The sequence below is a fragment of the Acinetobacter sp. 1125_18A genome (assembly GCF_052824985.1).
Map to the genome: position 1 here is coordinate 1 of NZ_VTDG01000017.1, position 57671 is coordinate 57671.

52 protein-coding genes (1 of these 52 running past the window's edge) are annotated in these 57671 nt (G+C 38.2%); 37 read left to right on the forward strand and 15 right to left on the reverse strand.

Annotated features, from left to right (window positions below; genetic code table 11):
- The 14 genes from FY049_RS19640 to FY049_RS19705 form a co-directional block, all read left to right on the forward strand.
- The coding region (locus tag FY049_RS19640) for a YDG domain-containing protein (RefSeq protein WP_446084202.1) at nucleotides 1-1345 on the forward strand (1345 nt) is incomplete at its 5' end.
- Nucleotides 1346-1348: 3 nt separating this feature from the next.
- Nucleotides 1349-3034, forward strand: a complete 1686-nt coding sequence (locus FY049_RS19645) for a ShlB/FhaC/HecB family hemolysin secretion/activation protein (protein WP_446084203.1) — start codon at nucleotides 1349-1351, stop codon at nucleotides 3032-3034.
- 279 nt (nucleotides 3035-3313) lie between these two features.
- A complete protein-coding gene (gene hutC, locus FY049_RS19650; RefSeq protein WP_004721807.1) occupies nucleotides 3314-4066 on the forward strand; it encodes a histidine utilization repressor in 753 nt (250 codons plus the stop codon).
- Nucleotides 4063-4644 carry a HutD/Ves family protein gene (locus tag FY049_RS19655; RefSeq protein ID WP_446084204.1) on the forward strand — a complete coding sequence of 194 codons (582 nt, stop codon included), beginning with the start codon at nucleotides 4063-4065 and terminating at the stop codon, nucleotides 4642-4644. Before hutC ends, FY049_RS19655 begins: the two co-directional genes overlap by 4 nt.
- 237 nt (nucleotides 4645-4881) lie before the next feature.
- Nucleotides 4882-6558 carry a urocanate hydratase gene (hutU, locus tag FY049_RS19660; protein WP_004820229.1) on the forward strand — a complete coding sequence of 559 codons (1677 nt, stop codon included), beginning with the start codon at nucleotides 4882-4884 and terminating at the stop codon, nucleotides 6556-6558.
- Between the two features lie 82 nt (nucleotides 6559-6640).
- On the forward strand, nucleotides 6641-8179 hold the full coding sequence (gene hutH, locus FY049_RS19665; RefSeq protein ID WP_056515934.1) for a histidine ammonia-lyase: 1539 nt from the start codon (nucleotides 6641-6643) through the stop codon (nucleotides 8177-8179).
- Nucleotides 8180-8243: 64 nt separating this feature from the next.
- Nucleotides 8244-9656, forward strand: coding sequence for an amino acid permease (locus FY049_RS19670; protein WP_004721798.1), 1413 nt, complete (start codon nucleotides 8244-8246; stop codon nucleotides 9654-9656).
- Between the two features lie 52 nt (nucleotides 9657-9708).
- Complete coding sequence (hutI, locus tag FY049_RS19675; protein ID WP_446084205.1) at nucleotides 9709-10920, forward strand: imidazolonepropionase; 1212 nt, start codon at nucleotides 9709-9711, stop codon at nucleotides 10918-10920.
- A 28-nt stretch (nucleotides 10921-10948) separates the two neighbouring features.
- Nucleotides 10949-11869 carry a formimidoylglutamase gene (hutG, locus tag FY049_RS19680; RefSeq protein ID WP_446084206.1) on the forward strand — a complete coding sequence of 307 codons (921 nt, stop codon included), beginning with the start codon at nucleotides 10949-10951 and terminating at the stop codon, nucleotides 11867-11869.
- A 36-nt stretch (nucleotides 11870-11905) separates the two neighbouring features.
- A complete protein-coding gene (locus tag FY049_RS19685; RefSeq protein WP_446084207.1) occupies nucleotides 11906-13177 on the forward strand; it encodes a Glu/Leu/Phe/Val family dehydrogenase in 1272 nt (423 codons plus the stop codon).
- A 499-nt stretch (nucleotides 13178-13676) separates the two neighbouring features.
- Nucleotides 13677-13889 carry a hypothetical protein gene (locus tag FY049_RS19690; protein ID WP_446084208.1) on the forward strand — a complete coding sequence of 71 codons (213 nt, stop codon included), beginning with the start codon at nucleotides 13677-13679 and terminating at the stop codon, nucleotides 13887-13889.
- 62 nt (nucleotides 13890-13951) lie between these two features.
- On the forward strand, nucleotides 13952-14134 hold the full coding sequence (locus FY049_RS19695) for a hypothetical protein (RefSeq protein ID WP_419314852.1): 183 nt from the start codon (nucleotides 13952-13954) through the stop codon (nucleotides 14132-14134).
- 104 nt (nucleotides 14135-14238) lie between these two features.
- Complete coding sequence (locus FY049_RS19700; RefSeq protein WP_004721788.1) at nucleotides 14239-14763, forward strand: hypothetical protein; 525 nt, start codon at nucleotides 14239-14241, stop codon at nucleotides 14761-14763.
- 661 nt (nucleotides 14764-15424) lie between these two features.
- Nucleotides 15425-17002 (forward strand): sensor domain-containing diguanylate cyclase, encoded by a 1578-nt coding sequence (locus FY049_RS19705; protein ID WP_224965139.1) that lies wholly within the window; start codon nucleotides 15425-15427, stop codon nucleotides 17000-17002.
- 391 nt (nucleotides 17003-17393) lie between these two features.
- Here the strand turns inward: FY049_RS19705 and FY049_RS19710 are convergent, their stop codons facing one another.
- Entirely contained in the window at nucleotides 17394-18029 is a 636-nt protein-coding gene (locus tag FY049_RS19710) for a TetR/AcrR family transcriptional regulator (RefSeq protein ID WP_446084209.1), read from the reverse strand.
- A gap of 110 nt (nucleotides 18030-18139) precedes the next feature.
- On the opposite strand from FY049_RS19710, the gene FY049_RS19715 reads away from it, so the two are divergent.
- Together FY049_RS19715 and FY049_RS19720 are read left to right on the forward strand one after the other, a co-directional pair.
- Entirely contained in the window at nucleotides 18140-19660 is a 1521-nt protein-coding gene (locus FY049_RS19715; protein ID WP_446084210.1) for a flavin-containing monooxygenase, read from the forward strand.
- Nucleotides 19661-19786: 126 nt separating this feature from the next.
- Nucleotides 19787-20623 (forward strand): SDR family oxidoreductase, encoded by an 837-nt coding sequence (locus tag FY049_RS19720; protein WP_224965142.1) that lies wholly within the window; start codon nucleotides 19787-19789, stop codon nucleotides 20621-20623.
- Between the two features lie 503 nt (nucleotides 20624-21126).
- Here FY049_RS19720 and FY049_RS19725 read toward each other — a convergent pair.
- Complete coding sequence (locus FY049_RS19725; protein WP_224965143.1) at nucleotides 21127-21750, reverse strand: LysE family translocator; 624 nt, start codon at nucleotides 21748-21750, stop codon at nucleotides 21127-21129.
- 10 nt (nucleotides 21751-21760) lie between these two features.
- Entirely contained in the window at nucleotides 21761-22336 is a 576-nt protein-coding gene (locus FY049_RS19730; protein WP_004721776.1) for a PilZ domain-containing protein, read from the reverse strand.
- Between the two features lie 23 nt (nucleotides 22337-22359).
- Between FY049_RS19730 and FY049_RS19735 the strand changes: the two genes are divergently transcribed.
- The 3 genes from FY049_RS19735 (at nucleotide 22360) to FY049_RS19745 (ending at nucleotide 26876) form a co-directional block, all read left to right on the forward strand.
- Nucleotides 22360-23595: a lipoprotein-releasing ABC transporter permease subunit gene (locus FY049_RS19735; protein WP_004721775.1), complete on the forward strand. Its 1236-nt coding sequence runs from the start codon at nucleotides 22360-22362 to the stop codon at nucleotides 23593-23595.
- On the forward strand, nucleotides 23588-24286 hold the full coding sequence (gene lolD / locus FY049_RS19740; protein WP_004721773.1) for a lipoprotein-releasing ABC transporter ATP-binding protein LolD: 699 nt from the start codon (nucleotides 23588-23590) through the stop codon (nucleotides 24284-24286). Before FY049_RS19735 ends, lolD begins: the two co-directional genes overlap by 8 nt.
- A gap of 115 nt (nucleotides 24287-24401) precedes the next feature.
- A complete protein-coding gene (locus tag FY049_RS19745; protein WP_446084211.1) occupies nucleotides 24402-26876 on the forward strand; it encodes a DNA internalization-related competence protein ComEC/Rec2 in 2475 nt (824 codons plus the stop codon).
- On the opposite strand, the gene FY049_RS19750 is transcribed toward FY049_RS19745, so the two are convergent.
- Complete coding sequence (locus FY049_RS19750; protein ID WP_327858430.1) at nucleotides 26835-27791, reverse strand: lysophospholipid acyltransferase family protein; 957 nt, start codon at nucleotides 27789-27791, stop codon at nucleotides 26835-26837. The genes FY049_RS19745 and FY049_RS19750 overlap by 42 nt on opposite strands.
- Before the next feature lie 137 nt (nucleotides 27792-27928).
- Between FY049_RS19750 and sppA the strand changes: the two genes are divergently transcribed.
- The 3 genes from sppA to FY049_RS19765 all read left to right on the forward strand — a co-directional run bounded on the left by sppA (nucleotide 27929) and on the right by FY049_RS19765 (nucleotide 30797).
- On the forward strand, nucleotides 27929-28960 hold the full coding sequence (gene sppA / locus FY049_RS19755; RefSeq protein WP_056515897.1) for a signal peptide peptidase SppA: 1032 nt from the start codon (nucleotides 27929-27931) through the stop codon (nucleotides 28958-28960).
- A gap of 320 nt (nucleotides 28961-29280) precedes the next feature.
- Nucleotides 29281-30081 (forward strand): alpha/beta fold hydrolase, encoded by an 801-nt coding sequence (locus FY049_RS19760; RefSeq protein WP_224965146.1) that lies wholly within the window; start codon nucleotides 29281-29283, stop codon nucleotides 30079-30081.
- A gap of 281 nt (nucleotides 30082-30362) precedes the next feature.
- Nucleotides 30363-30797 (forward strand): hypothetical protein, encoded by a 435-nt coding sequence (locus FY049_RS19765; RefSeq protein ID WP_224965147.1) that lies wholly within the window; start codon nucleotides 30363-30365, stop codon nucleotides 30795-30797.
- Nucleotides 30798-30905: 108 nt separating this feature from the next.
- Here the strand turns inward: FY049_RS19765 and purN are convergent, their stop codons facing one another.
- Both purN and purM read right to left on the reverse strand, forming a co-directional pair.
- Nucleotides 30906-31538: a phosphoribosylglycinamide formyltransferase gene (purN, locus tag FY049_RS19770; RefSeq protein WP_446084212.1), complete on the reverse strand. Its 633-nt coding sequence runs from the start codon at nucleotides 31536-31538 to the stop codon at nucleotides 30906-30908.
- Nucleotides 31539-31547: 9 nt separating this feature from the next.
- The gene (purM, locus tag FY049_RS19775; RefSeq protein ID WP_004721761.1) at nucleotides 31548-32618 is read right to left on the reverse strand and encodes a phosphoribosylformylglycinamidine cyclo-ligase; all 1071 of its coding nucleotides are present in this window, start codon (nucleotides 32616-32618) and stop codon (nucleotides 31548-31550) included.
- A 135-nt stretch (nucleotides 32619-32753) separates the two neighbouring features.
- On the opposite strand from purM, the gene cxpE reads away from it, so the two are divergent.
- The 7 genes from cxpE (at nucleotide 32754) to FY049_RS19810 (ending at nucleotide 42221) form a co-directional block, all read left to right on the forward strand.
- On the forward strand, nucleotides 32754-33956 hold the full coding sequence (gene cxpE, locus FY049_RS19780) for a chloramphenicol efflux transporter CxpE (protein ID WP_224965149.1): 1203 nt from the start codon (nucleotides 32754-32756) through the stop codon (nucleotides 33954-33956).
- Nucleotides 33957-33971: 15 nt separating this feature from the next.
- Entirely contained in the window at nucleotides 33972-34679 is a 708-nt protein-coding gene (gene hda / locus FY049_RS19785; RefSeq protein ID WP_224965150.1) for a DnaA regulatory inactivator Hda, read from the forward strand.
- Between the two features lie 173 nt (nucleotides 34680-34852).
- The gene (rbtA, locus tag FY049_RS19790; protein ID WP_224965151.1) at nucleotides 34853-36664 is read left to right on the forward strand and encodes a rhombotarget A; all 1812 of its coding nucleotides are present in this window, start codon (nucleotides 34853-34855) and stop codon (nucleotides 36662-36664) included.
- 10 nt (nucleotides 36665-36674) lie between these two features.
- Nucleotides 36675-39116, forward strand: a complete 2442-nt coding sequence (locus FY049_RS19795; RefSeq protein WP_224965152.1) for a CSLREA domain-containing protein — start codon at nucleotides 36675-36677, stop codon at nucleotides 39114-39116.
- 225 nt (nucleotides 39117-39341) lie between these two features.
- Complete coding sequence (locus tag FY049_RS19800; protein WP_154129913.1) at nucleotides 39342-40124, forward strand: tellurium resistance protein; 783 nt, start codon at nucleotides 39342-39344, stop codon at nucleotides 40122-40124.
- A gap of 9 nt (nucleotides 40125-40133) precedes the next feature.
- Nucleotides 40134-41258, forward strand: coding sequence for a toxic anion resistance protein (locus tag FY049_RS19805; RefSeq protein WP_004820278.1), 1125 nt, complete (start codon nucleotides 40134-40136; stop codon nucleotides 41256-41258).
- A 45-nt stretch (nucleotides 41259-41303) separates the two neighbouring features.
- The gene (locus FY049_RS19810; protein ID WP_224965153.1) at nucleotides 41304-42221 is read left to right on the forward strand and encodes a hypothetical protein; all 918 of its coding nucleotides are present in this window, start codon (nucleotides 41304-41306) and stop codon (nucleotides 42219-42221) included.
- Between the two features lie 103 nt (nucleotides 42222-42324).
- Here the strand turns inward: FY049_RS19810 and FY049_RS19815 are convergent, their stop codons facing one another.
- Nucleotides 42325-42945 (reverse strand): DsbA family oxidoreductase, encoded by a 621-nt coding sequence (locus FY049_RS19815; protein WP_004721747.1) that lies wholly within the window; start codon nucleotides 42943-42945, stop codon nucleotides 42325-42327.
- A gap of 409 nt (nucleotides 42946-43354) precedes the next feature.
- Between FY049_RS19815 and ahpF the strand changes: the two genes are divergently transcribed.
- Nucleotides 43355-44920, forward strand: a complete 1566-nt coding sequence (ahpF, locus tag FY049_RS19820; RefSeq protein WP_151956868.1) for an alkyl hydroperoxide reductase subunit F — start codon at nucleotides 43355-43357, stop codon at nucleotides 44918-44920.
- Between the two features lie 175 nt (nucleotides 44921-45095).
- Here ahpF and FY049_RS19825 read toward each other — a convergent pair whose 3' ends face one another.
- The gene (locus FY049_RS19825; RefSeq protein WP_056515873.1) at nucleotides 45096-45752 is read right to left on the reverse strand and encodes an FMN-dependent NADH-azoreductase; all 657 of its coding nucleotides are present in this window, start codon (nucleotides 45750-45752) and stop codon (nucleotides 45096-45098) included.
- A 153-nt stretch (nucleotides 45753-45905) separates the two neighbouring features.
- Here FY049_RS19825 and FY049_RS19830 point away from each other — a divergent pair, with 153 nt between their 5' ends.
- Nucleotides 45906-46763 (forward strand): LysR substrate-binding domain-containing protein, encoded by an 858-nt coding sequence (locus FY049_RS19830; RefSeq protein WP_267461075.1) that lies wholly within the window; start codon nucleotides 45906-45908, stop codon nucleotides 46761-46763.
- A 272-nt stretch (nucleotides 46764-47035) separates the two neighbouring features.
- On the opposite strand, the gene FY049_RS19835 is transcribed toward FY049_RS19830, so the two are convergent.
- The 3 genes from FY049_RS19835 to arsC form a co-directional block, all read right to left on the reverse strand.
- Nucleotides 47036-47287, reverse strand: a complete 252-nt coding sequence (locus FY049_RS19835; protein ID WP_446084213.1) for a YfhL family 4Fe-4S dicluster ferredoxin — start codon at nucleotides 47285-47287, stop codon at nucleotides 47036-47038.
- Between the two features lie 9 nt (nucleotides 47288-47296).
- Nucleotides 47297-48697, reverse strand: coding sequence for a prephenate-dependent tRNA uridine(34) hydroxylase TrhP (gene trhP / locus FY049_RS19840; protein WP_333667018.1), 1401 nt, complete (start codon nucleotides 48695-48697; stop codon nucleotides 47297-47299).
- A gap of 165 nt (nucleotides 48698-48862) precedes the next feature.
- Nucleotides 48863-49291: an arsenate reductase (glutaredoxin) gene (gene arsC, locus FY049_RS19845; RefSeq protein WP_224965156.1), complete on the reverse strand. Its 429-nt coding sequence runs from the start codon at nucleotides 49289-49291 to the stop codon at nucleotides 48863-48865.
- A 98-nt stretch (nucleotides 49292-49389) separates the two neighbouring features.
- Here arsC and FY049_RS19850 point away from each other — a divergent pair, with 98 nt between their 5' ends.
- A complete protein-coding gene (locus tag FY049_RS19850; RefSeq protein ID WP_151956871.1) occupies nucleotides 49390-49713 on the forward strand; it encodes an ArsR/SmtB family transcription factor in 324 nt (107 codons plus the stop codon).
- 6 nt (nucleotides 49714-49719) lie between these two features.
- Nucleotides 49720-50796: an ACR3 family arsenite efflux transporter gene (arsB, locus tag FY049_RS19855; RefSeq protein WP_151956872.1), complete on the forward strand. Its 1077-nt coding sequence runs from the start codon at nucleotides 49720-49722 to the stop codon at nucleotides 50794-50796.
- 28 nt (nucleotides 50797-50824) lie between these two features.
- Here the strand turns inward: arsB and FY049_RS19860 are convergent, their stop codons facing one another.
- On the reverse strand, nucleotides 50825-51229 hold the full coding sequence (locus tag FY049_RS19860) for a Cd(II)/Pb(II)-responsive transcriptional regulator (protein ID WP_004721728.1): 405 nt from the start codon (nucleotides 51227-51229) through the stop codon (nucleotides 50825-50827).
- 168 nt (nucleotides 51230-51397) lie between these two features.
- Between FY049_RS19860 and FY049_RS19865 the strand changes: the two genes are divergently transcribed.
- Entirely contained in the window at nucleotides 51398-52033 is a 636-nt protein-coding gene (locus FY049_RS19865) for a cation transporter (RefSeq protein WP_004721726.1), read from the forward strand.
- Nucleotides 52034-52105: 72 nt separating this feature from the next.
- Here FY049_RS19865 and FY049_RS19870 read toward each other — a convergent pair whose 3' ends face one another.
- Complete coding sequence (locus FY049_RS19870) at nucleotides 52106-52954, reverse strand: hypothetical protein (protein ID WP_004721724.1); 849 nt, start codon at nucleotides 52952-52954, stop codon at nucleotides 52106-52108.
- Nucleotides 52955-53215: 261 nt separating this feature from the next.
- Here FY049_RS19870 and FY049_RS19875 point away from each other — a divergent pair, with 261 nt between their 5' ends.
- Nucleotides 53216-53797 carry a TetR/AcrR family transcriptional regulator gene (locus tag FY049_RS19875; protein WP_004721722.1) on the forward strand — a complete coding sequence of 194 codons (582 nt, stop codon included), beginning with the start codon at nucleotides 53216-53218 and terminating at the stop codon, nucleotides 53795-53797.
- A 617-nt stretch (nucleotides 53798-54414) separates the two neighbouring features.
- On the opposite strand, the gene FY049_RS19880 is transcribed toward FY049_RS19875, so the two are convergent.
- Both FY049_RS19880 and FY049_RS19885 read right to left on the reverse strand, forming a co-directional pair.
- Complete coding sequence (locus tag FY049_RS19880; RefSeq protein WP_224965157.1) at nucleotides 54415-55143, reverse strand: hypothetical protein; 729 nt, start codon at nucleotides 55141-55143, stop codon at nucleotides 54415-54417.
- A gap of 357 nt (nucleotides 55144-55500) precedes the next feature.
- A complete protein-coding gene (locus FY049_RS19885; protein ID WP_004721717.1) occupies nucleotides 55501-56202 on the reverse strand; it encodes a hypothetical protein in 702 nt (233 codons plus the stop codon).
- 307 nt (nucleotides 56203-56509) lie between these two features.
- Between FY049_RS19885 and FY049_RS19890 the strand changes: the two genes are divergently transcribed.
- Together FY049_RS19890 and rapA are read left to right on the forward strand one after the other, a co-directional pair.
- Nucleotides 56510-57154 (forward strand): RluA family pseudouridine synthase, encoded by a 645-nt coding sequence (locus FY049_RS19890; RefSeq protein ID WP_004721716.1) that lies wholly within the window; start codon nucleotides 56510-56512, stop codon nucleotides 57152-57154.
- Nucleotides 57155-57293: 139 nt separating this feature from the next.
- On the forward strand, nucleotides 57294-57671 hold the 5' portion of the coding sequence (rapA, locus tag FY049_RS19895; RefSeq protein ID WP_105714262.1) for an RNA polymerase-associated protein RapA. It continues 2460 nt past the right edge of the window; 378 of the gene's 2838 nt are visible here — the first part of the coding sequence; the start codon lies at nucleotides 57294-57296; its stop codon lies off the right edge, out of view.

A 57671-nucleotide genomic window follows, 5' to 3' on the forward strand; every position in this document is an offset into this window, starting at 1 on the left:
ATATAACGGTAAAGATCAAACGGCTGCTGGCTTTAGTGCGACAGGTTTAGTCAATGGTGAAACAGAATCAGTACTCTCAGGTGTCAGTGCAACGGTGACTGCTAAAGATGCAGGCAAATACAACAACACAGTAACAGGTGTAGACAAGAACTATGATCTGACGCTTATTGATGGCTCTTTGGATATCGCCAAAGCCAAAGCCACTGTTACTGCTAATAGTGTATCAACCACTTATAACGGTAAAGATCAAACGGCTGCTGGCTTTACTGCGACAGGTTTGGTCAATGGCGAAACTACAAGTGTATTGTCAGGTGTTTCGGCAACTGTCACAGGCAAAGATGCAGGCCAATACACTAATACCGCAACGGGTCTAGATAAAAACTACGAGCTAAGCTTTGTTGATGGCTCTTTGGATATTGCCAAAGCCAAAGCCATTGTAACCGCCAATAGTGTATCAACTACTTATAACGGTAAAGACCAAACAGCTGCTGGTTTTACTGCAACAGGTTTGGTCAATGGTGAAACTGAATCAGTACTCTCAGGTATAAGCGCAACTGTGACTGCTAAAGATGCAGGTCAATATACCAATTCCGCAACGGGTCTAGACAAAAACTATGAGCTAACTTTCGTTGATGGTGCATTGGATATTGCGAAAGCTAAAATTAACCAAGTGACAGGCATTAGCGCCAATAATCGTATTTATGATGCAACCACCAATGCAACATTAAATACTGGATCAGCACAATTCACTGGTATGGTTGCAGGCGATGAATTGAAAGTTGCTTCAGCAACAGGACAATTCAGCGATAAAAATGTGGGTATAGCAAAACAAGTCTCGATTCAGGGTGTCAGTTTAAGTGGTGCAGATGCACACAACTACGAGTTGGTGAATAACACTGCACAAACTACGGCAGATATTCGCCAAGCCAATATTCAAAACATTGCTGGAATTACGGCCAACAATCGTACTTATAATGGATTAACTGCCGCTGAGCTTAATCTCAGCAACGCACAATTCAACGGCATTTACGCTGGGGATAATTTAAACGTTGCAACAGCAACAGGACAATTTGACAGTGCGACCACAGGGCAAGCAAAAAATGTATCGATTACAGGTTTAAGTCTAGGTGGCTTAGATGCTCAAAACTACAAACTTGTGGATACCACCGCTGTGACCACAGCTGATATTTATCTGTTAACCCCTGCAGCGTATTTACAAGCTATACAATTCAAACGACCTCGTTATTTGCCTGAAACCAATAACGTCTTAAATACAGTTGATTTAGATGTACGCCAAGGTGGAGTTAACACTGCAGGTATTCAAATTTTGGCAGGGGAGCACTAATTGATGAAACAACAACACAATATATTGGCAATATCTGTAGCTGCTTGTCTGATGCTTTTGACCAGCAGTAACTATGCAGCGCCAGCACCTAATGCGGGTCAACTGTTACAACAACAGCAACAAGGACAAAGCCTTGAACCACAGGCTGCTGTTCAGGTAGAAAGTTCAGCAAGTAATAACGTACCTAATTCACCTGATATCCAAATCTCTGTACGCAAAATTGAAATCACTGGAAATAGTCGTTTTAGCACAGCGCAATTGCATCACTTAGTGGCGGATGCCGAAGGTAAACAATTGAGTCTTCAGCAACTTTGGCAAGTTGCGCAAAAGATTACCACTTACTACCAGCAACAGGGCTATGCCTATAGTCGGGCTTATCTGCCTCAGCAGAATCTAAGTCAGGGCGTAGTACGTATCAATGTACTCGAAGCGTATTATGATCAAACCCAGATTGATAATCAAAGTCGAACGCAAAACTGGCTGATTGAACAAACCGTTGCGCCACTTAAACAAGGTGAGCGGATCAACAGTGACCAGATGCAACAACAACTCAAACTGCTCAATCGTTTAAATGGAGTCAATACCCGAAATGTTTTGACCCCTGGTGCGACAGTCGGAAGTAGCCAACTCAATGTTGAAGTACAAAATGCAGCCATGTTGAATGGTTATATTGGCGCAGATAACTTTGGTAATCGTTATACCAGTCAAGTGCGTGGAACCGCTGGAATTTCTGCCAACAACCTTGCCGGCTTAGGTGATGAACTAAGCTTAGATGTAATGACTGCAGGCAAACGCATGAACTACGGGCGCGTGGGTTATGCCTTTACCTTTACAGGAATGGGTACTCGGGCAGGCGCAAGTTATTCTTATCTAGATTATGAACTTGGAAAAGAGCTAAAAAACATTGGCGCAGAAGGGAGTGCTGCACAAAGTAGCGTATTCATTAGCCAACCTACTTTACTGACCAATAATGCAGAAGTCCTTCTCAGCTTACAATACGATCATAAACAACTGAAAGATGATATTCAGCTCAATCAATATTACAAACATCGAAATATTGACGTGGTGACTGCCCGACTGGATGGCTCGCAGTTTGATCAATTCTTGGGTGGAGGCTTAACCCAATATGGTGCCTCAACCAGTTATGGTCGTGTGAAATTTAAAAATGATGATGCCGCTGCTTTAGATACGCAAACAGCGAAGACAGCTGGAGACTACTATACAGCTACATTGAATCTGTCACGCTTACAAAACCTAAGCAATAAGGGCACGCAAGGCTATTTGGGAATTTATGGACAATACAGTCCTTATAATCTAGACAGTGCAGAGCAATATCTAGGTGGTGGTCCATTTAATGTTCGTGGTTATGAATCGAGTCAATTTGCAGGCTCTACAGGTTATTTGGCCACAGCAGAACTTAGACAAAGTTTATTTGCCGATGCAAAGTATCAGCTAACAGCGAAAGTATTTATCGATACAGCAGAAGTCACGTTAAATGCTAAGCGTTGGGCAGGTGTGACAGGCGATAATCAAGTTCAAATCAGTAGTGCAGGTTTAGGTTTGAACTGGACGAGTGCGTGGAATATTCAAGCCAATGCAGAAGTTGCCTTTCCAATTGGAAATACCCCAGAGCAGTTGCAAGATCGCGATAATCACCAATACTGGTTGAGTTTAAGAAAGACTTTCTAATTTGATTGAATAAATAAGGAGGCTTTTGCCTCCTTATTTATGTCGCCACGCAATAACAACAACATGTACAAAAACATGTAAAAAGCAAAATCTTCACTTCGTAATAGTATTGTTATCACCATGCTGTAAACATACTTGGTATGATTAAATTGATATAAGTTGGAATGCCATTGATGAGTAATGGATATTTTTATCATGATTATTTGTATAGGCTTGTATATACAAATAACATCGACTCAAGATACAATGATTTAGAATATTTTGTATGAGTTTTAGCCAATGTCAAGAGCGTCAAAGCACAATGATCTAGACTTATCTCTAGAAGAAGATAGTCCTGTTCCTTTGTATTTGCGCGTGAAGCAAATGATTTCACAAAAAATTTATGAAGGAACATGGACTGTAAATAAAAAAATTCCTTCAGAAAGTGAGTTGGTGAATTTACTGGGTTGTAGTCGTATGACGGTCAATCGGGCATTGCGCGAACTGACTAGTGAAGGCTTATTAGTCCGTATACAAGGTGTTGGCTCTTTTGTCGCTGAAGGACAAGGTCGTACAGCATTATTTCATGTGAACAATATTGCAGAAGAAATTATTGCGAGAAATCATAAACATCATGCTGAAGTATTGGTACTTGAACAAATTCAAGCCAATGAAGAACAAAGTCGGTTAATGCAAATTCGAGAAGGACAACGCTTATTTCACTCGATCATTGTGCATTATGAAAATGATGTGCCTGTGCAGATCGAAGATCGTTTAGTTGATCCCGTACTGATTCCAGATTATTTGGCACAAGATTTTAAAACTATCACGCCTAATGCCTATTTAATGTCAAAAGCACCTGTTACTGAAGGTGAGCATGTGGTTACGGCGATTCTTGCTTCAGCACAAGAATGTAAATGGTTAAAAATCAATAAAACAGAGCCTTGTTTATTGATCCGTCGTAGGACATGGTCCAATAAACAACTGATTTCTAGTGCAAGACTGATTTATCCTGGCAGTCGCTATTATTTGGAAGGTAAATTTACCCAATGATTGAGCTTTTAAAAGCCAGCCATTACAAAAAAATGCGATGGAAAAATGGCGAAGGCTATACGCTTGAAATCGCCCGTAGTGTCTGTGAAAGCTTAGCTGAGTTTGATTGGCGGATTTCGATGGCCGATGTGAAAACATCAGGTGATTTTTCCAAGTTTAATGGGATGAATCGCTTTTTGACGGTATTGGAAGGTCAAGGTCTTTCACTGTGTATAGATGATGATTTTAAGCATTTAAAAACATTGCAGTCCGTCGAGTTTCATGGGGACAGTGTGGTCAGCTGTGAATTGCTGGCCGGGCACATTCGCGATTTTAATTTGATTTATAATCCGAAAAAGTTTGATGCACAGTATCAGTGGATTTTTTCTCCAGAAGCTTTAGAAATACCTATATCGTCTGACGTGATGTTTATTTTTAATCAGAGTGTTGAGGTTTTAGTTATCGAAATTGGTCAACAGATTTTTCTTTTGGAACATCAGGACAGTCTTAAACTTGAAAATGAAAAATCATTACAAGCTATCACATTAAATCAACAATTTTTAAAGCAAACTTGTCTTATACAACTCACAAAAATATAAATTTTATTGGTTTTACTTAAACGCATACAACCTGAAGTTGTCTGCGTTTTTTTGTTTTTATGAAAAATAAATCTATTTATTTTATATGTTTATAAATTTTTTTAAAAATAATTTAAAAAGCATCTTTTCAATATTAAAGATTTGTGTAGTATATAGATGTATATACAAGTTAGTACATTGCTATACAGTGAATGCAGTTTAATTTGCTGGTTTAAACTCAAAGGAAGGAGTCCTATTGTGACAACAACGACAACAAAATTTCGTGATGTAGAAATTCGCGCACCTCGTGGTACTAAGCTCAATGCAAAAAGTTGGTTGACTGAAGCTCCACTGCGTATGTTGATGAATAATCTTGATCCTGATGTCGCAGAGAATCCAAAAGAGCTTGTTGTTTACGGTGGTATTGGTCGTGCTGCACGTAATTGGGAATGTTATGACAAGATTGTTGAAACACTTAAAACTTTAGAAAATGACGAAACTTTATTGGTTCAATCAGGTAAACCCGTTGGTGTGTTCAAAACACATAAAGATGCACCACGTGTTCTTATTGCCAATTCAAACTTAGTTCCACATTGGGCAAATTGGCAACATTTCAACGAGCTAGATGCTAAAGGCTTGGCAATGTATGGCCAAATGACCGCAGGTTCTTGGATCTATATCGGTAGCCAAGGCATTGTACAAGGTACCTATGAAACTTTTGTTGAAGCTGGTCGCCAGCACTACAACGGTGACTTAACAGGTCGTTGGGTGTTGACTGCTGGTTTAGGTGGAATGGGAGGGGCTCAGCCTTTAGCTGCGACTTTGGCAGGCGCTTGCTCGCTCAATATCGAATGCCAGCAAGCCAGTATTGATTTCCGTTTACGTACACGTTATGTCGATGAGCAAGCCACAGATTTAGATGATGCTTTGGCGCGTATTGACCGTTATACCAAAGAAGGCAAGGTGATTTCGATTGCGTTACATGGCAATGCAGCTGAGATTTTACCTGAATTGGTTCGCCGTGGTGTTCATCCGGACATGGTGACGGATCAAACCAGTGCACATGATCCACTCAATGGCTATTTACCAATTGGTTGGACATGGGAAGAATATCGTCAACGTGCCAAAACTGAGCCAGAAGCAGTGGTAAAAGCTGCAAAACAATCTATGGCAAAGCATGTACAAGCGATGTTGGATTTCCAAAAAATGGGTGTTCCAACCTTTGACTATGGCAATAATATTCGTCAAATGGCGCAGGAAGAAGGCGTAGAAAACGCATTTGATTTCCCAGGTTTTGTACCTGCCTATATCCGCCCATTATTCTGTCGTGGTATTGGACCATTCCGTTGGGTTGCACTTTCAGGTGACCCTGAAGATATCTATAAAACAGATGCAAAAGTTAAAGAATTGATTCCAGACGATGAACATTTACATCGTTGGTTAGACATGGCAAGAGAACGGATTAGCTTCCAAGGCTTACCAGCACGTATTTGCTGGGTTGGTTTAGGCTTGCGTGCAAAATTAGGTCTGGCATTTAACGAAATGGTACGTAGTGGTGAGCTTTCAGCACCAATCGTCATAGGTCGCGATCATTTAGACTCAGGCTCAGTTTCCAGTCCAAACCGTGAAACTGAAGCAATGCAAGATGGTTCTGATGCTGTATCTGATTGGCCATTGCTGAATGCTTTACTTAATACAGCAGGTGGTGCGACTTGGGTTTCATTACATCACGGTGGTGGTGTAGGAATGGGCTTCTCTCAACACTCAGGTGTCGTGATTGTTTGTGATGGTACGGATGAAGCAGCAGCACGTATTGCTCGTGTGTTGACCAATGACCCAGCAACAGGCGTAATGCGTCATGCAGATGCTGGTTATGATATCGCCGTTGAATGTGCCAAAGCGCAAGGTTTGAACTTGCCGATGATCACCAAATAAAAGACATGGACATTACGATGCTTTTTGCAATTGTGTAAGCGGCATCGTAAGAGAACAATATAGCGCAAAACAGGACGTCAAAATGGAACTCTTAATTCAACCAGGCAAGCTTACACTCGCAGATCTTCGCCAAGCGTATTTAAATCCAATTAAAGTTAAACTGGATGACAGTGCTTATGCTGGCATCAATGCAAGTGTTGCGTGTGTCGAAAAAATTGTGAATGAAGGACGCACAGCTTACGGAATCAATACTGGTTTTGGCTTACTCGCTTCAAGTAAAATTGCCCCTGAAGACTTAGAACAATTACAACGCTCATTGGTACTTTCTCATGCCGCTGGTGTGGGCGTACCTTTAGATGATGCGATGGTTCGCTTAATTATGTTGTTAAAGGCCAATAGTTTGGCACGTGGGTTTTCTGGTATCCGTCCTAAAGTGATTGATGCAATCCTTGCCTTGATCAATGCAGAAGTCTATCCGCATATTCCATTAAAAGGTTCAGTCGGCGCTTCTGGTGACTTGGCACCCCTTGCACATATGTCTCTGGTTTTACTCGGTGAAAGTAAAGCACGCTATAAAGGGGAATGGTTACCAGCAGTTGAAGCACTTAAAATTGCAGGCTTAGAACCCATTACTTTAGCGGCCAAAGAAGGTTTGGCACTTTTAAATGGTACTCAGGTTTCAACAGCATACGCATTACGTGGTCTATTTGAAGCAGAAGATTTATTTGCTGCTGCGACCGTTTGTGGTGGATTAAGCGTTGAAGCTATGCTCGGTTCACGTGCACCATTTGATGCACGTGTCCATGAAGTTCGTGGTCAGCGTGGTCAAATTGATGTTGCCGCTGCATATCGTGACTTATTGACTGAATCAAGTGAAATCGCACATTCGCATGAGGATTGTAGCAAGGTTCAAGACCCGTATTCACTGCGTTGTCAACCTCAGGTGATGGGTGCTTGTTTAACGCAAATTCGCCAAGCAGCAGAAGTATTAGCGATTGAGTCGAATGCAGTTTCAGATAACCCATTGGTGTTTGCTGCAGAAGGTGACGTTATCTCAGCGGGGAACTTCCATGCTGAACCTGTGGCGATGGCCGCTGATAATTTGGCTTTAGCGATTGCTGAGATTGGCTCACTGTCTGAACGTCGTGTTTCGATGATGATGGATCGCCATATGTCACAGCTTCCTCCATTTTTGGTTGCCAATGGTGGGGTGAATTCGGGCTTTATGATTGCTCAAGTAACAGCCGCTGCGTTGGCCAGTGACAATAAAGCACTTGCACATCCTGCCAGTGTTGATAGTTTACCGACCTCTGCAAATCAGGAAGACCATGTTTCCATGGCGCCTAATGCAGGAAAACGCTTGTGGTATATGGCTGATAACGTTCGCGGCATTCTTGCAGTTGAGTGGTTAGGTGCATGTCAAGGACTTGATTTCCGTGAAGGATTGAAAAGCTCTCCTAAACTTGAACGTGCCCGCAAAATTCTGCGTGATCAAGTGGCGTATTACAGTGAAGATCGTTTCTTCGCGCCAGATATCGAACAAGCAAGTGAATTGCTCGCAAGTGGTTGCCTGAACGAATTGCTCATTGCGAAGCTATTACCGAGCTTGTCTGAAGTGTGATCAATAAAACGGTCACATGGAGTGACCGAATCTAACTAAATTTCCTCAAGGATTGGAGATTATAATGTCACAACACTCCACATTACAGCGGGGGTTAAACACCCGTCATATCCGCTTTTTGGCATTGGGTTCAGCGATTGGCACGGGGCTTTTCTATGGATCAGCAACGGCAATTAAAATGGCAGGTCCGTCTGTTTTAATTGCTTATATGGTTGCAGGGATTGCAATTTATATTGTGATGCGAGCATTAGGGGAAATGGCTGTTCATAACCCCGTATCAGGTTCTTTTAGTGAATATGCCTCAAATTATATTGGTCCTTTAGCTGGTTTTACCACAGGTTGGACCTACGTCTTTGAAATGATCATTGTCGCCTTGGCTGACGTGACTGCTTTTGGTATCTATATGGGGTTTTGGTACCCCGATGTACCACGATGGATCTGGATTTTATCGCTGATTATGTTCTTAGGGGCAATTAACCTGATTCACGTTAAAGTCTTTGGTGAAGTCGAGTTCTGGCTATCCATCGTCAAGGTCAGCGCTATTGTTGCCATGATTTTGGGTGGTTTTGGTCTGATGTTCTACGGCTTTAATGCAGATCACACAGGCTTTGTACCCGGTATCCAAAACCTCTGGATACATGAAGGTTTTATGCCCAATGGGATTATGGGTTTAGTTGCCTGCTTATCTGTTGTGGTATTTGCATTCGGTGGCATCGAAATCATTGGGATCACAGCGGGTGAATCACAAGATCCGAAAACATCGATTCCGCGTGCGATTAATGCGGTTCCTGTACGTATCTTACTTTTTTATATTCTGACAATTTTTGTATTGATGTCGATTTTCCCATGGAATCAAATTGGTAGCCAAGGAAGTCCATTTGTACAAATTTTTGAAAATTTAGGCATCAAATCTGCAGCAACTGTTTTAAATATTGTGGTGATTACAGCTGCAATTTCCGCGATCAATAGTGATGTATTTGGTGCAGGACGTATGCTGTATGGTATGTCTAAGCATAAACAAGCACCTCAAGTGTTCCAGAAACTCTCACGTAATGGTGTTCCTTGGATGACTGTTGTAGTGATGGCTGGGGTGTTACTTGTCGGTGTCGTGCTTAATTATCTGATCCCTGAAAATGTATTTATTATCATCGCTTCAATTGCAACATTTGCAACGGTTTGGGTATGGTTAATGATTTTACTTTCTCAAGTGGGTATGCGCCGTAAACTGTCTAAATCAGAAATTAAAGCATTAGATTTTCCTGTGATTGGCTGGCCTTATGCACCTGCATTTGCCATTGTATTTATGCTGTTTATTTTAGCCATGATGGGATATTTCCCAGACTCAAGACCTGCACTTTATGTCGGTATAACATGGTTAGTTTTACTCTGGATTGCTTACACGATATGGGTGAAGCCCAAGCAAAATTCAGTAAAAGAAAAACCAGATCTCCAACAAAACATCGAAATGGAAAGCTGATACTGAAGCTGCTCAAGCGTGATTAAAGCATGAGCAGCAAGAGGAAATGTCAATGAAAAAACTTTGGACAAACTGTCATGTTGCAACCATGCAAGATGGGCAATATTCCAGTATTGAATCTGCTGCAATCGTCACTTTAGCACAACATATTCACTGGATTGGCGCAGAAAAAGATGTTCCTGTAGATGACTATGCTGAGATCATTGACCTCAATGGCGCATGGGTGACTCCCGGTTTAATTGATTGTCATACGCATAGTGTATTTGGCGGAAATCGCAGTGTTGAGTTTGAAAAACGTTTGCAAGGTGCCAGTTATGCGGAAATCGCAGCGAGTGGCGGTGGTATTGCAAGCACTGTAAGAGCAACACGAGAAGCAAGCGAAGAGCAGCTCCTTGCTTCGGCACTCAAACGTATTCGTTGTATGCTTAAAGATGGTGTAACCACCATTGAAATTAAGTCGGGATATGGTCTGGACTATAGCAATGAACGTAAAATGCTCCGTGTGATTCGTCAAGTCGCTCAAACTTTACCGATGACTGTAAAAAGTACGTGTTTGGCAGCACATGCTTTGCCACCTGAGTATCAAGATCAAAGTGATGCTTATATTGAGCATATCTGTACGGAGATGTTACCCAAACTGCATCAAGAAGGTTTAGTCGATGCAGTCGATGCTTTCTGTGAACATTTGGCATTTTCTCCTGCGCAAGTTGAACGTGTTTTTAAAGCAGCTCAAGCATTAAACTTACCTGTTAAATTACATGCAGAACAACTTTCATCTCTTGGTGGTTCAACACTTGCTGCGCGTTACCATGCTTTATCCGCAGATCATTTGGAATACATGACCGAAGCTGATGCCAAAGCCATGGCCGCTTCAGGCACAGTTGCTGTGTTATTGCCGGGGGCATTCTATTTTCTAAGAGAAACCAAGTATCCACCTTTAGACAGTTTGCAGCAACATGGTGTGCGTATCGCATTATCCAGTGATTTAAATCCAGGAACATCACCCGCCTTGTCATTACGTTTAATGCTGAATATGGGCAGTACATTATTCCGTTTAACACCAGAACAAGCACTCGCAGGTGTCACAACGCATGCCGCTTATGCACTCGGCCTACAAGACACGCATGGCACTTTAGAACAGGGTAAAGTGGCGGATTTTATTGCTTGGGATATTGAGCATCCTTCTGAGATTGTGTACTGGCTTGGCGGTGATTTAGCGAAACGAATCATCCAACATGGAAATGAAATCTTGATCTCAGCTTGAGATTAATTTTTATAAAGTGATATTAATAATGAATCATTCATTTAAGTGGCAAGGACGACAAGATGGGGAAGGTGATGCACATCTACGTCTCCATCAAGTGATCAATACCAGTCCTCAAGCATCTTTTGCTTTCATTGGTTTTAGTTCAGATGAAGGTGTTAAACGCAACCATGGACGCTTAGGTGCAGCGGATGCACCAGATATGATTCGTGCTCAATTGGCAAATTTACCTGTGCATCAACCTGTGACCATTATCGATTTAGGCACCGTGCTTTGTGATAATGCTGAACTTGAAATAGCACAGGCGGAATTGGCGCATCAAGTCGAACGTAGTTTAAATTCCGATATGAAGCCGATTGTGTTAGGCGGTGGGCATGAAGTTGCCTTTGGCAGTTTTTCTGGTTTATTTCAATACATTCAAAATAATCATTTGAATAAGAAAATTGGCATTATTAACTTCGATGCACACTTTGATTTGCGTGAAGCTGAACAGGTTACTTCAGGCACACCTTTTTTAAATGCAGCTAAACTATCAGAACAGTTTCATCAAGAATTTAACTACATGTGTATCGGTGTTGCCAAGCATTCAAATACTAAAATTTTGTTTGACACAGCAGAGCGTTTAAACTGTAATTATATTTACGATTATGAATTAAAACTGCAAAATGTTGAAAATTTAATCTTAAGAATAAATAATTTTATTAAAAAAGTAGACTATTTGTATATTACGGTTGACCTTGATGTATTTAACGCTAGCATTGCGCCGGGTGTCAGCGCACCTGCGGTGAAAGGAATCGATTTATCTATTTTTGACCCATTATTAGAAGCCATTAAAAAAACTGGCAAGATCAAAGTTTTTGATGTGGCTGAATGTAATCCGCGGTTTGATTTGGACAACAGAACTGCCAAATTAGCCGCTTATATTATTTTTAATTACATATTTGATTGATGATTCAAGTGACTTCATCAAAAGGATAAGCAAAGTATGTCTAATTTATCTTATATCTCTCAAAATAACGGTCCATGGTCTACCTACCTCGAACAGATTGAGCGAGTTACACCGTATTTAGAACATCTGAAAGATTATGTCGACACGTTAAAGCGACCAAAACGTGCTTTGATTGTCGATGTACCGATTGTAATGGATGATGGCACAATCCGTCATTTCGAAGGCTATCGCGTTCAACATAACTTATCGCGTGGTCCAGGTAAGGGCGGTATTCGTTACCATCCAGATGTAGATCTCAATGAAGTGATGGCACTTTCTGCATGGATGACCATTAAAACTGCGGTTTTAAATCTACCTTTTGGCGGTGCAAAAGGTGGTGTTCGTGTTGATCCTCGTCAGCTTTCTCCACGTGAGTTAGAGCGCTTAACACGTCGTTATACCAGTGAAATTAGCCATATCATTGGCCCACAAAAAGATATTCCAGCGCCGGATGTTGGCACCAATCCTAACGTTATGGGCTGGATTATGGATACATATTCTTCGGGTCAAGGCCATACCGTAACAGGTGTTGTTACAGGTAAGCCGATTCATTTAGGTGGTTCTTTAGGACGTATTAAAGCAACGGGTCGTGGTGTATTTATTACCGGTCAACAAGTTGCCGCAAAAATTAAACTTCCTTTAGAGGGTGCACGAGTTGCTGTCCAAGGTTTTGGTAACGTTGGTAGTGAAGCTGCATATCTATTTGCCGATTCGAAATCTATTATTGTAACGATTCAAGACCATACAGGGACGATTTATAATCCTCAAGGTATTGATTTAGCTACTTTAAAAACTTATCTAGAAAGTAATCAAGGTGTGGGTGGCTTTGCTGGTGCTCAAGCGATTAGCGATGAAGATTTCTGGGATGTTGAAATGGATATCTTGATTCCTGCCGCATTGGAAGGTCAAATCACGGTTGAACGCGCACAGAAATTAACAGCGAAATTGGTACTCGAAGGCGCAAACGGCCCAACTTATCCAGAAGCAGATGATGTCTTAATCCAACGTGGTATTACGGTTGTACCTGATGTGATCTGTAATGCGGGTGGTGTAACGGTCAGTTATTTTGAATGGGTTCAAGATATGTCGAGCTACTTCTGGTCGGAAGAAGAAATCAACCAAAGACTCGATAAATTAATGGTTCAAGCGATTAATGACGTATGGCAAACCTCAAATGACAAAGTATGTAGTTTAAGAACGGCTGCCTTTATTTTAGGTTGTGAGCGTATCTTAAAAGCACGTATGGAACGTGGTATTTTCCCAGGATAATCTATTTGTTGTAAGCGTGACCTTGGCGTATCTTCGTTAAGGTCATTTTTTATCTGTTTAAAACGCATTTTAACGGTCTATTTAAACAGTGAATTTTACAGAATCTATTGAATAATAATTATCTTATATAGCGTCTTGTATTGCACAGTAATAACATTTCAAAAATCTGAGTTCATCTTAGCATCAACTTTGTACTGCCTTATTTTGTATATAGATTTGTGCAGTTAATTTAGATAGTAGCAACACGCTGATCTCACGCGATATTTTGCATTACAAGCCAAGCAGTGCTCAGTATGCAATGTGATAAAAAATTCATAGGCTTAAGGCCGAATTGTATGGATAAGACTAAATATAGTCTGAATAAAATGTCTTAAATTTTGTATAGTATTTGCCTTTTTATGGTTTTAATTTCACATGAATTAAACTATAAAGTATATCTAGTATGTGAATAAATTATAGACACTTCTGCAATAAACCTTTTTAGAAAGTGGTTAAGAATATGAATAAAATATACTCAAAATACATCTATATTTTGAGCATTGGTAGCTTATGTAGCTTTGCAACTTTGTTATCAGCTGCACCGACATTGCAATACTCAAAAACCTACCAAAGCTGTATAAATACAGCAAAAACCACAGGGAACAAGCAACTGTGTATTAGTGCAGAGCATTTAGGTCAGAATGAAAGATTAAATCAGGCCGTAAAAAACTAACATCCAAGCTTTCAACATATGAACAAAGCAGATTAGCTGATGCTCAAGTAGAGTGGCAATCTTTGCAAAATTTTAAAGATGATCAATGTGATCAAGCTGCATTTGATGATGAAAATGCAGTTAAACCTTCGGGTAAAAACTTGACCGCATTGGATTGTGACCGACAGTCGCTTGAACGTGTGGCTGAACGCGCTTATGAATTGGAACAAGGCAATGTGCGGGCTGAATATTATCTTGATCCATAATTTATGATTGCTCATGATGTCTAAAGCATCGAAGTGTTTTAAAAAAAATTTTTATTGGTTTTAGTGTAGATAAATCATCAGCGTAAGCAAAAGGAAACTTTCTTATGATCAGTAAACAACAATTGACAATCAGTACAAGCAATAACCGACAACGCCAGAGTAAGGGAGATAAACATAGAGTCGCAGGTATTTTGGCTGTATTCACATTAGGCTTATTACTCACTGGTTGTGTTTCAACACCTAATCCTGTGCAACAGGCTGCTGATAAATTGGTCGGACAACATGTAAATAAAGCGATCGGAATCTTTGGCTCACCAACTTATCGCGTCCCAGCGAGTAAATTAGGTGGCTCTGCAATGTGGGAAAATTCGATTGTTTCACAACGTGTCGTACAGCAATTTGTACAAACGGGGACTGAATATGCGGGTCAGCGTGTCGTTGGTCAAACAGGCGGGCAAGGTGTTGTTGGCGCTATTTATGAAAATCAATATCGTCCAACAGGATACTATCAAAACGCTGTACAAGAGCATGCTCAATACCTTTGTAATATCACAGCACTGACGGGTCCAGGTGATATTATTACGAGTATTATGGTGATTGGATGTAAACAGAGTAAAGATGGTTTGTGATCCTTAAAAGCCAAATATAGCTTTAATCTGACAGATATACGATAAAATGGATAACTGTCAGATAAGGTTGACGAGAGTATCATTTTTAGAAGACAACGATGATCAAAATATTCTGTTCAAAGGCTCATAGATCCATTGAGTAAAATAATTCTTATTCATGTGTATTTTCTATTTATTTTTCTCTATTTTTCTAGGATAGAAACGTTAAAATAAAAAAGATAATGGTGTGATTTAAATCATTTTAAGCATTTCACTTAATAGAACATATGACTTCCGAAATACGCTAAAATGATATGCAACTTCAAGCAATTCTTAGTTAGCCTCATGATATCTGTAGTGCCTATAGTAAAGGCATATAGCCATGGGGAAATAAAATAATACAGGAATTTTTTTGGTTTAATTTACACCTTATTCAGTTTATTTTTATGAGGCAATATATTCGTCATTTGTATACTTTCGCATGGTTTATATACTGAGTTAAAGTCGTTAAGAATTCATTGAACAAAGCCTGATGATTATCTTGAACAAATTTTCTTAAAAATTATGTTAAGGGAAACCATTTAAAAATCATGAAAATAAATTAAACAATGGTAAAAATATTGTAGTAATACTAAGTAAAAAAGAATAAAATTCAATCAAATGCTGTTTTGCAAATGACCTCATGAAACTGAAAAAACTCATATTTTGTTTAAAGTTAAATCTGAGAAAACTTATTCTTTTTTTAGCAATATTCAGCATCGCTATTCTATTTATTGCTTCACTTTTCGTGAATTATTCTATTCAAAAAAAAGAACTACTAGATACTTCTCTTTCAGTAAATATGGAATATGCCACTAAGATTGCCCAAAAAACGGATTCTCAAATTCAGACTGTGTTAAAGCAGTTAAATTATAGTGCCACTTTGCTGGGGGATTCATTTAATGATGAGCAATTTAAACAGTCAGAAGTAGACCGACTTAAATTTCAATCGAATTACTTTGACAGTGTGATTATTTCGGATAAATACGGACATGTACTGAATTACTCACCTTCAAAAATTGCCATTAATAAAAATGTGGTGAATACAACACTGGGGTTTAAACAATCCATTGAAACGCAAAACACGGTGATCACAAGTCCATATTATTCAATCAAAAACAATTTAATTGTTTTTATTTCACAGCCTATTTTTGATAAAGACAAAAAGTATTTGGGCTTTATTGGTGGTGCAATTTATTTAAAAGAAAAAAATATCATTAACGAGTTATTGACACTGAGCTTTAACTATAAAGACAGCTATATGTATGTATTGGATAGCAACAGAAAAATTATTTTTCATCCTGATGCGAGTCGAATTGGTACTCTTGCAACAGACAATACCGGTCTTAACTATATGACCAGTCATATGATTGGAAAAATAAGACTGATCAATAGCAAAGGCGTAGATAATTTAGCGGGCTTTGCCAGAGTCAGTCATACCAACTGGATCATCGTTTCACAACAACCGACCCATAAGCTTTTAGAAAAAGTTCCATATCTGATTTATAAAATTATTGCTTATATGCTTGGTTTTTATATTTTGATCTTTTTGATTATTTGGAAGATATCATATTATATCTCAGCGCCTTTAAACCGCTTAGCAACCATGGCGAGTCATCTCAATAACCCAGAGACTGCAACTCAAATTAAAGATGTAGATGCTTTATATTATGAAGTGAGAAATTTTAAACGCTCACTGTTACAGAGTTCTTCAAATTTTAAGAAAAAAATCTCTACACTCAATCATTATGTAAATACAGACCCGTTAACAGGATTTTATAACCGCAGAGGGATGGAGTTACATATTGAACGCTTAATGAAAAATGACGCACCATTTGCAATTATTGCTGTGGATATCGATTATTTTAAAAAAATTAATGATCAATATGGACATGAAAAAGGCGACTTAGTCCTGACCAAGACTGCACAAAATATTAAAGATTGTGTTAGGAATATTGATGTTTGTTGTCGGATTGGTGGAGAAGAATTTGTGATTCTAAGCCCGATTGATAGCCAAAATTTAACCATTAATATTGCAGAACGGATTCGGCAGGCATTAGAAGTAACGCCAATCGGAGAAATACCTGCGATTACCGTGTCAATAGGGATTGCGCATTGGCCTGAAATTTCTACCGACATCCATAAGGTGTTTAAAGCTGCTGATGAATATTTATATCTGGCAAAAAAAGATGGGCGTAATTGTATTCGTTATAAAAAATAGCATTTAAAAATGCAAACTTATCTTCAATAAAGATCTTTCATAAATCAAAAAATGATCATGTGGAGTGAATCATATTGGTATTGAAAGTTCCTTCTCCCTCTGGGAGAAGGCTAGGATGAGGGGGATTTTATATTGATTTATGGTTTTAAAAAGGACTTATGAAAGAAGTCTAATATTTTATCTCATTAAAAACTGCCCATAATCTATGTTATGGACAGTTTTTGAGTAAATTTAAGTATTATTTCAATCTTAGGATAAAAAATAAAAAACTGTATTGAGGCTATATCTCCGTCCATGGGTGAGATTGATGTCTTCACAAGATAACCATAACCCGTAGGATTGAATGAGATAAATAAAACAGTTTAATTTATATTCCGTTGGTTGCTATAAATCAGGCTGATGCCTTAGCAACTCCACCAATGATTAATTCAATAATCGAATCTCCATAGTTTTTTAAACCATTCAGATCTTCAGGGTTGGCTAAAAAGCGTAAAGCCCCATTGGTAATCATCCCAATGATATTATGCCCAGTATTTTCACAATCTAAATTCTCACGGAAAAACCCAGAATCTACCCCATGCTTTAAATAGTTAGCAGTAAAAATACCCGCCATTTGCATTAAGTTTTGAATAAATCTGGTCATTTCAGCATCTATCGAGGTTGCTTCAAGTAATAATAATTTTAGAGTTAAAGGATTCTCTTGTGCAAAAAGACGGAAGCGTTCAGAAATTCGCTGACATTGTTCACGGTACTCTTCAATATTATTCACTGCTTGAGGTGCATTTTCACCGGTAAGCAATGCCATGATTTTTTGCATAGTATCGGAAATAACATGCTGCAAAATATCGCGTTTATTTTCAAAATGGCGATAAAAAGTACCATGACCAATGCCTAAGCGTTTGGCTATATCTGAAATCGCTGTTTGATGGTATCCACGCTCAGAAAATTCTAAAAACGCAGCTTCTAAAATATCAGCTTGTAATTGGATACGTTGACGTTCTGCACGAGTTAAAGGTGGTTCATTCATAGGCAAAGAATACCAAATAAATATTCAAAATTGTTAAACAATGGAAATTGACAAGTCATTCCGTTTTTGACATTGTATTCCTATTGTTTATATTCTAAGCGATTTTCAACATGGAACAAATGAAAAAAAGCACTAAAGATAAAAACTTTTATAAAGTGATTATCGTGGGTGGTGGTTTTGCTGGTCTTGGTGCCGCAATCAAATTAAAACAAGCAGGGATTGAAGATTTTATATTGCTGGAAAAGGCTGCTGAAATGGGCGGGGTCTGGCGTGAAAATACCTATCCAGATTGCGCCTGTGATGTACCTTCGGCGCTCTATTCATACTCTTTTGAACAAAATCCTGGATGGTCACGGGTCTTTGCACAGCAAAAAGAAATTAAACAATATTTATTTGATGTGGTCGATAAGTACAAGGTCATGCCACATGTGCATTTGAATCGTGAAGCTTTACAAGCACAGTGGTCCGATGTGGAAAATTGCTGGATTATCCAAACCGAACAGGGCGAGTTAAGATCTCAATTTGCGATTCTAGCTTGTGGTCCCATGCATGAACCTGTATTGCCTGATGTTAAAGGTATTGAAACTTTTAAAGGAGAAATTTTCCATTCTTCACAATGGCGGCATGATCTGGACTTAACAGCTCAACGGGTTGCGGTGATTGGAACAGGTGCTTCTGCCATCCAGTTTGTACCGCAGATTCAATCCCAAGTTAAACAACTGACGATCTTTCAACGTACTGCACAATGGATTTTGCCAAAGTCAGACATGCCATTACTTGCACCTGTTCGTGCCATGTTTAAGCTGTTACCGCTGACTCAACAGCTGATGCGAGGCTCAGTCTATGGAATTTTTGAAACGATAAATGGTGGAATTCAAAGTCCTGCGGCTATGAAGCAATTCCAAAAATTAGCCAAATGGCATTTAAATTACCATATTAAAAATCCGCGCCTACGAGAAAAATTAACCCCCAATTTTATTATTGGTTGTAAACGTATTTTGCAATCCAACAATTGGTATCCCGCTTTAGCACAAGACAATGTGGAGGTGATTGCCAGTGGTTTATCTGAAATTAAAGGGAATACCTTAATTGCAAGTAATGGTGAACATTGTGAAGCTGATGTGATTATTCTGGGTACAGGGTTTGAGATTGCAGAGCCACCCATTGCCAATCGTGTCTATAACCGTTTTGGACAACGGATGTCCGATGTTTGGCAGGGGAGTCCTGAAGGCTATATGGGGACAATGATAGAAAATTGTCCAAACGGCTTTCTGATGTTTGGTCCCAATGTCGCTGTGAGTTCTTCAGCATTTATTATCATTGAAGCTCAGCTTGATTACATTATCGATGCTTTGAAACAGGCAATTCAATTGGGCATCAAGACCATTGAACCAAATCCCAAAATTACCAAAGTTTTTAATGAAAAAGTCCAAGCAGCTTTGCAAACTACGGTCTGGAACAAGGGCGGATGTCAAAGCTATTTTATTGATCGCAATGGGCGCAACAGTACAGTTTGGCCATGGTCAACCTATAAACTCCGAGTAAAGATGAAACATTTTAATTTAGCTGAGTATTTGATTGATCATCAACCTGAACCAAGCACAAGCTTAAAGCAAGCAGATGTCGTATGAGAAAGGGATTTTAACTTTCATCATATTCAATTCCATAAAAGAGGCGTGTCTATAAAAGAGGCAAGCCTATAAAAGAGGATGGAATGGATATGAAATTTACCAAGATTTTAAATAAAGGATAGCGCAATGTTAAAAAAACAAAAATTAAAAGGCAGAGTGATTGCAATTACTGGTGCCGCACGTGGCATTGGTTTAGCTACCGCGGAAGCTTTAATTGCACAAGGTGCAAAAGTCAGTATCGGTGATCTCGATTTAGCACTTGCCGAAAAAGAAGCACAGCGTATTGGTGCCAAAGCTTTTAAAGTGGATGTGCGTGATCGTGAATCATTTGGTCAGTTTATTCAAAACACCATTCAACATTATGGCAGTCTTTATGCTTTAGTGAATAATGCGGGGATTATGCCGATGGGGGCTTTTCTGGATGAAGATCCCGCTTTAGCAGATGCACAGATCGATATTAATTTCCGTGGTGTCATCATTGGTATGCAATTGGCACTTCCTGAATTGCTTAAATATAAACAAGGCCATATTGTCAATATCGCATCACTTGCAGGGCGTTTTGCCTTACCTGGTTCTGCGGTTTATTCTGGAACTAAATTTGCTGTGATTGGTCTCACCGAAGCGGTTGCAGGTGAGTTTCGTGATTCAGCTATTCAGTTCACTGCAATTTTACCCAGTAAAGTACTGACAGAGCTCACCGCTGGGACTGAAAATGCGGCAAAAACGATTCCAGCAGTAACACCGCAACAGGTTGCCAATGCAGTCGTGAGTGCTTTGATTAAGCCTCGGTTATTTATTGCAGTACCTGATTACTTACAAGCAGTACATGGTGCTTATGCTTTATTACCACAATGGGCGCAAACAGGTGCACGTCGTATCTTGGGGGATGATGGTATTTTGACTAAGCTTGATCATTCTGCCCATTCAAGTTATGCCAAGCGAATTCATAAGTTGGCAGAATAATTGCTTATCAAAAAGAAACTTTTTAAATTAGTACAGGGTCTGTAGACATTTCATAAATGGCTTGCGTTGTAGGTTAAAATTGAGCATGAGACGTATACGTCGTAAAGCATGAATGAGAATAGCGAGACTATTTTCGAGTTTCATAACGAAGGCTGAGATAATTTTAGCCACAACCCTGAGCAAGAACAAAGCACTGCTTTGTTTGCAGCGCAAGGCGCAGCGGGGGACTAGTGTGTTTTTTGCCGCTACGTCGTTACGAACTACTCATTTAGAATGACTAAATTTCGTATCTCGCGCCTAGTATCGCCTAAAAAACACACGTAGTCGCAAACATAGACGAATTGTCAACAGACCCTATTTGACTCAAAGTAAATACTCCACTTTGAGTCGTTTTTTATGGGTGTGGCTAAGATGGATGTCATTGCATATAGGTGAATTTATACCACTAGTTTTTACTGTCTATCTTGCTGATAATGTTTAAGTTTATATTGGATTGCTTGGTATTATCTTTTGGAGCTCAGCATGATTTGTGTTGCTAAGCCAAAAAATACCGTACCCATAAACCATTTTTGTACTTTTAACCAAAGTACGTGACGATTTAAAAATTGAGTAAATGAACTGGCAGTAAAAATAAACAGCATGTTGATGAGTAGACTAATCACAATTTGCACAAAACCTAAACTCAGCGTTTGCACTAAAACATCGCCTTGGTGTGGTTTGATAAATTGTGGCAGCAAAGCTAAGTACATCATCGCAATTTTAGGATTGAGTAGATTGGTCAAAAAGCCCATTAAAAATAGTTTTGAATTAGAATAAGACTGTTGACTGGCAATCTCAAAAGGCGAATGAGGAGAGCGAATTGCTTTCCAGCCGAGATAAATCAGGTAGAGCGCACCAGCAATTTTTAAAACATCATATGCAACTGGAATCGTCATTAATAAAGCGGTGATCCCAAAAGCAGCACACAGCATATAAAATACAAAACCGAGTGCTGTGCCGCCCAATGAAACCATCCCCGCAGTTTTGCCCTGACACAAGGACCTTGAGATCAGATAAATCATATTTGGGCCAGGGGTGAATGCCATACCTAAGGCAATCAAGGCAAAAGCGAATAAAGTAGAGTCCATATGTTCAATATCAATTATTCTGTAGGGTGATGTTTTGTTGAATACATTCAGCCAGTTTGACTTTATCTTGTGGGTGTAAGGTAATGAAGTAAGCACCTACACGATATTGCTCATTTTCAGCAGGTTCCGAGTACGCAATTTGTGCCGTTGCTGCAATATGGAAGAAATTTTCAGGATGACTCAGGGTGACATGAATAAAGCTACCTTGTTTCAGGTATTGTTGACTGGTAAAACTGAAGCCACTTTCAGAAAAATTGACTTTTTGTGGCGTTGGTAACATGGTTTGTACAATAGAATCGTAAAGAGAACCAGTAATAAGGTTTAACTTTTGGTTGAATAAGGATAAGATTCGAGCAATTTGTTGATCTTTTTCATTTAATTGTTCTAATTCGTAGTGAAGTGCATGATCAAATTGATCTAATTCTGCAAGTAGTAGAAAATAGCGCGGTAATACAAAATTAGCATCATATGGATCGTTCAGCGCAACTTCTTCAGAAATGATTTGATAGTTGATCCTTAACGCAGCATCGATTCGTGACATGACACGACGTTCATTTGCTTCATTTTGATGCTGTAACGCTTCCATAAAACACCTCGGACTAGAATGGTATGTTTAAACCAATCTCGCTGTATATAGGGTTGAGATACACTCGCGCACGGCGTAGTAATCACTTTATTTCTTTTATCGCTTTGGTTTCCATGATCGGTCTAACCTTAGGGGTTGCTGTACTGATTACAGTTTTATCTGTTATGAATGGTTTTGACCGAGAGTTAAAGAACCGTGTTTTAGGTATGATACCTCAAGCCACTGTTTCTTCAACACAAATTCTAACAGACTGGCCTGTACTTGCAAAGAAAATTGAACAACATAAGCATGTGACTGGTGTTGCTCCATTTACCCAACTACAAGGTATGCTTACTGCACAAGGACAGGTCGCCGGCATCATGGTGACTGGTATTGAACCTCAATATGAAAAGAAGGTTTCAATTATCCAAAATCATATGGTGGAAGGTAGCATAGATCAACTAAAAAAAGGTGAATATGGCATTGTTCTAGGCAAACAAATGACTGATGCGTTAGGCCTTGGTCTAAATGACAATGTCACCTTGGTTTTACCTGAAGCAACCCCTTCGCCAGCAGGCGTTGTACCACGTTTTAAACGTTTTAAAATCGTCGGTATTTTTAGTATTGGTGCAGAAGTTGATTCGAGTTTAGGTTACATCGCACTCAATGATGCATCTACGCTATTACGTCTACCTGACGGTGCGCAAGGTGTGCGTATGAAACTGGATGATATTTTCCAAGCGCCACAGGTTGCCAATGAAATTGTTCGTGAGTTACCAAGCGGTTTCTATGCCTCAGATTGGACCTATACGCATGGTAATTTATTCAGCGCAATCCAAATGGAAAAGGCAATGGTCAGTCTATTGTTATTCCTCATCGTGCTTGTTGCTGCATTTAATATTGTGTCTTCATTGGTCATGGTTGTGACGGATAAAAAATCAGACATCGCGATTCTAAGAACATTAGGCGCGTCACCAGCAACAATTACCCGCATTTTTATGGTGCAAGGTACTGTGATTGGTGTGGTTGGAACGGTTGCTGGTGCAATTTTGGGGATTATCTCTGCGTTAGGAATTAGTAACTTTATTGGCTGGTTGAATACTGCATTTGGATTACATTTATTCGATGCCTATTTTATCAACTACTTACCTTCTTATTTAAGATGGCAAGATGTAGTGGTGATTGTGAGCTTGTCCTTAGGTCTAAGCTTTATTGCAACCATTTATCCTGCATTGCGAGCAGCTAAAATTCAACCTGCGGAGGCGCTTCGTTATGAATAGTGCTACACAAAGTCCAGTGGTTTTAGAGGCGCAAAATATCTATAAATCGTTTACGGATGGCAAGTCGCATGTAGACGTGATTACAGGTTTATCTTTGCAAGTCGCGCAAGGTGAGTTTGTCTCTATCGTGGGTTCAAGTGGTTCAGGTAAAAGCACACTCTTGCATATTTTGGGCGGTCTTGATCGTCCGACCCAAGGTCTTGTCAATTTAAATGGCAAACGTTTTGATAACTTAGGTGAAGCTGAACGTGGTTTCTTACGTAATGAACATCTAGGATTTGTTTATCAGTTTCATCATTTACTGCCTGAATTTACTGCGCTTGAAAATGTCGCGATGCCGTTGATGTTAAGAAAAGATGCCGAATATAAAAAGGTTAAAGAACGTGCTGAATATTTGCTTGAACGGGTTGGATTATCACATCGTTTAACGCATCAACCTGGTGAGCTATCGGGGGGTGAACGTCAACGTGTGGCTTTAGCACGTGCCTTGGTCACACAACCGAAGTTGATGTTAGCCGATGAACCGACAGGAAACTTGGATCGCAAAACAGCAAAATCTATTTTTGAATTACTGCGTGATTTACGTGAGGAATTTAATATGGCCATGTTGATTGTGACGCATGATGAGCAACTGGCAAAATCAGCAGATAGAATCCTACATATGCAAGATGGTATCTGGATCGATGGTTAAGTCAGCATTTATTTTGATGATATCATGCTGAATTGATGTATAATTTTTAAACTTAAGCCCAATCTGATTGGGCTTAATCAATAAATAAACACTGAAAACAATAAATAGAAAAACTATGTATATGTACATTGCTTTAATCGGATGGATATTGGGTATCTCGTTTATGGGATATTATTCACCCGCTTACTTTAATCTCTGGATTTGGATCAGCTTAGCATTAAGCCTAGTGTTATGTGTATGTCGATGCTTAAACTATAGCTTGATCAATTCTGTTGTATTTAAGTTGGTTTCTCTCAGTGTAGTGGGGATATCAAGTGGTCTCCTTGGTTTTTATTATGCAGATTTCGCACTTGAAAAAAGATTAAGTTTACGTGATACACCACATCATCAAATTGAAAAGATTATTTATATTTCTCGCATAAATACTATTAAGCCAACAGACTCATCCTCCAACACTCAATTGCCTAATACTCAACAGCGTATCCAACAAAAAGCATTGCTACTCGAACCCAACAAAGTCAGACAAATATTGATGTATCTGGATGATTCACAGTCTGAAATGATCCAACTGGGGCAATATTATCGGGTTACAGGGCAAATTAAACCGATTCATGGTTATGCTGTAGCTGGAGTGTTTGATAAAGAAAAATGGTTTTTACAAGAAAATATTCTGGCTGTATTCAAGCTCCAGTCGGTTGAACATATCGATGAAAATCAAGTGAAGCAATTGGGCTATAGCAGCTTTGTTGAGCAACAAAATAGCGTGCGATATAGAATTCAACTTAGTATCGAGAATTTACGTTTAAAGTTTCGCGATTTAATTGCTGATTCTTCTTTAAAAAATAAGGGCTTAGTCCTCGCATTATTGACAGGGGATGAAAGTTTATTGGCAAACGAAACTCAAGACTTATTCAAAACCATGGGTATTTCTCATTTACTTGCAATCTCTGGGCCGCACGTATTAATTTTTGCCATATTGTTTTGCTTTTTATTTAACTCAATCATTAAAAAAGTTTATCCACAGATTTTTTTGAATATTCCACAACCTTATTTATTGGTTTACCCATTTTTGGCCTGTGTGGTGTTTTATAGTGCTTTTGTTGGTTTTGAAATACCAGCATTAAGAACCATGCTAACAGTCTCAATTTTAAGCGTTATTATTTTATTCAAGCAAAAAATTCAACCGCTTAAACATTTATTATTGACGGCCAGTATTTTATTGCTGCTTGATCCTTTTAGTATTTTATCTTCTGCTTTTTGGCTGTCCTTTGGTTCCTGTTTTATTTTGATTCGCGTCTATCAAACAGTTCAACAACATGCTCTCCCAACTGTAGAGACATGGAAGACTAAGGCCAAGCTATTTATACGGGTATTGATTGATTCCCAATGGAAAATATTTATTGCATTACTGCCAGTGGTGCTGTGGATTTTTCAACAATTTTCGTGGATTACACCCTTGAGCAATTTGCTTGCAATTCCAATGATCGGTGCACTGATTGTTCCCATTGAAGTTTTGGCCGCATGTATAAGTATGCTGTTTGAACCTTTAGGATTATGGCTCTTTAAAATTTCTGATCTTTTATTGTCTATATTGCTGTACCTACTGGAAAGATTAAATCAGCTGCTCAATTTTAAACTGAATTGGTGGGCATTTAATTCGCTAGAAATTGTTTGCATCGCTTTGGCTGTTTTTATTTTATTTTTGCCCAAAGGTGTACTGCCAAAATTTTGGACAATACTTTGTTTAATCCCCTTAGTGATCTCGCATAAGAGTTCTGCAATATTTCAACTGGATATCATAGATGTTGGGCAAGGGCAGGCCATTTTTTTAAACCTACCCCAACATAAAATGCTGATTGATACAGGAGGTTCATTTGATGAAGCAAGATTTAGTATCGGCAAAAATGTCATCATTCCATATCTGATGCGACAAGGGATTGCCCAATTGGATCAGGTGATTTTGACGCATTTAGATCAAGACCATAGTGGTGCATTTGCAGAAATAGAGAAAGTGATCAAAATGAACAAAGTTTATTCAAATGAAACAGATGCACGTTTTAACCTGTATGACTTTGACTATTGCTATCAAGGACAAGATTGGCAATATGAAGATATTCGAATTTCAGTCTTGGCGCCTACTAAAAATAGCCTAAGCAAAGCTGCCTATGATCGAAATGAACTGTCTTGTGTGATCTATATCCAAGTCCCTGAGTCAAAGTCATATCAAAACTTTTTATTGATGGGCGATGCAGGTTGGGAAACGGAATTTAATCTGTTAACACAATATCCCAATTTAAAGGTTGATGTCTTAGTACTGGGTCATCATGGCAGTAAAAATAGTTCTTCTTATGCCTTTTTAAAACAGTTACAGCCTAAACTTGCGATTGTATCGGCAGGATATGCCAACCGTTATGGTCATCCACATCCGATTGTATTGAAACGGCTAGAGGTGTTGAATATTCCAGTCAAAACCACGATTGAGCAAGGCTCTATCCAATTTAAGCTAAATCCACAAGGACAGATGGATGTGAAAGCTTATCGCCAAACTTTAAAGTGGCTCACTTTCCGTGATCGCATCATTTCGGACTAAATTGACCATTTCCATCGCTTCTTTATTGGAAACATTATAAATCTGTTTGAGCTTTGGATGCGCTTTAAAGCGTTTATAACTCCAATGGTAATGTTCTGGATATTGGCAGATTAATTTTTCCAGCGCAGTGTAAATGATATGCGTACCTTGATTTGCATCCACCTGATAGATCTTTTCATCAATCGGCTGAACCACCATATCAAAACCCTGATTGTCATTTCGGATTGCATATAAGAAAAGTGCTTTGGATTTGGTTTTTTGGATCAGTTTGGCACTTAAATTACTCGAAGAGAGTGGAATCCCAAAATATTCAATCAGTTCTCCACCTTGGTGGGGTGAATGGTCAGGCAAAATCACAGTTGTACCACCTTGTTTTAACGCCCTAAATATTTGTCGTACACCTGATTCATCTGTTGGAACTAAGCTGGCATTTTCACGACTTCGCGCTGCACGTACAAAACGATCCGCACTCTCATCCTTAATCGGTTCATACATAATGGTCATTTGGGTATATTGGGCAAACCATGCATTCATAATTTCCCATGTACCGAAATGAGGCACAATCAGGACCAGCCCTTTTTTTTCAGCAATGGCCTCATGGAAATAGTGTTCACCTTCAACATGATGAATACGATCGATATTTCTTTGATTGGAACTGCCCCAAACCGTAAAAAATTCCATATAGGATTGTAGTTCGTTACGAATCGCCTGTTCTGTAATTTTCTCACGTTCTGCTTTATCAAGATCTGGAAAGCAAATTTCAATATTTAGACGAATGGTTTCAGATGTTTTTGTGATATGTAATAAATTGACCAGTCCAGCTAAAATACGCGCGATAAAACGCGCGATTGGGATCGGTAGTCGACTGAAAAAATTGAGAAGTCGCGAAGTAGTGGTCTTATGTTTATCAGTCATCTGGATCTAAAATTAATGCAGAAGTTAAGTAATGGTGAGATTTAGCAAATTATTATAAGTTAAATCGTAATGATTAAATAGATTATACGGATTCCGTGTATATAATGAAGCATGAATAATTAATTTGGATGGTATAAATGTCAGATTGGCCGCCGAAACCTCAAAATGACAATACAAATTTGAATTCCTCTGCTGGGCAACAGCCTACAGGACAGGAATGGAAGATCTTAGAGAAAGCGGTTCTTGCTTCAGTTGAAGAGCAACGTCGTACTCGTCGTTGGGGGATCTTTTTTAAAATACTCACTTTTCTTTATATTTTGTTTGTCTTAGTTGCATTGGGTAAGAGTTGTTCATTGTCTGGTTCAGATGATGGAACAATAACCTCCGAGAATCATTTAGGGGTTGTCAATATCGTTGGTACGATTGATTCAAGCAGTCAAGGTGTAAATAGTACCGATACAATTAAATCATTAAAGAAAGCCTTTGAAGCAAAGTCTGCCAAAGCAGTTGTACTGAATGTGAATTCACCAGGTGGGTCACCAGTTCAGTCTGATGATATTTGGCAAGAGATTCAATATCTTAAAAAACAAAATCCAGAGAAAAAAGTCTATGCTGTGATTGGTGATATGGGCGCTTCAGGTGCTTACTATATTGCATCAGCAGCAGACGAAATTTGGGTGAATCCATCGAGTTTGGTGGGGTCAATCGGTGTGATTATGCCGAACTACGGTGTAAATGGTTTAGCCCAAAAATTAGGTGTTGAAGACCGTACCATGACTTCGGGAAGCAATAAAGACATACTCAGTATGACCAAGCCGATTAATCCAGAACAACGTGCGCACATTCAAGCTTTATTGGACAATGTCCATGATCACTTTATCGATGCTGTGAAAAAAGGCCGTGGTGAAAAGCTAAAATCGAAAGATCCAGCGATTTTCTCTGGCTTATTCTGGACGGGTGACCAAGCTATTAAATTGGGTATCGCAGATAAAGCAGGGAATATCGAAACATTGAAACGTGAATTAAAAGTGAAAAAGACAGTCAATTATACGGTTGAGCGTAGCCCATTTGACTCGGTTCTAGGCCGTTTAGGTTCAGAAATGGGGAATGGCTTAGGTGAAGCTGTAAGCCAAAAACTGGGTATGAACCAAGATGTGAAAATGCAATAGTCTAGGTTTTATGGATCAGTAAACAGTAATATAGCGGTAGCATTGCTGTTTACTGATGCAGCCTGTATGAAATAACAACAAAGCTGAAAAAAAGAAAATGAAAAATTAAGCCAAGCACAATTTTAAAGCGCTATTTTCTTGTTATCTTAAGCCTTTATAACTGCTTTAAACCTGTCCAATCCATTTGAATGGCATCGCTGAGTGTAAAATAAGAGCACGGAGTTCACTTAAAATGTTTAACTGAATCCTATTTATCGGCTACAGTATTTTCAATTCATCATATTCAGAGTGTAAAGCAAGACATGGTTAGCCTATCTCACATGAAACCTGTTATTCATTTTGCCCATGCCAATGGTGTGCCATCTCAAGTCTATACCAAGCTATTTGATTTACTGAAAGATCAATATGATGTGATTTATGTTTCTTTATTGGGTACAGATCAACGTTATCCTATTGATAACAATTGGTCGAATTTTGCAGATCAAGTGATTGATAGTATTGTGCAACAGTCTAATGGACGCAAAGTGATTGGTTTAGGCCATTCATTAGGCGCCGTTGCAACCTTTTTAGCCTCATTTAAGCGTCCAGATTTATTTGAACAAGCAATTTTATTGGATCCTCCTTTGATTATGGGGACAGCCTCCTTGGTTTTTAATCTTGCAAAGAAATTTTATCCTCAAAAAATCGATGCAATGACACCAGCGCATCTCAGCATACGCCGTCGAGATCATTGGGATTCACGGCAACAAGCTGCAGAGTTGTTACGTCCAAAGGGGTTTTATCAGCATTTTGATGCAGATTGTTTTCAGGCTTATATCGATTATGCGTTGACAGAAGATCATGTGCGCGGTGGGGTGACTTTGACCATTCCTAAAGATGTTGAAGTTGCAATTTTTAGATCAGGTCCTTCTTATTGGTGGTTACCTCATCCACAACCGCAAATTCCTGTAGATTTGGTCATTGGTTCAGAGAGTCCTTTTTTAAAACGTAAATTTCCACAAATTACTAAAAAGAAATTTAATATTCCTTTTACCCTGACGGCTGGAGGACATATGTTTCCTTTGGAACATCCAGTTGAAACTGTTGACTTAATTAAAAAGCTGATTCAACAGAATCGATGATTTTAGGTAATTTTTTATGCAAATATTTAGGGTCTGTAGACATTTCATAAATGGCTTGCGTTGTAGGTTAAAATTGAGCAGGCAAGGCATGAAACGAAGAGAATAGCGAGACTATTTTCGAGTTTCATAACGTAGTCTGAGATAATTTTAGCCACAACCCTTCGGGACTAGAGTGTTTTTTGCCGCTACGTCGTTACGAACTACTCATTTAGAATAACTAAATTTCATACTCCGCGCCTAGTATCGCCTAAAAAACACACGTAGTCGCAAACGTAGACGAATTGTCTACAGACCCTGATGATTTGAGAATAAGTAGTGATGTTCTATTGGGATCTTACCAATTCGGACCAACACAGATCATTGATGTTGAATTTGATTTAGAAGTTGAAAAGCCTAAATTTGATGATTTTTCGACGTTGCTTCAATCCGCTGTAAATGTGATGGGCAAACTGACCCAGCAGAAATTAAGTGAACTTCAATCTCAGATTGCTAAAGAACTTACTGACGCTGCTTATATTGACATGGAAGCCGAGATTAGGCATCAGGGGCAACAAGCCTTAAAAGCGCAGTTATGTTTATACAAAATTTGCTTTTTTATCGAAGGCGTAACGAGTTTAATTTTTATTGCGCAAATGGACTATCCTGGCTTGTGGATTTATTGTCAAATCAATTCAGCATATGAAATTGAAGATATAGAGGTTTCTGAACCGCGTTAAATTATCGTTCAACTTTTTGTTTAGATAGCAGATTATAAAATTTTTTTTAGCCATAAAAAATGCATCCGAGGATGCATTTTTTCGACAGTATTTTAAATCAAGCAATACTTAAAGCTGGCAAAATTGAATTGGCTGTTTAAGTGCTTGCTCCTTATATAAAACCTGACCATTTTCTAAGTGTTGAATGGTGCCATTACAGATCCATTCAACCGCTTGAGGATAAATTAAATGCTCAAGTACATGGACACGTGCTGCAAGGGATTGCACATTATCATGCAGATCAACTTTTAAAACGCCTTGAGCCAACGCTTGTCCAGCATCTAACTCAGCAGTGACATAATGCACAGTACACCCGTGTAAAACATCACCGGTATTTAAAACACGTTGATGTGTATGCATGCCTTTGTAATAGGGCAATAGTGAAGGGTGGATGTTGACCATTTTCCCTTCCCATGCTTGGACAAATTTGGCACTGAGAATACGCATAAAACCAGCGAGAATGACTAAATCAACATCCCAATCCAGTAATTGTTGATGCATGACAGCATCAAAAGTTTCACGATCAGGATAGTGTTTATGCTCAATCACCGTGGTTGCAATGCCTGCTTTTGCAGCGCGTTCTAAGGCAAATGCTTCAGGTTTATTGGAAATGACCCCCACGATTTGCCCTGAAAGATTGGCATCAATCAAGGCTTGAAGGTTACTTCCACTGCCTGAGACAAGTACAGCAATTTTAATCATGTGAAAGGCTTATGCAAAAATCACACGAATTTTTTCGTCTGCGCCTTCAATTGAAGCCGCATTTTCTTGGATATGACCAATTGTCCATGCTTTTTCGCCTTGAGCAGTCAAAACTTCAATAGTTTTGTCAGCATCTGCAGCATCAACTGCAATGACCATACCCACACCACAGTTAAATGTGCGGTACATTTCAAATTGTTCTACAGCACCTTCACGTTGTAAAAGTTTGAACAATTCAGGCCATTGCCAAGACGATTCATTAATCACCGCTTGAGCGCCATTTGGAAGTACGCGAGGTAAATTACCAGGTAAACCGCCGCCTGTGATGTGTGCCATTGCATGGACATCAACTTGTTTGCACAGTTCAAGTACTGGTTTTACATAAATACGTGTTGGTTCCATTGCAACATCTGCAAGCGGACGACCATCTACAATTTGAGTTAAATCGACGTTTTTCACGTCTAAGATTTTACGAAGTAGAGAATAACCGTTTGAGTGTGCACCAGAAGAGGCTAAGCCGATAAGAACATCACCTGCTTTTACTTTCGTACCATCAATGATTTTGCTTGCTTCAACCACACCCACAGAAAAACCTGCGAGGTCATAGTCTTCACCTTCATACATCCCTGGCATTTCAGCAGTTTCACCACCGACCAACGCGCAGCCTGCAAGCTCACAACCTTTACCAATACCCGTCACAACATTTGCAGCAACATCAACATTTAAATGTCCAGTTGCATAATAATCGAGGAAGAATAGAGGTTCAGCACCACATACAAGAAGATCGTTTACACACATTGCAACCAAGTCTTGACCAATCGTGTCATGACGATTTAAGTTCAATGCTAAACGTAATTTTGTACCGACACCATCTGTACCAGATACAAGAACAGGTTCTTCATAACCTTTAGGGATTCTGCAAAGTGCGCCGAAGCCGCCTAAACCACCCATTACTTCAGGGCGTGTTGTACGTTTAGCGACAGATTTGATTCGATCGACAAGTGCGTCGCCCGCTTCAATATCGACACCAGCGTCTTTATAGCTTAAACCAGTGTTTGGGGTAGAAGTTGAGTTGCTCATAATTGAAGTCTCCGCATTCGCGCGGGGATTATACCCGAATATACGAAACTCTTATGTTATTTCTGCACTAAAATGCTATCTTTATTAAAATATTTTCCCATCCATAACGAATAAATTTGAAAAAGGCGTGATTCGATGCACGATCGGACTTTAAAACGAATTTTTATCCTTGCTGGAATTGCTTTAGTTTTATGGATTTTATATTTATTAAAACCTGTAGTGATTCCTTTTGTTGCGGCTTTTCTGGTTGCCTATTTATTTAGTCCAGTGGTGGATAAGCTGTCAAAATTTTTACCAAGGTGGCTCTCTATTTCGGTGGTTTTTATCGGAATAGGTGTGTTACTGACTTGGGCAATATGGTTTGTTGTACCCTTAGTTTGGAAACAATTAATTTATGCCCGTGACAGTATTCCTGCGGGAATCCATTGGGTGAATTCTACTTTTTTACCGTGGTTGTCCAATAATTTCAATGTTGAACATATGGAGTTGGATACAGACCAAATTTCTAAAGTGGTGATGGAGTATGTTCAGACCAACTATAGTGCGGATAGTATCCAAGCGATGGCTTTAAAAATTGCCCAATCTGGACTGAGTTTTATTTCGATCGGCGGAACAATTGTTTTAATTCCAATTATTGCGTTCTATTTCTTGCTTGATTGGAAGCGGATGTTGGAACACTTAAAGAGTTTTATTCCTCGTCAATATGAAAGCAATGTACTTAAAATTGTCGGTGAATGTCATAGCGTTTTGGGTGCTTTTGTTAAAGGGCAATTCCTAGTGATGATTTTATTGGGAATCGTCTATGCCGTGGGCTTGCAATTGGTGGGTCTAGAGGTTGGATTAATTATTGGTATGATTGCGGGACTGTGCAGTATCATTCCATATCTTGGTTTTGGCGTCGGAATTATTGCGGCAGTGATTGCCTGTTTTTTCCAGTTTGGTCTAGATCCAAAGCATTTATTAATGGTTTTAGCTGTATTTGGTGTAGGGCAACTCATCGAAGGATATATTCTTCAACCGTTCTTATTGGGCGATAAAATTGGTTTATCTCCTGTAGCTGTAGTATTTGCAGTGCTTGCGGGTGCTCAGTTGGGTGGCTTTGTAGGGATGTTGATCGCACTGCCAGTTGCAGCTGTTATCGTGGTTTTACTCAAGCATCTCAAAGAGTTATATCAAGAAAGTCAGTTCTTTAAAGCAGAGGAGACTTTAGTGACCATACAAAATAATGGCACTACTGAAACAATTTCAGTCGAAAGCGACAAAGTTGATCTTGATATTGAAGTTAAAAACACGCAAGATACTGATCAATCGATTAAAAATGATCAAAATCCACTTTAGGAATGATTTGAATATATGCGTCAATTACAGTTGGATATAGAACCACAACTGGATGCCAGAATTAGTGATTTTTCTGGGCCAGGTTGGGGACCTGTAATTGATGCTGTGCGTCAGCTTCATGCAGGGCTGATGAATCGTTTCTACATCTATGGTGGTGCTGGAACCGGAAAAAGTCATTTACTCACGGCGATTTGCGATTCTTATTTAGAGATTGGCAAATCTGCGATTAAAGTATCGCTCTTAGAATTACTTGATGCGCCTATAGAAGCAATTACCTCATTAGAAAGCTATGACTTGGTTGCCTTGGATGATATCGAAGCCATTAGTGGTGTACCGCATTGGCAAAAAGCGGTATTCCATCTGATTAATAACAATAACGAAGATGGTGGACAATTGGTGTTTTCTTCACGATTTGCGCCAATAGAATTAAAGCTAGAACTACCAGACCTACAATCTCGCCTTACTCAGGCAGTCAGTGTAAAAGTACCGAGTGGACAGTCTTATGCAGATCGATATGCTTTATTGCATTCTGTGTTGGAACGTCGGGGTGTACATTTTGACCCACAAATAACGGAATATTTGCTATTACATGGACCACATCAAACGAGTACACTACTTCAGTCTGTTGAACAGCTAGAAAAGTTATTAAAGGGTGAGAAAACTAAATTATCTCATGCAACTTTAAGACAGCTCTATGCATTGATTGATGAATATCGACAATAGTTGATTTTTACTATTGTTGAATGCGCGTATAACACAAGAAGTGAAGTCAATAGATCGGACAATAAAAATTCTTGAGAATTTTTATTGTGTGTGACAAAGTACGCAAAAAGGACTGATAGCAAAGCGTAATGCTGGCTAATAAGAAATAATTAAAAGAAATCAAGGAGACTATAATGCTCAAACGGGGCATAGGCTTAGGATTATTATGTATTACTGGTCAGGCATTTAGTGCAAATATTACTGTGACTACCACAGATGATATTGTAAAAGCTGATAATCAGTGTTCATTAAGAGAAGCAGTTGACTATGTCAATCAGGGAATGCCTGAAGCTGGCTATAATGGTTGTGGCGGCGGCAAAGAGGTGACTGCAAAAATTATATTAGAAGGAAATAAAGAGTATTTACTGAATAGTCAAATCCGAATTTTAAAAGATGTCGCTTTTGGTTCGACTTATGAAAGTAACGTAAATAATACACAATCGCTTGTCGGTAAAAGAAATGCCATTATTAAAATGGCTGGAAAAGAGCGTTTATTTCATATTGAAAAAAATATAGATCCGAAAGAAACTACACCACCTGCAATGCTGAAAGTTTCATTTGATGAAATTACTTTAAAAGGCTGTGGTCAAGACGTATGTGCTGAGCAAGGTGGCTTGATCTATAACAAAGAAGCATTGGGTATAAGCAATAGCCAACTTTTAGATGGTCATGCAAAAGAAGGCGGGGCAATCTATAATGCAGGTATTTATGCCGCGAATACATCATTAAGCTCTGTTTCTATGAGTAAGACCTTAATGAAAGGCAATAAAGCAGAAAAAGGTGGTGTTATATATACCGAATTACCTACGTTTGTTATCTCTCAATCATTGATTCGAGATAATGAAGTTACCGATACCACAAGTTCAAACTTTGAAACACAAAATCAATTTTCTGAAGATGCTTTAAAAACAATAGGCTCTTCGATTCCGTTCGGAATCATGAATAGTACGATTTTTAACAATAAAGGCTATGTGGTCAAAATTTATGACGCTATGCAAGTCAACAATATCACCATGATTCTTAATAGCATGGGCCTTATTGTGGATGCACCTCAAAAGAAAGGTTATGTTGCAAATAGTATTATTGCCAAAAATGGTACACAAGATTGTACCATTGTGGCTGGTGGTGAAGCGGAACAGATCAGTAATAACCTTTATTCTTCAGGATGTAATGGTTTTAAATCTACAGCCTTAGGTAATGCACAACTGATTGCTGGAAGTACTACAGAAGGTAAATGTGACTATAGTACCAATGGGATTTTATGCCCATTTGCTGAGGCGCCTAGTGTAGCTTTAGGTTATTTTTTACCAAGAATTTTACCAAGTTATAATTCAGCTGAAGATTCTTTAATAATTAATCATGGTCCGGAAGTACAAGATAAAATATTGGCATGTTCATCGGTTGATCAGCGTGGTAAAAATCGCGATGTAAATTCAGAATTATGTGATCGTGGTGCAATTGAGCTGGTGATTAACACCTCAGATATTTCGACGGTGGGTCAAGATATTTTATATGGTGAAACAGCTAAGTTTTCAATCTCAGATCAATTACAAGATGGTGAACTTGTTAGTGCTGAAAAGTGTAAACAAATTTTTAATCGTGAATTGGATGACAATGGTAAGCCTTGGCAAATTGGTTGCTTAAAAGTTATTCAAACCAATACCCCATCTAAAGGCACCATGACGATAAATCAGGCTGGCGATATTGTCTATACACCAAATAGTCGTTGGCAAGGTTCAGATGAATTTAAAATCAATGTGGTGACTTCAACCACAAGTTTTAATAAATCGGATAATCCTTATATTACGATCCCTGCGCGAATTGTACAAAGAAAGCCTGATGACTTTAAAGACTATAAAGTAAAGACTTCTGGCGGAAGTTTAGGATTTCTTTCAATCTTTGGTCTGATCGGTTTAGCAGGCTATCGACGGATAAAATATAAGTAAAGGATTACACATGAAAAATTATAAAAAAGGATTTCTGACACTTGTTGTACTGTCGACTATGTCTTTGATGGCGGCAGAAGATAAAACGATTTATGTAACCACCTTTGATGATGAAGATGGGACAAATCTTGACAAGTGTTCATTAAGAGAAGCATTACGTGCAGCTGCTACACATAAAGCTTATGGTGGCTGTAGTGCAGGGCAGGTTTATTCAACTGTGCCCAATGTGATTCAGTTGGAAGCAGGTGAATATAAACTGACTAAAGAGTTAAGACCTAACTCAGATGTTTCCATTGTTGGTAAAGAACCTGGTGATTATAGCCGACCAGATGTATTGACCAATAATTTTCCAGCTGCAACCCCATTAAAAACCACAATTTCAGGTCAAGGAAATTCGCGTATTTTCAATACCATTTATGAAAATAAACCGAGTTTAGTGCTGAGTGATGTGATTTTAAAAGATGGATCAAGTTTAAATGATACCAACAATAGTGTGGGCGGTGCGATTTATGCAGGTGGAGCGACAACTTTAAATAACGTATCTATTATCAATTCCAAAGCGAAAATTGGTGGTGCGATTTATTTAAATGATGTATCGAGCTCACTGACTGTAAGTTATGGCGTATTTGATGGAAATACTGCGGACCAAGGTAGTGTGCTTGGAATGACATGTGCAGATAACTTGGTTTTTACAACACGAACTATTGCAGTGAGTGGCACAACTTTTATGAATAATGGTGCTGCAAATAGTTTAAGTATGTTTAGCTTTTGTGGGCAACCAGCAGTAACATTAACAGCAAATACCATGACTCAGAATACTGCAAGTGCGAGTCAAGGTCGTATCATTCAATTTAGCCAATTGACACCACAAGGCAAGGTTAATTTTAGTGATAATTCTTCTTTATCATTGATCAGTAATACCATTGTAAGGAATAATGCTTGGGCAACATTGCTGTATGGATACAATGGTAGAAAGGCATTAAGCAATAATATCTTGGCTTACAATACTGGAAAATCTTGCCGTTATGCAGATGGTGATGTCAGTAAGGTGGAAGGTTCAGGTGTAGTACTTACTTATAATGCTTTAAAATTGGCTGCTGGAGATGATCAGTGCGAAGTTGCTGAGGCTGTGACCAAAGAGGGTAAAGACCATACATTTGATGTAGGCAATATTGGATTCTCGTCTATTTTAAATGAGTTAGAAGAACCAAGTGAGTCTACTGGTTTTATGCCGATGTATTTCCCTAAAAATTTAGGTACAGATAAAGATCTGGTTGATATTGGTTATACGGGTTGTAGTGGAACTGATCAGCGCGGTATCACACGTGTGATTGCAGAAAACTCAAATGGACAAAATGATGTAGCAAACTCATGCGATATTGGTTCTACAGAAGTGTTGCGTTTAACCGCAAATAACTTAAGTTCCACCAATACATCGGTGGTTGCTGCACTTAGCTCTTACCAGAACATATTGGATAATTATAATAAGTTGATTGCTGATCCAGCAACCAAGCAAGATTATATTCCTTTTTATAAAATCCAATCAGAGTTGTATAGTAATTTAATCAAATACACCAAATCTGACCAAAAGTATCGCACGATCTTTGTCGATCCTTTTGTAGCCAATCTACCAGCGGAGATTATTACCAAAGATGCCACTGGTAAAGATGTTCGGGCAGTAAAACATTTAAGTGTGGACAATTATGATGTGATTGTAAAACCACTTGGTGTAGGTTTATTGGATGGCAATAAAGTCTTTGCGGGTAAGGAAGATCCAAATTTCAAATGTGAGTGGAATCCGAACTTAAAGAGAATTATGTTATGGCGTATAGATGACAGTGTTACACCATCAGGTGATAATGAATTCTGTAGTTATCAACTTAAATTAAAGACAGATCCAAACATTACATCTTCAGCTTATGTGATTGGCAGCTTTACCAATATTGCACCAATTGTAGAGGATAGTAGTTTTAAAATTGAATATGGCTCAACCAAAGCAATTGATGTAGATTTACTGAAATATGCCAATGATGATGGTGATGGTAATGCCGCTGCGTTAACAGCGAAGCCGAATAAACCAAAATTTTATATCAATGCAGATGGGGTTGAATTACCTGTTCGTATCGGAACAAATATCGATCCTGTTGTGATCACAGCTGATCGTAGTGGTCCTTGTCCTGGTAGCGACAGTAAATATACCTGCTATGGGGGCAAAGTCCATATCCAACTTAGAAGTACGCTTGATCCATTTAGCTATAAATTTACCTACTATGTATATGATGCGGATGGTGTTATTTCCAATGCTGCAACTGTGAAATTAGAAAACTCAGGTACGGCGCCGGGAAGCACACGTACAAGTGGTGGTGGTTCATTGGGTTGGTTGAGTATTCTTGGGCTTTTAGGCTTAGTGGGTTATCGTCGTAATCAAGCGAATAGACAACCAAAACAGTAACTAACGAAAGCAATTACAGGAAAAGCAATACAGGTTAAATAATCGTCTTTATGGCATTGTCTGTCATACAAAAAGCCAGTTTTTAGAAGCTGGTTTTTTTGTATCTGTATGTTTTTTGCTATTTGTATAGGCTTTCTCCCTAATTTGTATTATAAGTTTTAAATAGAAAGGGTTTGTTGATTGATTTCCCTTAAATCATTGAAAAGTTATTCATTTTGAACTGATATGAAGCAATTTACTGTACTTACACCGCTTGAACAGATCTCATGTAGTTCTGATGAATTACTTTCGATTAAAAGAAATGATTTGGTTCCATTACTCGACAATCAAACACGACTGAATTTATATGCCGATCAGTTGATTCAAGCACAATCGGTACTGCTAAAAGCCATTGATCCAAGTTTGACGCAAAAGCTGAGTCAAATTATTGCACAAATTATTCAGCAATTATCTGCATCCAAGAAAAAGCTAAATCAACGTAAATTCAATGCGATACAAAAATGGTTAGGCTTGGATTTGGAGTTTGGTGTCGGGCAAGTCAAATATTTAAATGATTTAGAAAGTTTAATTGATGAAGCCAAACATTTGAGTCAAAGATTACAAATCGAAATTCAAAAGTCGGAAGCAAGATTCCAACAAGCCAATGGTTTAAGAGAGCAAATGGCGAAATATATTCGTGCAGCGCAGGAATTTTTACATGAATATCCTGCTTTTGTACAACATCGTCATCCCTTGGATAACTTTGCAGAGCGGTTGTCTAAGAAAGTCAATACGCTACAAACGTTACAAGCCAGTAATGATATTGCGTTAGCACAAATGCAGTTAACACAACAACTTTCATTGAGCTTACTTGATCGCTTTAATGAAGCTCAGCATGTTCTGATTCCTGCATGGCAATATCATGTCAAACAGAGTAGTGCACAGAATTCTTTTACAACGACTGAAGAACTGGATAAAAGTCGTGATAAATTAATTCAATCATTAAAGAAATCATTAGAAAATAAATAGGATACAAGTATGAGCGATTCGAATCATCAAGCATTAACTGAACAATCCAATACGCCGTTGGAATTGCAGAAGTTTGAACAATTGAATTTGAAAGAAATAGGCTTAAATACTGAGGATTTTAATGAGGTTGTAAATGCGCATAAAGACTTGGCCAATATTAATCATGCATCCGTTGCTGAATATGGTAAAAATATTGCGACCAAAACATCTTCATATACAGATGAATTACTCAACTTAGTTAAAAATAAAGACTTAGATGTGACTGGGCAAAAATTAAATGAAGTTGTGCAAGTTGCTCAGCAATTGAATACATCCAGCATTTTGAATCAATCAAAAAACTCAGGATTTATTGGAAGTATACTCAGTAAGTTTAAAGGTGCTAAGCAAAGTTTCGATCAACATTTTAATACCACCAAAGAGCAAATAGATTCATTGGTCAAAGAAATTGAAACATCACAAACAGGTTTAAAAGCGCGGGTAGATACATTAGATCGTATGTTTAATGGGGTTCAAGAGGAATATCGACAGTTAGGTATTTATATTGCCGCAGGTCGAATCAAGCAAGTAGAAGTGCAGCAAGAAATTGCGACTTTATCTCAGCAAGAGCAAGATCCTAAAACCAATCAGCGTGTTTATGACCTTAATCATTTAGCCAACAATCTAGAAAAGCGGGTCAGTGATTTACAAGTCTTGCAACAATCTGCAATGCAAACCTTACCGATGATTCGTATTATTCAATCTAATAATATGATGTTGGTCGATAAATTTTATGCGATTAAAAATATTACTTTACCCGCATGGAAAAACCAGATCAGCTTGGCGATTTCTCTAAATGAGCAACGTAATAGTGTACAACTTGCTAACACGATTGATGATGCAACCAATGAGCTACTAAAACGCAATGCAGATTTACTTCATCAAAATTCTGTGGATACTGCCAAAGCCAATCAACGTTCAGTGATTGATATTGAAACGCTTGAACATGTTCAAAATACCCTGATTAAAACTGTAAATGATGTCATTCAAATTCAGAAAGAGGGCATGCAAAAACGTGAAGAGGCTTCGACTCGGATTAAAGCGCTTCAATCGAATTTACAACAGTTGGTATTAGATACCAGTACGCATCAATCCTAAGCCAAATCTTAAATCTTGGCACAATCTCATCTAAAGGTGTAAAGGTTGACTGAAAAAACTCAATATCCTGTAGATATTCAACAGATCGAACATGGATTAAAAATACTTCAGCATCGAAAACGGAATTTGATGGTTTCGGCTGTGGTTTTATCCTCTGTAGGTATCGCAAGTTTAGTTTCTGTTTTTTTTCAACAGGAATTGGTTTTTAACTTGTTTGGTGTAGCACAACAGGTTCATCAATTACACTTGCCATATATTCTAGATCAGCAGTTAAGAGAATATATTCATCAACCAGACTACCTGATGAATGCATTGTCATGGTTTGGCTGGTTGATCTTAAAATTAATTGTATCTTTTATTGGCGCATTTATTATTGTGGGTGTATTAAAAAAAATTCGCTTTTTAAAAGTGCGCTTTCAATCTTTTATCCTTAAATTTGTTGCATGGCTGTTATCCTTGATTGTGCTATGGTCTGGTTTGACTTATGTGCAATATGATCTTAAAGATGATGAAGACAAAGAGTTAAAATCATTTATAAAGTATGATCAAAACATTCAGCAAAGCGATATTTATCAATATCTGCAAAGATCTGATGCGCCTGAAACAGTACAAAGCTATTTATTGGCACAAACTGCGTTGATGCATAAACCTGTTGATAAGGTTGTGGCTACGGTTTACACAGAAAAATTGATTAAAGCGGAGCAATCCGATTCGCGCTTTTTAGAATATGGCTTTAAACCTGAGCAATTATGGACAATTCAACATCAGGTATTTAATCGAGCGCTTTCCCCGATTGCGCAAGGTGTTGAAGCGCAAGTGAGTCGTGCAAGCTTTTGGTCGAACATTGTTGAAAAGATTTTATGGGGAATTTCAGCACTCAGTTTATTTTTTAGCTTGATGATTTATTGGGTGGCAAGTCGAATTGCCAAACGTTTACACCGAATTGGTCATCGTATCGGTTAGTGCAACGCTACAAAGCTTATACTTTGTAAAAATCTTGATAAAAAAGCACTTTTGCTAATCACAAAAGTGCTTTTTTATTGTTCTAAAATTAAATCTCGTTGTCCTAAGCGACATCTTTCGCTCGGTTGGTAATCAGATCTTTCAGTTCTAAGGTATCAAAGGTTTTATCCCAAATTTCACCATCCACAATATAGTAGGGGGTAGGGTGTTTACCGAAACCTTGTACATAATGAGTAATCTCAGTTTGTTTATCTGCGATTTCCTTATGTTGAATAGAACGTAGAACTTTCGTGCCATCCAAGCCCATACCTTCAATGATTTGTTTCAGCACTTCAGGGTTGGCAATGTCTTTACCATGGGCGAATATGGCATGGAATAAAGCCTGCGTTAATGCGAATTGGTCAAAGATATTATCTAAAGCCAATATCGCCTGATGGGCTAAGCGGCTATTGGGCATACGCTTCATATGCTCAATATCCACGGTTAAATCTTGACTATAGGCAGCAAATTTTGCCATATCAAGTTTACGATTGGCTTCTTTGGTTCCATATCTTTCAGTTAGGTATTGATAAACATCTAAGCCTTGTTCTGGAATTTCTGGTAAAACTTGCACAGGTAATAATTCGATTTTTTTCGCCATGGGTTGATTCCAATGTTGTTTGAGTTTTTCAAACGCCACATAACTCATTGGATAGACGATATCGAATACGAACTCTATTTTCATTGTTTTACCTCTTCACTTATTTATTCAGGAATTGTGAATAAGTACACCTTGTTGTACTTAATTGGAGAAACCACAACATAAATTTAGCTTAAAACTTTGTGGCTTGGCTGCGCATGATTTTTTGTAGAGAGATGGTCGAAGAAATATTATTTTTGTTGAAAATTAATCTAATTTTAAGTTTCGAGGAAGTCGGGGGGATGTCTATTGATTTTCTAGTCAATGCCCATATATATACCAGCATTAAAGAATTTAAATTTGAGAATAGGGGGATATGCTGATGAGAAAGTCGTTGATTTTTGTTAAACTAAAAAACCGATTGATTTAATAAAAACAAACTGTTTTATCTATTTTTTAAATAGACGTAATATACATTCAACGAAAGAAATTTACTCCCTTGGAGATTGTTAGCATGTTAGATACAAATACTTCTGCTCAATTAAAAACATTGTTAGAGCGTCTTGAGAGCCCAATTGAAATTGTTGCTTCTTTAAATGGTTCTGATAAGTCAGACAAAATTAAAGAATTGGTGACTGAAATTGCTGCACTGTCAGATCAAGTGACTGCACGTTTCGATGGTCAGAATGATCGTAAACCGAGCTTTGGTATTGCAAAAGTAGGTGAACAACCTCGTGTATTCTTTGCTGGTTTACCGATGGGGCATGAGTTTACCTCGTTAATTTTAGCTTTATTACAAGTATCAGGTTATGCGCCAAAAGTTTCTGATGAAATCTTGGCTCAAGTTAAAGGTTTAAACCTGACTGCAAATTTTGATGTATTTGTTTCTTTAAGCTGCCATAACTGCCCAGATGTTGTTCAAGCACTTAACTTGATTGCAATTAATAATCCAGGCACTACAGCAACCATGATCGATGGTGCATTCTTCCAAGATGAAGTTGAAGAACGCAAAATTTTGGCTGTACCTATGGTTTTCCAAAATGGCGAACATATTGGTCAAGGTCGTATGACTTTGGAAGAAATTGTTGCGAAATTGGACAGTGGTGCTGCAGCTAAAGATGCTGAAAAGCTGAATGCTAAAGACGCGTTTGATGTATTGGTGATTGGTGGTGGGCCTGCTGGTGCAACATCTGCGGTTTATGCTGCACGTAAAGGGATTCGCACAGGTATTGTTTCTGAGCGCTTTGGTGGTCAAGTCATGGACACCATGGATATTGAAAACTTTATCTCAGTACAGAAAACACAAGGTCCTAAGTTTGGTTCAGATATGGAAGCGCATGTACGTGAGTACGGTGTGGACATTATGAACTTACAAAAAGTGAAAAACATTGTCGGTGCAGATCAAACAGCCAACGGTTTAGTTGAAATTGAACTGGAAAATGGTGCAAAACTTGAATCAAAAACGGTCATCTTATCTACAGGTGCGCGTTGGAGAGAGATGAATGTACCGGGTGAGAAAGAGTATAAAACACGTGGTGTTGCGTATTGCCCACACTGTGATGGCCCATTATTTAAAGGTAAGAAGGTTGCCGTGATTGGTGGGGGTAACTCAGGTGTAGAGGCCGCAATTGATCTTGCAGGTATTGTTGAACATGTCACATTGATCGAGTTTGATACTCAACTTCGTGCTGACCAAGTGCTTCAAGATAAATTGAATAGTTTGCCAAATACCACGGTGATTTTGAATGCACTATCTACAGAAGTGATTGGTGATGGTTCGATTGTGACAGGGTTGAAGTATAAAGACCGTGCAACAGACGAATTGCATACCATTGAACTTGCGGGAATCTTTGTACAAATTGGTTTATTACCAAACACAGATTTCTTAAAAGCAACTGCTGTAGAGCTCTCAAACCGTAATGAAATTGTGGTGAATGATCGTAATGAAACCAATGTAAAAGGTGTATTTGCTGCGGGTGACTGTACAACAGTGCCTTATAAACAAATCATTATTGCAGCTGGTGAGGGTGCAAAAGCGTCTTTATCTGCATTCGATTACATCATTCGTTCAGGTCAATAATCTTTCGATGATTGCACGTTGAAAAGCAAGCCAAAGTGTCCCAATGAGCACTTTGGCTTGTCTTAACATTTATCTCATGTTTTACCCTTGATAGGAATTGAGTTGCTAACAGCTCAATTCCTTTTTTTGTTGGAGATTGAATGCTATTGAATAGAGCTTGCGAAAATAAGCTTTGTTAATGTTGCAGCTCTTGAACAAGTGCAATGGTTTTCTGTTCTGCTGCTTGGATCGATTGTGCTAACAACTCGCCACCAAATTCCTGATACTCAATCGCAATTTCATGAAATTTTTCGATACCAATAAAATTGAATGCTGTTTTTATTGCGGGTTCAGCATGATTGGGAAATGGCGCATCAACTGCATCAAAGTCATGCCCACCACGGGCAGAAAGGATAATCATGGTTTTTTGATGATCTAACAGCCCTGAGTAAGGTTGTTCTTTGCTGAGATCAAATGTGTAGGTTTTATTCATTCTCACGATGTGATCAATATAGGCCTTTAAATGTGCAGGTGGGCCAAAGTTATACATTGGCACACCAAGCACAATAATATCTGCCCAGTGCAATTCCTCGATAAATTCATTACTCAGTTGTAAGCGTTGTTGCGCCTTTTCTTCAGATTCTGCATAGCCAAATTCAGAAATGATCCACTCTTCATCAATATAAGGCGGTGGGTTTTGACCTAAATCACGATGTTTAACTTGTACAGATGAATCAATTTCATTCCATTGATCAATAAATAATGCGGTTAAGCGTCGGCTTAAAGAACCATGTGGGTGTGTACCTGAAATACCTGTTCTTAAACTAGTATCTATTTTAAGTATATTTGCCATGATCATTACTCAATTTGTTGTTTGTTCAAATTGATTTTTATAGAATATGGAAAAAACAACAAACGATAAAAATACATGTTATAACTGAATATAATTCATTTATATTTTACACGGTGATCTTTGGTGGTTTTGCATAATTCCTTGGAGCAGTTGTTGGCCTTTCAGTATGTTGCTGAACAACTCAGCTTTAAAAAAGCAGCAGACCAATTGTTTTTAACACCTACCGCCTTAAGCCATCGTATCAAGAAGCTGGAACAGCAATTGAATATTCAATTATTCGAGCGGCGTACACGCTCGATCAGCCTGACGCCAGAAGGAGAGTATTTGCTTAAGCATGTGCAATCAGGTTTTGGGCAGATTCAAACGGCTTTGTTTCAACTAGAGCAAAATAAACAAAGATTATTGACCATTACCACAACACCATCCTTTGCAAGTGAGTGGATTATTCCCTATTTGCCAGAGTTACAAAGTCGCTTTCCCAATATTATGTTTCGGGTACACGCAAGTTATGACCTCGTTAATATGACGTCTGGTCTCTATGATTTAGCGATTCGGTATGGTTCAGGGGGCTATCAAGATGTTGATGCAGAATTATTAGCAGTTGATGAATATGTTGCAGTCGGGCATCCCTCTTTGGATATTGCAACTATGAACTGGACGACTGTGCCATTGATTCACTTTACCTGGGGAGATGAATACTGTCCAAATCGAGTCAATTGGCAGAAATGGTTTGAAAAACAAGGCTTACATATTCAAGCAGGGCAAGCGCAGGTATTTTATACGCAAGAAAGTCATGCAATTCAGGCTGTATTGTCTGGGCAGGGGATTGCATTATTAAGCCGCATTTCGATTGCCAATGATTTACAACAAGGACGGCTGAAAATTGTATCGCCGTGTGTTGAAACGGCATGGAATTACTATTTTTTAACTTTGCCAGATGCTGATTTTATTGTGAATGGAGTCAAACAGTGGTGTAAGGAGAAGTTTTCGCAAAATTTTGCCTATGAATAAAGATCTATGAATTTTTTCGTCGCTTAGCTTTTTGCTTAAATTACCTACCTTGAAATTAAAATTTAAATCAAACGTGATTTTTTAAATAAGAAAAAAGCCAAAGTGTTCCCCAAATACACCTTGGCTTTTCCCTAATGTTATTGTTTTCCCCTTTTTATGAGCTGTGTTGCCATACAGCTCAGCTCCATTTTCTTTATTGTTATTATTATCTGAACCTATGCGTTAACTAAGCAAAATACGTTCCAAGATTAGAATTGGTGTCGCATTTTGTCTTAACCAAACAAACTTAGATAATGAAAGCGATTTAATAATTGCGCTTTGCTTTCTATATGTTGTGGATTTTGAACAATACATTCAATCGGACAGACATCCACACAGGTTTGATGTTCATAAAATCCGACACATTCAGTACAACGCTGTGTATCAATTTCATAGAACTTTTCGCCCTCAAAAATTGCCTGATTGGGGCATTCTGGTACACACACATCACAATTGATGCATTGGTCTGTAATCATTAAAGCCATTTCGATATCCTAAACTGCTTGGTAAGCCAATGATGATGCTGAAATATCAGCAGTCGAATTTGGTAAGTTTCTAATTAATAAGGCATATTGCATATCAATATCGGCAGGAATTGGAATTTCTACAATATATCCTGAGCCTTTTGCATCTATGATCGGTTGTCTGTTTTTATCTAAAATTTCATAAAGAATAAATGTGATGTTGCCAGATGTGGTCATGAGTTCCATGGAGTCACCCACAACAAAACGATTCTTTACCTCAATCTTGATGTAATCATCGTTGCGTTCAAGCACTTCACCAACAAATTGTTGATGGTCAAACTGAGAAGAGCCAGTTGCATAGTTTTGATATTCGGTATGGACATGACGGCGTAAGAAACCTTCGGTATAACCTCGATTGGCTAAACCTTCGAGTTGTGACATTAACGCCCGATCAAAAGGTTTTCCTTGTAGCGCATCATCAATCGCTTTGCGATAAATTTGTGCTGTTCTAGCGCAATAAAAGTAAGATTTGGTGCGTCCTTCGATTTTTAAGGAATGAATGCCCATCTTGGTTAAACGATCTACGTGTTGAACTGCACGTAAGTCTTTAGAGTTCATAAAGTAAGTGCCATGTTGGTCTTCTTCAGCAGCAAACATGTCTTCTTTATGACGTTGTAATAAAACCGGTTCGCCAAATTGATGTTGTTGTATGGCGTGTTGCTCGTCGGCATCTTTATTGTTGCAACAGTCTGATGCTGTCTCCAGTTGTTGGACTGGAATGACATCCCCAGATGCATCTTCTGTTGCTTCGTGAATATTGTATTCCCAGCGACATGCATTGGTGCAAGCGCCTTGATTTGCATCACGTTTATTCATATAGCCTGAAAGTAAGCAACGACCGGAATAAGCCATACAGAGTGCACCGTGTACGAAAACTTCGATTTCCATATCGGGTACATTCTGTTTAATTTCTTCAATTTCCTCGATAGATAACTCACGTGACAAAATGACACGGGTGAGTCCCATATTTTTCCAAAATTTTACGGTTGCCCAATTGACCGCATTTGCCTGTACAGACAGATGGATGGATATTTGTGGGAAATTTTCTCGAACCAGCATGATCAAGCCAGGATCTGACATGATCAGTGCATCAGGTTGCATGGCGACCACAGGTTCAAGATCACGAATAAAATTTTTTAATTTAGCATTGTGTGGTTGAATATTCACCACCACATAAAATTTTTTGCCTAAGGCATGCGCTTCAGCAATCCCTATTTTTAAATGATCATGATCAAACTCATTATTACGAACTCGCAAGCTATAGCGAGGTTGACCTGCATATACCGCATCGGCACCGTAAGCAAATGCATAACGCATATTCTTCAATGATCCAGCTGGTGATAGGAGTTCAGTAATGTGTGAGATGCTCATATAAATGTAAAAGGCATACTAAAAATATGGTTTTATTGTAAGGGTTTGAAAATAAGATTCAACCTAGTAAAACACTCAGGATTAACTGGGTGAATTTTTATTAAAACACTTAATATTCAATATTTTATGTTTAATTAATTGGGTTTTTTGAAAAACCCTAAAAAATTATTTAAGCCTTTTTAATTGCTGATCGATAATAATTTCACCATCTTCTTTACTAAAAGCAGCACGCTGTGGCACAGATAAGAGATTTAAAACCAATTCAGATGGTCTACATAAACGAACACCCAATTCAGTCACGACAAAGGGGCGATTGATTAAAATCGGGTATTGCAACATAAAATTAATCAGTTGATCGTCAGTCCACTCTGCTTGATCTAGTTTTAAGGTTTTATAAACATCAACATTTTTACGTATTGCATCTCGTACCGACAAAGCAGATTGCTGAATCAAATCGATGAGTTGTGCTTTGCTTGGCGGATACTGTAAATATTCGATCACTTCTGGTTCGATACCAGTATTTCGAATGAGTGCAAGGGTATTGCGTGAAGTCCCACAGGCAGGATTATGATAAATCTTAATTTGAGATGACATCGATCGACTCTCTGTTAAAAAGCAATATTGCATTTATATATGGATATGCGTATATTCGCAATAGTGAATATGATAAACTATAAAATTGAGTAATTGCGATGGATCAACCCGATTTCTTTAAGTGCTTATCTGACCCAACTCGTTTGGATATTTTAAAACTTGTGTTGGCACAGGGGAATGTTTGTGTTTGTGAAATCACCGAAGCCTTAAATTTAAGCCAGCCAAAAATTTCTAGACACTTGGCCTTGTTGAGGAATTTGTCCATTTTACTTGATCAACGCAAAGGCCAATGGGTGTATTACCGTTTAAATCCTGAATTACCAGAATGGGCCAATGCTGTATTAAAAATAATTGCAGCGCAAACTGCGAATTCAGTTGTGGGTCGTTCAGACTTGATCCAGATCAACAGTTGTTGTGAGTAAGCTGTTATGAACTCAAATCAGTCAACTTCGCGGCTCTCTTTCTTAGATCGAAATTTAACTTTATGGATCTTTATTGCGATGGGATTGGGGATCTGCATCAGCGTATATTTCCCGCAGGCTACTGTGGCTTTAAATCGTTTAAGCCTAGATTCAGTCAATATACCCATTGCGATAGGTTTAATTTTGATGATGTATCCGCCACTTGCCAAAGTGGATTATGCGACCTTAGCTGAAGTCTTCAAAGATAAACGAACGCTGACTTTGTCTTTGCTACAAAACTGGTTAATCGCGCCGTGCCTGATGTTTGCCTTAGCGATTGTGTTTTTACATGCTTATCCTGAATATATGACGGGTTTAATTCTTATTGGTTTAGCACGTTGTATTGCGATGGTATTGGTATGGAATAATTTAGCATGTGGTGATAACCAATATGTCGCAGCTTTGGTTGCTTTTAATAGTATTTTCCAAATCGTCTTTTTTAGTACTTATGCTTGGTTGTTTTTAACAGTTCTACCACCGTATTTTGGTGTAGCAGGAAAAGTTATTGATGTTAGCTTCTGGACGATTACACATGCGGTTTTAATCTATTTAGGTATCCCATTTTTATTGGGCTTTCTAAGCCGGATCATTCTAGTTAAACGTAAAGGATTAGATTGGTATCAACATACGTTTATCGCTAAAGTCAGTCCGCTAAGTTTATTGGCATTGTTATTTACCATTGTGGCGATGTTTAGTTTAAAAGGGGCGGATGTAGTTAGCTTACCATTCGATGTACTGCGAATTGCCATCCCATTAACCCTGTATTTTGTGGTGATGTTCTTCCTGAGCTTTTTTATGAGCAAATGGATGGGCAATGATTATCCTAAAACTACGGCGATTTCTTTTACCGCAGCAGGAAATAACTTTGAGTTGGCACTTGCTGTCGCGATTGCAACATTTGGATTGGCTTCACCTGTCGCATTTACCACGATTATTGGTCCTTTGGTTGAAGTCCCTGTATTGATTGCGTTGGTCAGTGTTTCGCTATGGCTGCGCAAAACTGTTTTTAAATCGGCAGATGGGCTCAATCAGCAGAGGGAATAGCCGAAAGACCCATTCAACACAATGTAAATTATTCCGAAGCTTCAAGTTTTTTGACAATCTGACAATGATCAATGGTGGTGTTTGATGAGCAGGATTGACGTAATTCATGCAGTTGCGATTTAAAATGCTGTAATTCATATATTCGAGTTTCTACATGTCGAATATGTTCTTCAATCAATTGGTCAATGATTTTACAACCTTGTTCAGGATGTTGTAGATGCTCTAAAAGTTGAGTAATTTCATGTAAGGTCATATCTAATGCGCGGCAACGTTTAATAAAAATAAGCCGCTTTAATGTTTCATCATCATAATATTTATAATTATTATCTGCACGGTAACTGGATCTGATTAAATTTTTTTTCTCATAAAAACGCACAGTATCCGTCGACAGCTGAGTTTTTTTAGCGAGGTCACTAATTAAGTATTGCTGCATGGCTTATTTTCCTGAATCAACTTGACCTTGGACTAACTCCATAGTTTTAAATAGCAGTATAGCTGATTTTTTCATCATTGTTGACGCATGTGCTGATTTTCTTTAAAGCGCCAACTTGACTGAAAATAAGCAGATAAGTCCATTTATATTGAATCAAGGAGAAGTGTCATGGCGTGTACATGTAGTCATGAACCTGCACCACAGAAACCGAATAGCAAGTTTAGAACGGCTTTGTGGATTGCACTGTTTATTAACCTTGCCATGTTTTTTGTTGAATTGATTGGTGGGGCGTATGCACATTCTTCTGCACTTTGGGCGGATTCTCTGGATTTTTTTGGTGACTCGGTCAATTATGCCGTCTCTTTAGCGGTGTTAGGCGCAAGTCTGTACTGGCGAGCGACCGTTGCCTTATTTAAAGGGGCAATCATGGCAATTTTTGGTTTTGTCGTGATTGGCAAAACGATTTATGCTTATACGAAAGGGATCCCTCCAGAAGCGATTACCATGGGAGCGATTGGTGTATTGGCTTTAATCGCCAATGTGATTTCAGCCCTTGTGCTTTACGCTTTTAGAGATGGGGATTCCAATATGCAGTCTGTTTGGCTGTGTAGTCGTAATGATGCGATTGGAAATGTCGCAGTAATCTTTGCAGCACTTGGGGTGTTTGGTACAGGAAGCATGTTGCCAGATATTATTGTGGCTGTGATTATGGCGACTTTAGGCTTAACAGGCGGTTATCAGGTGATGAAGAAAGCATTACAAGAACGTAAACAAAATATGCCGACTCAACAAGTACTACAATGACGCTCATCTAAACCACAATAAGGTATTTTTGATCTCAGCAATGGGATCAAAAAACCATCATGAGGCAAGCGTTTAAATTTCAGTTATACGGGTTGCCATTTTGCTCCAAAAATTATTCCAGAGTTCTAAATACTCAGACTGGACTTGGTCCAAATACTGTTGGTTGTTTTGATCATAGCATTGTATCAGTAGGGTCCAAATGTCATCTTGATGGTTGTCATCATTGGCAAGGGTCGCGTCATTTTGATCAGCCAGCCCATGACAAGCATAATAACCTTCAATAAATTTACTGTTGTAAATCGACATGTTGTTGCGGAGTGCTTCACTAAACTTTATGACTTGCAATTCTGTACAAGCCAAAATGAGCAATAATTCTGTATAAGAATTGATATGTTGGTGAATAAATTGAGCCAATGCGAAAGCTTCTATTTCAGTCTGTTGCTGATCTAATGGATCTAATTCCAACTGCTGCATCAATTTTAAAAAATAAACCAGATGTGATTTGGATGCAGCGCTTTTTTCGAGTTGGTGTGTATTGAAACCCAGTTCATCAATTAAGTTTAGCGACAGTAAGTAGCGTGCATATATTTTAGCTGCAATCCTATTTTCTGGATGAATATTATGGTTTTTTTCGAGGCTAACGGCTTGATAAATTACCATGCTAAGTGCATCTGTAAAATTTTTAACAATCGCGGTAAAATAATTAATATGAATGAATTTAAGCTGTTCAAGCGTCAGCTGGCTTTGATTCAACTGGACTAATATGGGATGCTTAAATAAAATATGACAGTGTGTTTGCCGTTTTAAGTTTGCGATAGCTTGAGTATTTTGCTGCCATAATTCAGGTTGCAAGGAATTTTGAATGAAATGCAGCAACTCGAAACGAGTATGTTCAGATTGCGTGAAAGATAATATGCTCATATGCTGCATTAAAATTTTAATTTTGCCGTTTTTATAATAGTAAAAAACAATTTGTTTTGCTAGTATTTATACAGGTTTAATATTTTATATTTCATATACTTGCCTTTGTAGTCTTGATGTTTTTTTATAAAAACTCAGTATTCATATGAATTTAAGATATAATTCTTAGCATACACTTGAAGTAATTCGTATTTATGTGCTGTTCTTATAAGCTAATGCTTTAATTTTAATCTTAAATTTTTGTACATCAGGTAAAAACAAATGTCAAAAAAAGAGGACATCATTAATACAGCGTTGAATCTCTTTAATACATATAGTTATAATTCTATCGGTATAGACCGAATTATTAGTGAGTCTGGCGTTGCAAAAATGACTTTTTATAAATATTTTCCATCTAAAGCCAAATTGATTGAAGAATGTTTGGTCACGAGAAATCTCAATTTGCAAGAATCATTAGATGCTGCAATCGCTAAATGTGATCCACAAGATTATTTATCTCATATTAAAGCCATCTTTACATGGTACAACGCATGGTTTCATAGCGAAGATTTTAATGGTTGTATGTTCCAAAAAGCCGTAGAAGAAATTTCAAAAGTTTATCCGTCATCACTCCAACCTGCAACTGACTATAAAGAGTGGTTAAAAGGGCATTTGAGTAATGCGTTGCGTCATTTAGGTGTTAAACAAGATATTCAACTTGCTTCTTTCTTGTCGAGTCTTCTTGACGGAATGACGATTCAGGCGCAAATAGATCCTCAGCAAGTGTGTTTGGATGATTATTGGAGACGGGTAGAAACCCTGATTCAGATGGAATTGGCTTTAGCTCAACCGAGTTCAGTTTAACCTTTAAGTTTGTTGAAATCCTAGGTTGCAAGCATAAGTAATATTGATTTGCGCTTGCTGATCTGTTTAATTTACTACTTAAACTTGAAAATAAAAAAGCGCGACCACTTGAAGTGAATCGCGCTTTGCTGATAAGTTTTTTATATACCTAACAATTTATTGTCATAACAATAAATTGTTAGGTAAAGAGATGCTTGAAGCATCTTCTTATATTTATTCTTATACCCTCTGAATGCACTGGTCATTCGTTTTTTTCAGCAAATTATACAGACTTGTCTGTTTAGTTGGATTATAAAGATTTTGTTGTTTTTTACAACAGAATCTTTGTGAATTTGTTTGTTTTTTTATCAAACAGCTTAAAAGTTAAAAAAAATATCTAATTTTTGGTACTTTGCGTTTAATTTTATGAGTGCTGATCGAGTTTAAAAGCCAGTTCTTGACCTTGTTGATTAGGCTAGCAGAATTCTATTTATCTTTAAATGGCAGTAAATTGTTATACGCGAAGCATGTGGTCAAGAATTTGAAAATTGAAATGAATAATTGTAAATAAATATTAGAGATAAAAATAAAAGACCTTGAAAAATGCCTATACTGTTGGGAATATCAATATTTAAGCATTAGTGATTCATTTTTCGGGCTAAAATTCTAGGATCATTGCTATTGAGGATTTGTTCAATTTTGCCATTAGGGCGCTGAAGAATCGTTTGATCATGCGTATAGACTTTGCCATTGCGAGCAACCGCATTTTGATCATTGGGCGGGGTAAATAACCAAGTTTCATTTTGTGTTAAAGGATGAACCAATAAATTGAATTCAGTATTTGCTGGATATTGAATATCGCCTAAGGTTAATTTTTCTGTCAGTGTGCCATTTTCAATTCCGATGAGTTGTTTATTTTGATCCAAATAGACATTTGCCCATTGTAGGGAAACAGCTTTGTATTGGGTGAGAGGATTGTGAATCCGCCAGTAATCTGTAGAAACAAAGTTGTCTGGATATTTTTGATATTTAGAACGTTCAATATCTGCCTGTGCCACAAGTATAATATTTTCTAGCTGCGTATCTTGAGCAAGATTACAGTGCTCTAAACCAATGATGTTGCCAGCATCATCTAAATAGACTTGAATATAGCTCATCAGCTGACAATTCCAACCTTCGATCGTATCCTTACCTGTACCCATTAATGTGGTTGAACGATCATCAAAAAGTTCCAAATCAATACCACGAGGAATTTTCATGCTGTTAATTTGCAGCTTTCCAAATAATACGGGTTGGGGAAATTTGGCTTGTCTCAATGAGGTCAATTGATCGGGTGCAAATAATTCAAGTTCAGTCCCTTGTGGCATTTGAATGCCTAAAATTTTCTCAGGCGAACTTAATGTTTTATGTATGGAATGATGCTCTTTTTCAATCTCATTTTTTGTATATAGAACAAGGAAATAAAGTATCAAGCTCAAAAAAACGCAGAGTACACTACAGACAAATAGAGACTGAATAAAAATATTGCCATGCCTAAGGGTATTTCTGAATTTTGAGCTAAATATTAATCCAATCGCAAATAGACTAAAAATAATGGTCCCAAAGCCAGCGACAAAGAAAATCCAAAGATAGTTAAAAGAAAGTGGAATCATGCTATTGAGAATCGTATTTTTATATTTGCTAAGATTCAGGATATTGTATGCAATATCCTGAATTATTTTCAATCAATCAAAAATCTTATGAAGCGCTTGGAACGGTAACGTCACTACATCAAAAGCGACAGCAAAAGGGAATAACACCAGTTTATCTGCAGTTTTACTGCCAGCCTTTGAGTAATCTTTTACCTCTTGAGTGGTATAGATACTGACTTGATAGGGTTTACTCAGTGCTTTTAGTGATGAAATATTAGAAGCAGAAGGGTAAACCAGACCAGATAAGGTAATGTTAAAACAGAAACGTTGCGCTTTTAGACGTTGATCACTTGAGGTGGTGCATTCTTCTGCACCATTTTCAATAAAGAATGCACGATCTTGTTTAGTGACATCTTCAGAAAGTTTGACATATTTGAGTGGTAGGGTTCCTGAAAAATGCCCATCATTTTTTTCTGAATTGAAGGTCAGCGCTTTATCAATTTGAATAAATTTTGGATCAAGTCCTGTGATCACTTTGACAAATCGAGCACCACCACTGGTGATGACATAACTATTTTTTTGCCCTGCAATGACAATGCTGTCAGAAGGTAGGGCCGAAATTGCTTGTGATGGTTTGCCAAATGCTAAAACCGTATCATTGACCAATACGGTTTGAACATTACGGGTACGAACACCATTGTCTTTCTTTAAAAGGGTTGAAGTTGCACAGCCGGTCATGGCAAATGCGGAAATAATACAAATGGACAATGTAGATTTATAATTTAATTTATTCATATTTTGCTCATTTAATCTTAAGGTATTGTTTATACCATTAAAAAAATAGGGTGTTAAGTTTTTAACATACCAAAAAATAGACAATAATTTATTTTTTCAATGAATTAATCCACTTTCCCCACAATTGATTGGCAAAATGTATCTAAAGTTTTTGATTGTCTTGTAAATTGCCAATGAATTTAAAGCAATTGTACGATTTATTATTCTTTCTTTAGAATAATCGAATAAATCAGATAATTTTGATTGTAATTTCATTCCAAGATTCTTAGAATTGCCTGCTTGTTTGCGTGATCATTGGAACTGAACTTTGAGTAATTTTCTAACCGAACACCTGATCCATCGTGATGATGATTTTATGGTGATCCATAAGCCAGCAGGTATACTCACAGTTCCAGGAAAAACAGCAGATTTACAAGATTGTGTTATCAACAGATTATTAAAAATCGAGCCTAAGACTTTACTCATTCATCGTTTAGACCGCGATACCTCTGGGATTTTGGTATTTGGACTGAGTAAATGGGGACAAAAAAGTATTTCTAGACAGTTTCAAGAACGTCAAACCTCTAAAACCTATCAAGCTGTTGTTGCTGGCACTTTACATGGTGAAGGCACAGTTGATGTTCCTGTGATTTATGATCCAGAACATCCACCCTTACATATTGCAGATCCAGAACATAACAAGCCTGCATTAACACATTGGAAAGCAACCCAACATTTTCAAATTCAAGGACAGGCTGTAACCCGTGTTGAGTTAACACCAATTACAGGACGGTCACATCAGTTACGCGTGCATATGCAATATTTAGGACATCCTATTATTGGTGATACTTTATATGCAACTGTAGAACAACAGCAGCTTATGCCACGACTTTGTCTACATGCACAACAACTGAGTTTTCATCATCCTAAAACAGAGGAGCTTGTACAATTTGATTGTCCAGTTCCGTTTTAGTTTAGATTTTTAAGTTGAAATTAAGTCGCTCAAAATTTAATGAGCTTTATGTCAAAAAGTATTGCGTAATGGGTATAAACTTTGTTCAAATATTCTCCTGATTTGAGCAACCGTGTTTTAGCCCTAACATGAGATAAAGGTGGAAAAATTGCAACAATTTGCTATAGGTCAACGTTGGTTATCGGACACAGAAACTGAGTTAGGTTTAGGTGTATTGATTGACGTCGATGAACGTTCAATCAGTATTCTTTTTCCAAAAAGTGACGAAACTCGTGTCTATGCACGTAATAATGCCCCATTATCTCGTATTGTTTTTAATATCAATGATGAAGTTCAAGACCAAGAAGGCATCAAGTGGATTGTCGAGTCTTTAGACGATCGCAGTGGTGTGATTCGTTACAATGTTATTCGTACATTGGATAATGGTGAACAAGAGAAGAAAGCATTAAACGAAACGCGTATTGGCGCACAAATTCAATTGTCAAAGCCTTTAGAACGTTTATTGGCAAGCCAAATT

Coding starts and splice junctions, on each gene's coding strand:
- FY049_RS19645 (WP_446084203.1), top strand. CDS start 1,349: ATGAAACAACAACACAATATATTGGCAATATCTGTAGCTGCTTGTCTG.
- hutC (WP_004721807.1), top strand. CDS start 3,314: ATGTCAAGAGCGTCAAAGCACAATGATCTAGACTTATCTCTAGAAGAA.
- FY049_RS19655 (WP_446084204.1), top strand. CDS start 4,063: ATGATTGAGCTTTTAAAAGCCAGCCATTACAAAAAAATGCGATGGAAA.
- hutH (WP_056515934.1), top strand. CDS start 6,641: ATGGAACTCTTAATTCAACCAGGCAAGCTTACACTCGCAGATCTTCGC.
- FY049_RS19670 (WP_004721798.1), top strand. CDS start 8,244: ATGTCACAACACTCCACATTACAGCGGGGGTTAAACACCCGTCATATC.
- hutI (WP_446084205.1), top strand. CDS start 9,709: ATGAAAAAACTTTGGACAAACTGTCATGTTGCAACCATGCAAGATGGG.
- hutG (WP_446084206.1), top strand. CDS start 10,949: ATGAATCATTCATTTAAGTGGCAAGGACGACAAGATGGGGAAGGTGAT.
- FY049_RS19685 (WP_446084207.1), top strand. CDS start 11,906: ATGTCTAATTTATCTTATATCTCTCAAAATAACGGTCCATGGTCTACC.
- FY049_RS19690 (WP_446084208.1), top strand. CDS start 13,677: ATGAATAAAATATACTCAAAATACATCTATATTTTGAGCATTGGTAGC.
- FY049_RS19700 (WP_004721788.1), top strand. CDS start 14,239: ATGATCAGTAAACAACAATTGACAATCAGTACAAGCAATAACCGACAA.
- FY049_RS19705 (WP_224965139.1), top strand. CDS start 15,425: ATGAAACTGAAAAAACTCATATTTTGTTTAAAGTTAAATCTGAGAAAA.
- FY049_RS19710 (WP_446084209.1), bottom strand. CDS start 18,029: ATGAATGAACCACCTTTAACTCGTGCAGAACGTCAACGTATCCAATTA.
- FY049_RS19715 (WP_446084210.1), top strand. CDS start 18,140: ATGGAACAAATGAAAAAAAGCACTAAAGATAAAAACTTTTATAAAGTG.
- FY049_RS19720 (WP_224965142.1), top strand. CDS start 19,787: ATGTTAAAAAAACAAAAATTAAAAGGCAGAGTGATTGCAATTACTGGT.
- FY049_RS19725 (WP_224965143.1), bottom strand. CDS start 21,750: ATGGACTCTACTTTATTCGCTTTTGCCTTGATTGCCTTAGGTATGGCA.
- FY049_RS19730 (WP_004721776.1), bottom strand. CDS start 22,336: ATGGAAGCGTTACAGCATCAAAATGAAGCAAATGAACGTCGTGTCATG.
- FY049_RS19735 (WP_004721775.1), top strand. CDS start 22,360: ATGTTTAAACCAATCTCGCTGTATATAGGGTTGAGATACACTCGCGCA.
- lolD (WP_004721773.1), top strand. CDS start 23,588: ATGAATAGTGCTACACAAAGTCCAGTGGTTTTAGAGGCGCAAAATATC.
- FY049_RS19745 (WP_446084211.1), top strand. CDS start 24,402: ATGTATATGTACATTGCTTTAATCGGATGGATATTGGGTATCTCGTTT.
- FY049_RS19750 (WP_327858430.1), bottom strand. CDS start 27,791: ATGACTGATAAACATAAGACCACTACTTCGCGACTTCTCAATTTTTTC.
- sppA (WP_056515897.1), top strand. CDS start 27,929: ATGTCAGATTGGCCGCCGAAACCTCAAAATGACAATACAAATTTGAAT.
- FY049_RS19760 (WP_224965146.1), top strand. CDS start 29,281: ATGAAACCTGTTATTCATTTTGCCCATGCCAATGGTGTGCCATCTCAA.
- purN (WP_446084212.1), bottom strand. CDS start 31,538: ATGATTAAAATTGCTGTACTTGTCTCAGGCAGTGGAAGTAACCTTCAA.
- purM (WP_004721761.1), bottom strand. CDS start 32,618: ATGAGCAACTCAACTTCTACCCCAAACACTGGTTTAAGCTATAAAGAC.
- cxpE (WP_224965149.1), top strand. CDS start 32,754: ATGCACGATCGGACTTTAAAACGAATTTTTATCCTTGCTGGAATTGCT.
- hda (WP_224965150.1), top strand. CDS start 33,972: ATGCGTCAATTACAGTTGGATATAGAACCACAACTGGATGCCAGAATT.
- rbtA (WP_224965151.1), top strand. CDS start 34,853: ATGCTCAAACGGGGCATAGGCTTAGGATTATTATGTATTACTGGTCAG.
- FY049_RS19795 (WP_224965152.1), top strand. CDS start 36,675: ATGAAAAATTATAAAAAAGGATTTCTGACACTTGTTGTACTGTCGACT.
- FY049_RS19800 (WP_154129913.1), top strand. CDS start 39,342: ATGAAGCAATTTACTGTACTTACACCGCTTGAACAGATCTCATGTAGT.
- FY049_RS19805 (WP_004820278.1), top strand. CDS start 40,134: ATGAGCGATTCGAATCATCAAGCATTAACTGAACAATCCAATACGCCG.
- FY049_RS19815 (WP_004721747.1), bottom strand. CDS start 42,945: ATGAAAATAGAGTTCGTATTCGATATCGTCTATCCAATGAGTTATGTG.
- ahpF (WP_151956868.1), top strand. CDS start 43,355: ATGTTAGATACAAATACTTCTGCTCAATTAAAAACATTGTTAGAGCGT.
- FY049_RS19825 (WP_056515873.1), bottom strand. CDS start 45,752: ATGGCAAATATACTTAAAATAGATACTAGTTTAAGAACAGGTATTTCA.
- FY049_RS19835 (WP_446084213.1), bottom strand. CDS start 47,287: ATGGCTTTAATGATTACAGACCAATGCATCAATTGTGATGTGTGTGTA.
- trhP (WP_333667018.1), bottom strand. CDS start 48,697: ATGAGCATCTCACACATTACTGAACTCCTATCACCAGCTGGATCATTG.
- arsC (WP_224965156.1), bottom strand. CDS start 49,291: ATGTCATCTCAAATTAAGATTTATCATAATCCTGCCTGTGGGACTTCA.
- FY049_RS19850 (WP_151956871.1), top strand. CDS start 49,390: ATGGATCAACCCGATTTCTTTAAGTGCTTATCTGACCCAACTCGTTTG.
- arsB (WP_151956872.1), top strand. CDS start 49,720: ATGAACTCAAATCAGTCAACTTCGCGGCTCTCTTTCTTAGATCGAAAT.
- FY049_RS19860 (WP_004721728.1), bottom strand. CDS start 51,229: ATGCAGCAATACTTAATTAGTGACCTCGCTAAAAAAACTCAGCTGTCG.
- FY049_RS19865 (WP_004721726.1), top strand. CDS start 51,398: ATGGCGTGTACATGTAGTCATGAACCTGCACCACAGAAACCGAATAGC.
- FY049_RS19870 (WP_004721724.1), bottom strand. CDS start 52,954: ATGAGCATATTATCTTTCACGCAATCTGAACATACTCGTTTCGAGTTG.
- FY049_RS19875 (WP_004721722.1), top strand. CDS start 53,216: ATGTCAAAAAAAGAGGACATCATTAATACAGCGTTGAATCTCTTTAAT.
- FY049_RS19880 (WP_224965157.1), bottom strand. CDS start 55,143: ATGCCACAAGGGACTGAACTTGAATTATTTGCACCCGATCAATTGACC.
- FY049_RS19885 (WP_004721717.1), bottom strand. CDS start 56,202: ATGAATAAATTAAATTATAAATCTACATTGTCCATTTGTATTATTTCC.